This is a genomic window from Parasphingopyxis sp., assembly GCF_052168275.1.
Taxonomy (GTDB): Bacteria; Pseudomonadota; Alphaproteobacteria; order Sphingomonadales; family Sphingomonadaceae; genus Parasphingopyxis.
In genome coordinates, this window is record NZ_JBQLZM010000117.1 from 1 (window position 1) to 56243 (window position 56243).

At 62.8% G+C, this 56243-nt stretch carries 55 protein-coding genes and 1 tRNA gene (1 of these 56 running past the window's edge); 34 read left to right on the forward strand and 22 right to left on the reverse strand.

From position 1 onward, the window contains the following. A partial coding sequence (locus ACTS1X_RS10460; RefSeq protein WP_442614336.1) for a RecQ family ATP-dependent DNA helicase occupies window positions 1-1271 on the forward strand: 1271 nt, incomplete at its 5' end. 80 nt (window positions 1272-1351) lie between these two features. After that, window positions 1352-1780, forward strand: coding sequence for a TIGR01244 family sulfur transferase (locus ACTS1X_RS10465; RefSeq protein WP_442614337.1), 429 nt, complete (start codon window positions 1352-1354; stop codon window positions 1778-1780). A gap of 6 nt (window positions 1781-1786) precedes the next feature. Here the strand turns inward: ACTS1X_RS10465 and ACTS1X_RS10470 are convergent, their stop codons facing one another. Continuing rightward, window positions 1787-3244, reverse strand: a complete 1458-nt coding sequence (locus tag ACTS1X_RS10470) for an amidohydrolase (protein ID WP_442614338.1) — start codon at window positions 3242-3244, stop codon at window positions 1787-1789. A gap of 75 nt (window positions 3245-3319) precedes the next feature. Between ACTS1X_RS10470 and ACTS1X_RS10475 the strand changes: the two genes are divergently transcribed. The 3 genes from ACTS1X_RS10475 to ACTS1X_RS10485 are packed head-to-tail and all read left to right on the forward strand — an operon-like array spanning window position 3320 to window position 5107. Beyond that, window positions 3320-3721 carry a hypothetical protein gene (locus ACTS1X_RS10475; protein ID WP_442614339.1) on the forward strand — a complete coding sequence of 134 codons (402 nt, stop codon included), beginning with the start codon at window positions 3320-3322 and terminating at the stop codon, window positions 3719-3721. Further along, window positions 3705-4664: a sterol desaturase family protein gene (locus tag ACTS1X_RS10480; RefSeq protein WP_442614340.1), complete on the forward strand. Its 960-nt coding sequence runs from the start codon at window positions 3705-3707 to the stop codon at window positions 4662-4664. The genes ACTS1X_RS10475 and ACTS1X_RS10480 overlap by 17 nt, the downstream gene beginning before the upstream one ends. Before the next feature lie 2 nt (window positions 4665-4666). Continuing rightward, window positions 4667-5107 carry an SRPBCC domain-containing protein gene (locus ACTS1X_RS10485; RefSeq protein WP_442614341.1) on the forward strand — a complete coding sequence of 147 codons (441 nt, stop codon included), beginning with the start codon at window positions 4667-4669 and terminating at the stop codon, window positions 5105-5107. 69 nt (window positions 5108-5176) lie between these two features. Here ACTS1X_RS10485 and ACTS1X_RS10490 read toward each other — a convergent pair whose 3' ends face one another. From ACTS1X_RS10490 to ACTS1X_RS10520, 7 genes are all read right to left on the reverse strand, one after another. After that, the gene (locus ACTS1X_RS10490) at window positions 5177-6505 is read right to left on the reverse strand and encodes an ammonium transporter (protein ID WP_442614392.1); all 1329 of its coding nucleotides are present in this window, start codon (window positions 6503-6505) and stop codon (window positions 5177-5179) included. A 7-nt stretch (window positions 6506-6512) separates the two neighbouring features. Continuing rightward, window positions 6513-6851, reverse strand: coding sequence for a P-II family nitrogen regulator (locus ACTS1X_RS10495; protein WP_442614342.1), 339 nt, complete (start codon window positions 6849-6851; stop codon window positions 6513-6515). Window positions 6852-7004: 153 nt separating this feature from the next. After that, the gene (locus tag ACTS1X_RS10500; protein WP_442614343.1) at window positions 7005-7817 is read right to left on the reverse strand and encodes a patatin-like phospholipase family protein; all 813 of its coding nucleotides are present in this window, start codon (window positions 7815-7817) and stop codon (window positions 7005-7007) included. After that, window positions 7814-8026 (reverse strand): putative signal transducing protein, encoded by a 213-nt coding sequence (locus tag ACTS1X_RS10505; RefSeq protein ID WP_442614344.1) that lies wholly within the window; start codon window positions 8024-8026, stop codon window positions 7814-7816. The genes ACTS1X_RS10500 and ACTS1X_RS10505 overlap by 4 nt, the downstream gene beginning before the upstream one ends. A gap of 3 nt (window positions 8027-8029) precedes the next feature. Beyond that, complete coding sequence (locus ACTS1X_RS10510; protein WP_442614345.1) at window positions 8030-8590, reverse strand: pyridoxamine 5'-phosphate oxidase family protein; 561 nt, start codon at window positions 8588-8590, stop codon at window positions 8030-8032. 28 nt (window positions 8591-8618) lie between these two features. Further along, a complete protein-coding gene (gene tldD / locus ACTS1X_RS10515; protein ID WP_442614346.1) occupies window positions 8619-10049 on the reverse strand; it encodes a metalloprotease TldD in 1431 nt (476 codons plus the stop codon). Window positions 10050-10067: 18 nt separating this feature from the next. Further along, window positions 10068-10298 (reverse strand): zinc-finger domain-containing protein, encoded by a 231-nt coding sequence (locus tag ACTS1X_RS10520; protein ID WP_442614347.1) that lies wholly within the window; start codon window positions 10296-10298, stop codon window positions 10068-10070. 366 nt (window positions 10299-10664) lie between these two features. Here ACTS1X_RS10520 and ACTS1X_RS10525 point away from each other — a divergent pair, with 366 nt between their 5' ends. Further along, a complete protein-coding gene (locus ACTS1X_RS10525) occupies window positions 10665-11171 on the forward strand; it encodes a DUF4402 domain-containing protein (protein WP_442614348.1) in 507 nt (168 codons plus the stop codon). Between the two features lie 99 nt (window positions 11172-11270). Here the strand turns inward: ACTS1X_RS10525 and ACTS1X_RS10530 are convergent, their stop codons facing one another. Then, window positions 11271-11837 carry a DUF4402 domain-containing protein gene (locus ACTS1X_RS10530; protein ID WP_442614349.1) on the reverse strand — a complete coding sequence of 189 codons (567 nt, stop codon included), beginning with the start codon at window positions 11835-11837 and terminating at the stop codon, window positions 11271-11273. Window positions 11838-11931: 94 nt separating this feature from the next. Here ACTS1X_RS10530 and ACTS1X_RS10535 point away from each other — a divergent pair, with 94 nt between their 5' ends. The 5 genes from ACTS1X_RS10535 (at window position 11932) to ACTS1X_RS10555 (ending at window position 20093) form a co-directional block, all read left to right on the forward strand. Further along, complete coding sequence (locus ACTS1X_RS10535) at window positions 11932-12852, forward strand: ABC transporter ATP-binding protein (RefSeq protein ID WP_442614350.1); 921 nt, start codon at window positions 11932-11934, stop codon at window positions 12850-12852. Further along, window positions 12849-14441, forward strand: a complete 1593-nt coding sequence (gene nadB, locus ACTS1X_RS10540) for an L-aspartate oxidase (protein WP_442614351.1) — start codon at window positions 12849-12851, stop codon at window positions 14439-14441. The genes ACTS1X_RS10535 and nadB overlap by 4 nt, the downstream gene beginning before the upstream one ends. A gap of 97 nt (window positions 14442-14538) precedes the next feature. After that, window positions 14539-15780: an MFS transporter gene (locus ACTS1X_RS10545; RefSeq protein WP_442614352.1), complete on the forward strand. Its 1242-nt coding sequence runs from the start codon at window positions 14539-14541 to the stop codon at window positions 15778-15780. 40 nt (window positions 15781-15820) lie between these two features. Beyond that, on the forward strand, window positions 15821-18583 hold the full coding sequence (gene polA, locus ACTS1X_RS10550) for a DNA polymerase I (protein WP_442614353.1): 2763 nt from the start codon (window positions 15821-15823) through the stop codon (window positions 18581-18583). Between the two features lie 22 nt (window positions 18584-18605). Continuing rightward, window positions 18606-20093 (forward strand): lipopolysaccharide biosynthesis protein, encoded by a 1488-nt coding sequence (locus tag ACTS1X_RS10555; RefSeq protein WP_442614354.1) that lies wholly within the window; start codon window positions 18606-18608, stop codon window positions 20091-20093. Between the two features lie 36 nt (window positions 20094-20129). Here ACTS1X_RS10555 and purH read toward each other — a convergent pair whose 3' ends face one another. The 5 genes from purH to htpX form a co-directional block, all read right to left on the reverse strand. Beyond that, a complete protein-coding gene (gene purH / locus ACTS1X_RS10560) occupies window positions 20130-21719 on the reverse strand; it encodes a bifunctional phosphoribosylaminoimidazolecarboxamide formyltransferase/IMP cyclohydrolase (RefSeq protein ID WP_442614355.1) in 1590 nt (529 codons plus the stop codon). 74 nt (window positions 21720-21793) lie between these two features. Then, window positions 21794-23527, reverse strand: coding sequence for a heparinase II/III family protein (locus ACTS1X_RS10565; RefSeq protein ID WP_442614356.1), 1734 nt, complete (start codon window positions 23525-23527; stop codon window positions 21794-21796). Beyond that, the gene (rpe, locus tag ACTS1X_RS10570) at window positions 23524-24186 is read right to left on the reverse strand and encodes a ribulose-phosphate 3-epimerase (protein WP_442614357.1); all 663 of its coding nucleotides are present in this window, start codon (window positions 24184-24186) and stop codon (window positions 23524-23526) included. Before rpe ends, ACTS1X_RS10565 begins: the two co-directional genes overlap by 4 nt. A gap of 100 nt (window positions 24187-24286) precedes the next feature. Beyond that, window positions 24287-25567: an RsmB/NOP family class I SAM-dependent RNA methyltransferase gene (locus tag ACTS1X_RS10575; protein ID WP_442614393.1), complete on the reverse strand. Its 1281-nt coding sequence runs from the start codon at window positions 25565-25567 to the stop codon at window positions 24287-24289. Continuing rightward, a complete protein-coding gene (gene htpX, locus ACTS1X_RS10580) occupies window positions 25564-26490 on the reverse strand; it encodes a zinc metalloprotease HtpX (RefSeq protein WP_442614358.1) in 927 nt (308 codons plus the stop codon). Before htpX ends, ACTS1X_RS10575 begins: the two co-directional genes overlap by 4 nt. 65 nt (window positions 26491-26555) lie before the next feature. On the opposite strand from htpX, the gene ACTS1X_RS10585 reads away from it, so the two are divergent. Beyond that, a complete protein-coding gene (locus ACTS1X_RS10585) occupies window positions 26556-26726 on the forward strand; it encodes a DUF1674 domain-containing protein (protein WP_442614359.1) in 171 nt (56 codons plus the stop codon). A 4-nt stretch (window positions 26727-26730) separates the two neighbouring features. On the opposite strand, the gene ACTS1X_RS10590 is transcribed toward ACTS1X_RS10585, so the two are convergent. Then, on the reverse strand, window positions 26731-27717 hold the full coding sequence (locus tag ACTS1X_RS10590; protein ID WP_442614360.1) for an NAD(P)H-dependent glycerol-3-phosphate dehydrogenase: 987 nt from the start codon (window positions 27715-27717) through the stop codon (window positions 26731-26733). Further along, window positions 27714-28748: a tRNA (adenosine(37)-N6)-threonylcarbamoyltransferase complex transferase subunit TsaD gene (gene tsaD / locus ACTS1X_RS10595; RefSeq protein ID WP_442614361.1), complete on the reverse strand. Its 1035-nt coding sequence runs from the start codon at window positions 28746-28748 to the stop codon at window positions 27714-27716. Before tsaD ends, ACTS1X_RS10590 begins: the two co-directional genes overlap by 4 nt. Window positions 28749-28789: 41 nt before the next feature. Here tsaD and hemC point away from each other — a divergent pair, with 41 nt between their 5' ends. The 3 genes from hemC to ACTS1X_RS10610 are packed head-to-tail and all read left to right on the forward strand — an operon-like array spanning window position 28790 to window position 31371. Beyond that, a complete protein-coding gene (gene hemC, locus ACTS1X_RS10600) occupies window positions 28790-29710 on the forward strand; it encodes a hydroxymethylbilane synthase (RefSeq protein ID WP_442614362.1) in 921 nt (306 codons plus the stop codon). Further along, on the forward strand, window positions 29707-30399 hold the full coding sequence (locus tag ACTS1X_RS10605) for a uroporphyrinogen-III synthase (protein ID WP_442614363.1): 693 nt from the start codon (window positions 29707-29709) through the stop codon (window positions 30397-30399). Before hemC ends, ACTS1X_RS10605 begins: the two co-directional genes overlap by 4 nt. 54 nt (window positions 30400-30453) lie before the next feature. After that, the gene (locus ACTS1X_RS10610) at window positions 30454-31371 is read left to right on the forward strand and encodes a hypothetical protein (protein WP_442614364.1); all 918 of its coding nucleotides are present in this window, start codon (window positions 30454-30456) and stop codon (window positions 31369-31371) included. A 43-nt stretch (window positions 31372-31414) separates the two neighbouring features. Here ACTS1X_RS10610 and ACTS1X_RS10615 read toward each other — a convergent pair whose 3' ends face one another. Together ACTS1X_RS10615 and ACTS1X_RS10620 are read right to left on the reverse strand one after the other, a co-directional pair. Then, window positions 31415-32293, reverse strand: coding sequence for an HpcH/HpaI aldolase/citrate lyase family protein (locus ACTS1X_RS10615; protein WP_442614365.1), 879 nt, complete (start codon window positions 32291-32293; stop codon window positions 31415-31417). Window positions 32294-32304: 11 nt separating this feature from the next. Beyond that, on the reverse strand, window positions 32305-32652 hold the full coding sequence (locus tag ACTS1X_RS10620; protein WP_442614366.1) for a hypothetical protein: 348 nt from the start codon (window positions 32650-32652) through the stop codon (window positions 32305-32307). A gap of 173 nt (window positions 32653-32825) precedes the next feature. Here ACTS1X_RS10620 and ACTS1X_RS10625 point away from each other — a divergent pair, with 173 nt between their 5' ends. Genes ACTS1X_RS10625 through ACTS1X_RS10640 form a run of 4 tightly spaced genes read left to right on the forward strand, consistent with a single transcriptional unit; the run spans window position 32826 to window position 35529 of the window. Then, window positions 32826-33434 (forward strand): DUF6445 family protein, encoded by a 609-nt coding sequence (locus ACTS1X_RS10625; protein WP_442614367.1) that lies wholly within the window; start codon window positions 32826-32828, stop codon window positions 33432-33434. Window positions 33435-33491: 57 nt separating this feature from the next. Next, on the forward strand, window positions 33492-33872 hold the full coding sequence (locus tag ACTS1X_RS10630) for a hypothetical protein (protein ID WP_442614368.1): 381 nt from the start codon (window positions 33492-33494) through the stop codon (window positions 33870-33872). 7 nt (window positions 33873-33879) lie between these two features. Beyond that, on the forward strand, window positions 33880-34959 hold the full coding sequence (locus ACTS1X_RS10635) for a PHA/PHB synthase family protein (RefSeq protein WP_442614369.1): 1080 nt from the start codon (window positions 33880-33882) through the stop codon (window positions 34957-34959). Next, window positions 34960-35529 carry a GNAT family N-acetyltransferase gene (locus tag ACTS1X_RS10640; protein WP_442614370.1) on the forward strand — a complete coding sequence of 190 codons (570 nt, stop codon included), beginning with the start codon at window positions 34960-34962 and terminating at the stop codon, window positions 35527-35529. It abuts the gene before it with no gap. Window positions 35530-35553: 24 nt separating this feature from the next. On the opposite strand, the gene ACTS1X_RS10645 is transcribed toward ACTS1X_RS10640, so the two are convergent. Further along, a complete protein-coding gene (locus tag ACTS1X_RS10645; RefSeq protein WP_442614371.1) occupies window positions 35554-36435 on the reverse strand; it encodes an alpha/beta hydrolase in 882 nt (293 codons plus the stop codon). Between the two features lie 138 nt (window positions 36436-36573). Between ACTS1X_RS10645 and yghU the strand changes: the two genes are divergently transcribed. The 9 genes from yghU (at window position 36574) to ACTS1X_RS10690 (ending at window position 49536) form a co-directional block, all read left to right on the forward strand. Further along, window positions 36574-37485, forward strand: coding sequence for a glutathione-dependent disulfide-bond oxidoreductase (gene yghU / locus ACTS1X_RS10650; RefSeq protein ID WP_442614372.1), 912 nt, complete (start codon window positions 36574-36576; stop codon window positions 37483-37485). Between the two features lie 294 nt (window positions 37486-37779). After that, complete coding sequence (locus ACTS1X_RS10655) at window positions 37780-39120, forward strand: tyrosine-type recombinase/integrase (protein WP_442614373.1); 1341 nt, start codon at window positions 37780-37782, stop codon at window positions 39118-39120. 180 nt (window positions 39121-39300) lie between these two features. Beyond that, on the forward strand, window positions 39301-40344 hold the full coding sequence (locus ACTS1X_RS10660) for a hypothetical protein (RefSeq protein ID WP_442614374.1): 1044 nt from the start codon (window positions 39301-39303) through the stop codon (window positions 40342-40344). 395 nt (window positions 40345-40739) lie between these two features. Then, the gene (locus ACTS1X_RS10665) at window positions 40740-42251 is read left to right on the forward strand and encodes a DEAD/DEAH box helicase (RefSeq protein ID WP_442614375.1); all 1512 of its coding nucleotides are present in this window, start codon (window positions 40740-40742) and stop codon (window positions 42249-42251) included. Beyond that, window positions 42244-43251: a hypothetical protein gene (locus ACTS1X_RS10670; protein ID WP_442614376.1), complete on the forward strand. Its 1008-nt coding sequence runs from the start codon at window positions 42244-42246 to the stop codon at window positions 43249-43251. The genes ACTS1X_RS10665 and ACTS1X_RS10670 overlap by 8 nt, the downstream gene beginning before the upstream one ends. Window positions 43252-43344: 93 nt before the next feature. Further along, a complete protein-coding gene (locus ACTS1X_RS10675) occupies window positions 43345-44958 on the forward strand; it encodes a radical SAM protein (RefSeq protein ID WP_442614377.1) in 1614 nt (537 codons plus the stop codon). Next, window positions 44955-46490, forward strand: a complete 1536-nt coding sequence (locus tag ACTS1X_RS10680) for an ATP-binding protein (RefSeq protein WP_442614378.1) — start codon at window positions 44955-44957, stop codon at window positions 46488-46490. Before ACTS1X_RS10675 ends, ACTS1X_RS10680 begins: the two co-directional genes overlap by 4 nt. Window positions 46491-47039: 549 nt before the next feature. Continuing rightward, window positions 47040-48470 carry a hypothetical protein gene (locus tag ACTS1X_RS10685; protein WP_442614379.1) on the forward strand — a complete coding sequence of 477 codons (1431 nt, stop codon included), beginning with the start codon at window positions 47040-47042 and terminating at the stop codon, window positions 48468-48470. An 829-nt stretch (window positions 48471-49299) separates the two neighbouring features. Continuing rightward, window positions 49300-49536, forward strand: a complete 237-nt coding sequence (locus ACTS1X_RS10690) for a helix-turn-helix domain-containing protein (protein WP_442614380.1) — start codon at window positions 49300-49302, stop codon at window positions 49534-49536. 285 nt (window positions 49537-49821) lie between these two features. On the opposite strand, the gene ACTS1X_RS10695 is transcribed toward ACTS1X_RS10690, so the two are convergent. After that, window positions 49822-49896 (reverse strand) — tRNA-Gly (locus tag ACTS1X_RS10695). Between the two features lie 167 nt (window positions 49897-50063). Between ACTS1X_RS10695 and ACTS1X_RS10700 the strand changes: the two genes are divergently transcribed. The 4 genes from ACTS1X_RS10700 to ACTS1X_RS10715 are packed head-to-tail and all read left to right on the forward strand — an operon-like array spanning window position 50064 to window position 52743. Further along, window positions 50064-50981, forward strand: a complete 918-nt coding sequence (locus ACTS1X_RS10700) for a tetratricopeptide repeat protein (RefSeq protein ID WP_442614394.1) — start codon at window positions 50064-50066, stop codon at window positions 50979-50981. Beyond that, the gene (locus ACTS1X_RS10705; RefSeq protein WP_442614381.1) at window positions 50981-51619 is read left to right on the forward strand and encodes an LON peptidase substrate-binding domain-containing protein; all 639 of its coding nucleotides are present in this window, start codon (window positions 50981-50983) and stop codon (window positions 51617-51619) included. The genes ACTS1X_RS10700 and ACTS1X_RS10705 overlap by 1 nt, the downstream gene beginning before the upstream one ends. 9 nt (window positions 51620-51628) lie before the next feature. Then, entirely contained in the window at window positions 51629-51826 is a 198-nt protein-coding gene (locus ACTS1X_RS10710; RefSeq protein ID WP_442614382.1) for a Trm112 family protein, read from the forward strand. A 20-nt stretch (window positions 51827-51846) separates the two neighbouring features. Then, window positions 51847-52743: an aminoglycoside phosphotransferase family protein gene (locus ACTS1X_RS10715; RefSeq protein ID WP_442614383.1), complete on the forward strand. Its 897-nt coding sequence runs from the start codon at window positions 51847-51849 to the stop codon at window positions 52741-52743. Window positions 52744-52760: 17 nt separating this feature from the next. On the opposite strand, the gene ACTS1X_RS10720 is transcribed toward ACTS1X_RS10715, so the two are convergent. Beyond that, window positions 52761-53651, reverse strand: a complete 891-nt coding sequence (locus tag ACTS1X_RS10720) for a LysR family transcriptional regulator (RefSeq protein ID WP_442614384.1) — start codon at window positions 53649-53651, stop codon at window positions 52761-52763. Window positions 53652-53776: 125 nt separating this feature from the next. Between ACTS1X_RS10720 and ACTS1X_RS10725 the strand changes: the two genes are divergently transcribed. Next, window positions 53777-54079, forward strand: a complete 303-nt coding sequence (locus ACTS1X_RS10725) for a UrcA family protein (protein ID WP_442614385.1) — start codon at window positions 53777-53779, stop codon at window positions 54077-54079. Window positions 54080-54148: 69 nt separating this feature from the next. Here ACTS1X_RS10725 and ACTS1X_RS10730 read toward each other — a convergent pair whose 3' ends face one another. Continuing rightward, the gene (locus ACTS1X_RS10730) at window positions 54149-55375 is read right to left on the reverse strand and encodes a UbiH/UbiF/VisC/COQ6 family ubiquinone biosynthesis hydroxylase (protein ID WP_442614386.1); all 1227 of its coding nucleotides are present in this window, start codon (window positions 55373-55375) and stop codon (window positions 54149-54151) included. Between the two features lie 129 nt (window positions 55376-55504). Between ACTS1X_RS10730 and ACTS1X_RS10735 the strand changes: the two genes are divergently transcribed. Further along, window positions 55505-56243: the beginning of a DNA translocase FtsK 4TM domain-containing protein gene (locus ACTS1X_RS10735; protein ID WP_442614387.1), read on the forward strand. It continues 1556 nt past the right edge of the window; only the first 739 of its 2295 coding nucleotides appear in the window; its start codon is at window positions 55505-55507; the stop codon falls past the right edge of the window.

Here is a 56243-nt window from a genome sequence, read left to right on the forward strand (position 1 = left end):
CGCGCCTCGCGCTGACCGCCACCGCCGACCGGCATACGCGCGCCGACATTCTCGAACAGCTCGGCATTCCGGAAGAGGGCGCGATCGTCGCCGGGTTCGACCGGCCCAATATCCGCTACGTCATCCAGCCGCGCGCCGGGATCGGGCGTCAGGTCAAGGCGCTGCTCGCCGACCAGCCGGGCGCGGGCATCGTCTATGCGACGAGCCGCGCCGCGACCGAAAAGCTCGCTGCCCAGATCGCGGCGACCGGGCGATCTGCAGGCGTCTATCATGCCGGCCTGCCGTCCGCAGAACGTGCGGCGAACCAGGCGGCCTTCGTCGCGTCCGAAGACATGGTGATGTGCGCGACGATCGCCTTCGGGATGGGCATCGACAAGCCCGACGTCCGTTTCGTCGCCCATACCGGCATCCCCAAGTCGATCGAGGCCTATTATCAGGAAACCGGCCGCGCGGGCCGCGACGGCGATCCGGCCGAAGCCCACCTCTTCTGGGGCGCGGAGGATTTCGTCCGCGCGCGGCGGCGCATCGAGACCGAGATCGAAGAGCATCGCCGCTCCGGCGAACGCGCGCGATTGAATGCGCTCGGCGCCCTGGTCGAGACCGCCGGCTGCCGCCGCGCGATCCTGCTCGGGTATTTCGGCGAAAACCCGCCCGAGCAATGCGGCAATTGCGACAATTGCCTCAATCCACCCAAAGCCGTCGACGCGACCGAAACCGCGCGCAAGTTCCTCTCCGCCGTCTATCGCACCGGCCAGCGCTTCGGCATGGGCCATGTCGGCGAAGTGCTGGCGGGCCGGGAGAACGAGCGGATCGTCAGCCTCGGCCATGACCGCCTCTCCGTCTTCGGTATCGTCGACGAAGAGGAGGAGCCGATGGTCAAGCCGGTCGCCCGCGCGCTGCAGACGCGCGACGCGCTGATCCAGACCGAACATGGCGGGCTGGCGCTCGGCCCCGCGGCCCGGCCGATCCTGAAAGGCGAAGAGGATGTCGCGCTCGTCCTGCCGCCGCGCAAGCCGCGCCCGCGTCGCGCAAGCGGCGACGCTAATCCCGTCGGCGATCCGCTGTTCGATGCGCTGCGCGAGAAACGCCGGCTCATCGCCGCGGAGAACGCCGTGCCGCCCTATGTCGTCTTTCACGATGCGACCCTGCGCGAAATGGCCAGTGCCAAGCCCGACAGCCTGTCCGCAATGGCGCGGATCTCGGGCGTCGGCGAACGCAAGCTCGCCACCTATGGCGAGGATTTCCTCGCCGTGATCGCGGCACATCGTTGAGGCTTGGTCGGCCATGAGGCGCCGGCCGCTTGCGCCGCCAGCCTTTCTGGCCATATGAGCGGGGGCAAGAGGAGACCAGCATGTTCCGTACCGTAACCGACCGTTTCCTGGCGTCGCCGCAAATCTCGACCGCCGATGTCGCCGAAGCGGCGAAACAGGGCGTTAAACTGATCATCAACAACCGGCCCGACGAGGAGGATCCGAACCAGCCGGCCGGTGCGGCGATCGCCGCGGCCGCGGCCGACGCGGGGCTCGACTATATTGCGATTCCGGTCACCCATGCCGGCTTTTCGGTGCCCCAGGTCGAGGCGATGCGCGAGGCGCTCGACGGCAATGACGGCAAGACGCTCGCCTTCTGCCGCTCGGGCACGCGCTCGACGCTGTTATGGGCGCTGGCCGAAGCGCATGACGGGCGCGATCCCGAGACGATCGCCGAAGAGGCGGCCGGCGCCGGATATGACGTCTCTCCGATCCGCTCGATCATGGACGCCTTCGCAGCGGCGAAATAGGCCGGCTCAGTTGCGATAGTCGAGCGGCGGGTCGCGGTCGCCCAATAAAGAACGGTATTCGTACTCCGGCCCGCGGGCGGCATCGAATTCCGCGCGGGCGGCCGTCCGGAGATCGGGACGAGTATAGAGTTCGACCGCGGCGAGCGCGAGCGCCTTCGCGGCGAGCTGCGCACCCCGATAGCCGATTGTCGTGCCGCTCGCCGCCGCCGACTGCCAGCTGTGCGAACTCGTGCCCGGCACCCAGGTCGCGATGCGGACGCCGACGGTGGGCGTCGCCCAGGAGACATCGCCGACATCGGTCGAGCCATAACCCAGAACGCGTTCATATGGCTGTATCTCGGCCGCGCTTTCGAGCGGCCGCGCCGCATCGCCCAGGCTTTCCGACAGCCGTTCGGCAAAGGCCGATTCTTCCGCCGTATATTCGAGGCCGCCCAGCCGGCGCAGATGTGCATCCATCATCCGCGCCAGCGTATCGTTGACCAGCAGCGGATTGTTGCCGTGGATGACTTCCCACTGGACCTCGGTCCCGGTGCCCATGGCAGCGCCGCGCGCAGCGGCTTCGAGGCGTTCCCAGATCGCCTCGACACCCGCCGGATCGGGGTGCCGCACATAATAGAATACTTCGGCGAAATCCGGGATGACGTTGGGCGCATTGCCGCCTTCGGTGATGACGTAATGGATGCGCGCATCCTGCGGGACATGCTCCCGCATGAGATTGACCATCATGTTGAGCGCCTCGACCCCATCGAGCGCCGAGCGGCCCTGTTCGGGCGCAGCCGCCGCATGGGCCGAGATGCCCGTGAAACGGAACTTGGCCGAGCGGTTGGCGAGGCTGGTCCGCGCGGCCGCGCTGTTCTCGTCATCGGCATGCCAGTGCAGCGCGAAATCGACATCGTCGAACAGCCCGGCGCGGACCATATAGACCTTGCCCGATCCGCCTTCCTCCGCCGGCGTCCCGTACAGCCGGATGCGCCCGGGTGTCCCTGTCGCCTCGAGCCATTGGCGGACGGCGATCGCCGCGGTCAGCGATCCGGCCCCGAACAGGTTGTGCCCGCAGGCATGGCTCGCCGGACGCTCGGCGACCGGATCGCGGACCGGCGCATCGGACTGGCTGATGCCGGGCAGCGCGTCGAATTCCGCAAGGATCGCGATGACCGGCCCGTCCGTCCCATATTCGGCCACGAAGGCGGTCGGGATTTCCGCCACGCCTTCGCGGATCGCAAAGCCGTGGCTTGCGAGCTCCGAGCGCAGCAGCGCGCTCGACCGGTTTTCCCGATAGCCGACCTCGGCCCATTCCCAGATCTGCCGCGCGACCGTGGCGGTCAGATCATATTGCGATTCGACGAGTTCGACAACATCAGGCGCGTCGCCCTGCGCTGCCTGGGCAGCAAGCGGTACGGAGCCGGAAACAGCGCAGATCGCGGCGACGGCGAGCGCGTATCGGCGCGCAATAGACAGATGCATGGCGAATCCCCTCTTCTCTTGCGCCTATCAACTCCAGCCTCGCGGCAAAAGCAATTGGCGACTATAGGGGCGGACATGGACATGGTGACCCTGATCGGATCGCTCGCCGCGGTGTTCATGCTGGCGGCGATCGCCTGGTGGCTGGGCATGGGCAAGGCCGTGCCGATCGCCGACGACGCGACGGCGTTGCGGCTGGCGCGCGACGCACAGAGCGGCTTCGAGCCGGCCGCCGTGGCGCGCGACCGGCGGGGCGGCAGCGCGCTCGTGGCGGGCGAAGACGGAAGCTTCCTTCTCATCCGCCCGCATGGCGCGCGGGTCGCCGCGCGAATGTTCCGCGCCCCTCCGGCGATCAGCCGCGACGGCGGAAAATTGAAAATCCACAGCGGCGAGCGCATGTTCGGCGACGTAATGCTCGATCTTGGCGAAGCCGAAGCGCAGCGCTGGGCCGATCAGCTGGAGAATGCGCGCCATGCCTGAAACGCTGCCCGATCCCGTCCAATATGCGGTGCCGGCTTTCGTGATACTGGTGCTCCTCGAGATGCTGGTCGCCCGGCGCGTCGATCCGAGCCGCTATGAGCCTAGGGATACGCTGACGTCGCTCCTGCTCGGCACCGGCAGTACGGTGGCGAGCGCACTGACCGGATCGGCCGTCATCGCGCTGTCGGTCTGGCTCTATCAGTTCCGCCTGTTCGATATCGGCTATGTCTGGTGGGCGTGGATCCTCGTCTTCCTGCTCGACGATCTCGCCTATTACGTCTTTCACCGCGCCGCGCATCGCGTCCGCTGGTTCTGGGCGAGCCATGTCATCCACCATTCGAGCCAGCATTATAATCTCTCGACCGCGCTCCGGCAGACCTGGACCGGTTTTTTCAGCGTCGCGTTCATTTTCAGCCTGCCGATCGTCCTGATCGGCTTTCCGGTCGAGATGCTGCTGTTCGCGAGCGGCGTGAACCTCGTCTACCAGTTCTGGATCCATACCGAGGCGATCGGCCGCATGCCGCGCTGGTTCGAGGCGGTCTTCAACACCCCGTCGCACCACCGCGTCCATCACGCGACCAACCCGCGCTATCTCGACAGGAACTACGCCGGCATGCTGATCATCTGGGACCGGATGTTCGGCACCTTCGAGCCGGAACGCGACGACGACCGTCCGCGCTACGGGATCATCAAGAATCTCGGCAGCTTCAACCTGTTATGGGCGGCCTTCCACGAATGGATCGGCATCGCGAAGGATGTCGCGACCGTGCCCGGAATCCGCAACAAGCTCGGCTATATCTTCCGCCCGCCGGGCTGGAGCCATGACGGGTCGCGCGACACGAGCGATACGATCAAGGCGCGCTGGCGGGAGCGGGAGCCGGAAGACGCCTCGGAGGCGGAGCCGAACCGCCTTGCCGCACAACCGGCGCCGCGTGGGACCTGAGCATGGCGCCGCCTTCCTCGCGCGACGAGATCGTCTGGAGGCTGCATCTGGCGTCGCCGCCCGAAGACGTGTTTGCGCTGCTTTCGACCGATGCAGGCCGCGAGCGTTTCTGGTGCGAGAGCTCCCGGCAATCGGGCGACCGGATCGCGATGTGCTTCATCAACGGCGTCGAAACCGAAACGCTTGTGCTGGCGTGCGCGCCGCCCGCGAGCATCGCATTCCGCTATTTCGGTTCCGATGTCCTTTTCGAACTCGCCCCGGACGGCAAGGGCGGGACCGACCTCACGCTCCGCAATCGCGGCGTTGCCGAAGACGAGTATGAGGAAGTCCTGGCGGGCTGGCTCAATGTCCTGTTCCCGCTCAAGGGTGCCGCCGATTTCGGGATCGACCTGCGCAGCCACGATCCGGCCCGGCTGTGGGACGACGGCTATATCGACCAGTGAAAAATGGGCCGGCGAGTCGCCTCGCCGGCCCAGTCATTCGCGGGAACGAACCTCTTCGAGAATTGTCGATCAGTAGTTGTAGGCGCGCTCGCCATGCTCGGCGAGATCGAGGCCTTCGCGTTCGGCCTCTTCGCTCACGCGACCGCCCGTCACCAGCTTGGCGATCGTGAAGGCGATGGCGGAACCGACGCCGGCCCAGACAACCGCGACGAGCACGCCCTGCAGCTGGATCACGAACTGGGCACCCGCGGCATAATCCGCATCGCCCGGTCCGCCGAGCCCCGGCATCATCGTGAAGGCCGTGCCGAGCGAGCCGACAATGCCGCCGATGCCGTGGATGCCGAACACATCGGCCGTATCGTCGAAGCCGAGCTTCGGCTTGATGACCGCGACGAACCAGAAGCACAGGACCGCCGCGACGGCGCCGAGCAGGATCGCGCCGAACGGCCCGCCATTGCCCGCCGCCGGCGTGACCGCGACGAGCCCGGCGATCGCGCCCGAACAGGCGCCGAGCAGCGAGCCCTTGCGGCCGGTAACCGCCTCGGCGAGCATCCAGAACAGCACGCCGGCCGCCGTCGCGACGAAGGTGTTGAGCACCGCGAGCGATGCAAAACCGTCGGCTTCGAGCGCCGAACCGCCGTTGAACCCGAACCAGCCGACCCAGAGCAGGCCCGTGCCGACCAGCGTCATCGTCAGCGAGTGCGGCGGCATCGCGTCTTTCTGATAGCCGAGCCGCTTGCCGAGGATCAAGCAGCCGACCAGGGCGGACACGCCCGCATTGATGTGGACCACCGTGCCGCCGGCGAAATCGAGCGCGCCCCATTCGAAGATCAGTCCACCGGCCGCCCAGACCATATGCGCGATCGGGAAATAGACGATCGTGAGCCAGATGAGGGCGAAAACCATGATCGTCGAAAATTTCGCCCGCTCGATCACGCCGCCGACGACGAGCGCCGCGGTGATCGCGGCGAAGGTCATCTGGAAGGCGATGAAGATGAACTCGGGGATCTCGACGCCGTCGGTGAAGGTGGCGACGGTCGAATCCGTGGTGATTCCAGCCAGGAAGACCTTGCCGAAATCGGCGATGAAGGCGTTTCCGGTATCGCCGAACGCCATCGAATAGCCATAGGTCACCCAGACGATCATCGCGAGACAGGCCACGGCCATGACCTGGGTCAGCACCGACGCCATGTTCTTCGTCCGCGCCAGGCCACCATAGAAAAGGGCGAGGCCCGGCACGATCATCACCATCACGAACGCGGTCGCGACGATCATCCAGGCGGTATCGCCCTTGTCGACCGTCGCGGCGGCCGTTTCGGCGGCCTCCTGGGCCCAAGCGGGAGCGGCGGCCAGCGCGGCCGCGGCAAAAGCGGAAATTTTCGTCAAAAGTCGCATCATCATCCCCCTACAGAGCCGTATCGTCGGTTTCGCCGGTGCGAATTCGCAGTGCAGCACCGACATCGAGCGTGAAGATCTTGCCGTCGCCGATCGATTCCGTGTTGGCGGCCGCGGCTATGGTCTCGACGACGCGCGGCGCCAGATCGTCGCTGACGACGGTCTCGATCCGGATCTTGGGAACCATGTTGGTCGCATATTCGGCGCCCCGATACACTTCGGTTTGGCCCTTTTGCCGACCGAAGCCCTTGACCTCGGTCGCGGTCATGCCCTGGACGCCCAGTTCGGACAGGGCTTCGCGCACCTCGTCCAGTTTGAACGGCTTGATGATAGCTATAATGAGTTTCATATCGCCTCCCTGTTCGGGACAAGATTGCTGCATCGCAACATGTCTGTCAAACGGGATTTGCTACAATAAGGGCGCTATCTGTGAAATATAATTACGAAAACTGCCCGGAAATGGCTGTTTTCCGAGCAAGGCGGGGATCGAAAATTTTTTCGCTTACGCCCGTGCGAGACGTTCGATATCGGGCATCGCGCCAGCCGCCGCGCGGCGGCCGATCGCGATCAGCTCCTCGGCCCGCGTGAAATTGGACGTGTCGATATGGCCGACCGGCAACGCGAGCTCGAGGTCCGGCGGATCGCGATCGAGCGACAACCGGGCAAGCTTCGACAGCATCAATCCGGTGGCGCCCCGCACGACCGAAAGCGTCGTGAGCCGCGCATGTTCGTTATCGCTTATGCCGACAGCCGCGCGCCGGGCCTGATAGTCGCCCTGCAGGTTGATCGCGACGACCGGACGCCCCTCGGCCATGGCCCTGGCGGGCGCGACCGGCACCGGCATCACCGCGCCGCCGTCCGACAATATCCGGCCCTCGCGGACCACGGGCTGGAAGATGCCGGGCAAAGCGATCGTCGCGTGGATGGCATCGCCCACCGGTCCGTGATCGAGAACGACCGGGTCTCCCGAGACGAGGTCGGCGGCGACGACGGCGGTGGGAATGGCAAGCGCTTCGAAGGTCAGGTCGCCGAGATGCTCCTCGACCAGCCGGGCGATGGCCTTGCCGCTGAGTACGGATCCGGGACGCCAATTGGGGCCGAGATACCGCAGGACCGTGCGCATCGAGGATGCCGAATGGGCGAGTTCTTCCAGCGTTTCGAGGCGGCCCGAGGCGAAGGCGATCGACACCACGCCGCCGATCGACGTGCCGGCGAGCGCGTTGACCCCGATTCCGGCCGCTTCCAGTTCGCGCAACACGCCGATATGCGCCCAGCCCAGCCCGGCGCCGCCACCGAGAGCGAGCGCGATCGTCACCGCGCCTCGGCGTCTCGGATAATCGCGCGCGCGGCCTCCAGATCGTCTTCATCGACCATCAGCCGCACCGGGATCATGATACCCACGCTTTCGGCGATGTTCATGCCCGTGTCGAAACAGACGGATCCGATGCCATCGGCCTGCAGGCGGCCATGGACGATCGCCGCTTCGGCGCCGCTCGAAAACCGACCCAGCTCGACCAGCGCCACCGGCTATGCGTCCGCGCCGAAATAGCGCGTGGTCGGGCGCACCGGCAGCCCGTCGATGCTCTCCGTCCGCCCCGCCACCTTGTCGAGCCAGGCCTGTTCCTCGGTCTGGATATGCGCCTTCTTGAGCGTTTCGCGGTCCTTCACCAGCTCCATCATCGGCACGCCCCAGCCGCAGCTCGTCTGCACAGTGTCGACCGCGATATCGAAAATCTGGCGGGTGCCGGGAAGCAGCTCGAAATGCGCGGCGAGATCGGCCCAGCCTTCATCCTGCGGCAAAACCGGCTGTCCGTGGCCGTAGATGCGGAAGATCAGCGCGGGATTTTCGAACGCGCAGAACATGAGCGTGATCCGCCCGTCCGCGACGAGATGCGCATGGGTCTCGTTCCCCGATCCGCCAAGATCGAGATAGGCGACGCGGTTCGGGCCGAGCACGCGGAAACTGTCATAGCCCTTGGGCGAGAGATTGATCCGGCCATCGGCCGCCGCCGTGGCGACGAAGAACATCGGCTGTTTCTCGACAAAGGCGATATGCTTCTCGGTCAGCGCGTCGAAAAAATCGGCCATCGCTTGGTTCCTTTGATCCGTGGCGCCATCAGGCCGCCGTTCCGCCGACGGTCAGCCCGTCGACCAGCAATGTCGGCTGTCCCACACCCGCCGGAATCGACTGGCCGGCCTTGCCGCAAATACCGATGCCCTCGTCGAGCGCCAGGTCGTTGCCGATCGCGGCGACTTTCGTGAGCACGGTCGGGCCGTCGCCGATCAGGGTCGCGCCCTTGATCGGCGCGCCGATCTTGCCGTTCTTCACACGATAGGCCTCGGTGCAGCTGAACACGAACTTGCCGCTCGTGATGTCGACCTGCCCGCCGCCGAAGCTCTTGGCGAAGATGCCGTCCTTGACCCGGCTCATGATCTCGTCCGGATCGTCCTCGCCCGCGCGCATGAAGGTGTTGGTCATTCGCGGCATCGGCGCATGGGCGAAGCTTTCGCGCCGTCCGTTGCCGGTGGCCGGCACGCCCATCAGCCGGGCGTTCATGCGGTCCTGCATATAGCCGGCGAGGATGCCGTCCTCGATCAACACGGTTTCCTGGGTCGGCGTGCCCTCGTCGTCGATCGACAGCGATCCGCGGCGGTCGGCGATCGACCCGTCATCGACCACCGTGACGCCCGGCGCGGCGACGCGCTCCCCGATCCGGCCCGAAAAGGCGGACGTGCCCTTGCGGTTGAAATCGCCTTCCAGGCCATGGCCGATCGCCTCGTGCAGCAACACGCCGGGCCAGCCGGGACCGAGCACGACGGTCATTTCGCCGGCCGGGGCGGGCTCGGATGCCAGGTTGACGATGGCCTGGGCCAGCGCCTCGTCGATCGCCCGGTTCCAGTTGCCGGGTTCGAACAGCCGCTCATAGAGATAGCGCCCGCCCATGCCGAAAAACCCAGTCTCGCGCCGGCCGTTTTCCTCGACGACTATGGAGACATTGAGCCGGACGAGCGGCCGGATATCGGTCGCGACATAGCCGTCGGGCCGGACGATCTCGACCACGCTCCACGAGCCGGAAAGCCCCGCCGTCACCTGCACGACGCGCGGATCGCGCGCGCGGGCCGCGGCGTCGATCTGTTCGCACAGCGCCACCTTCTCCGCGAACGGGACCAGCGTCAGCGGGTCATTGTCCGTATAGAGATGCCGGTTGGTCGGCCGCGGCGGCGCCTGGCGCGGCTGCGTCGACGGATCGAGCAGGCGCATCGTTTCACCGGCCCGGCGGATCGCCGCCTCGCTGATCTCGTTGGCATGGGCGAAGGCCGTGGTCTCGCCCGATACGCCGCGCAATCCGAACCCCGCCTCGGTGCTGTAATCGGCGGTCTTCAGCCGCCCGTCGTCGAAAGCGAAGGCCTCGCTGGCGCTATATTGGAGATACAGTTCGCCATCGTCGGCGGTTTTCAGGATCTCGGCCGCCAGCGATTGTGCGCGATCGGGATCGAGCGCATCGGGGCGGTAGAGGAGCGAGCGGGGGTCGGAAGCTATCGTCATGCTCCCGATATAAGGCGATTAGCCGGCGGATACACCCTTGTCGGGCGCATTTCCGCCCGCGCCGGTATCGGCCGGCCCGCCGATCAGGACAAAGCGCCGATCGCAATAGCCGCAATCGACAAAGCCCGCTTCGTCGATCTCGAGCCAGACACGCGGATGGCCGAGCGCCGCGCCGCCGGGGATATCGTCTGCGCCGTCACAGGCGACGCGGGATTCGGCGACACGGATGGTTTCGGGTTGGTCGGTCATGATGGCGCCGCGCATAGCAAGCGTCCGATTGGCGCGCAATCGGATTGGACGATCCCGATCGACGATGAAGACGGGCCGCGGCGACGGGCCGGGACCGATGGCCGGATCAGGCCGGGCCGGACTGGAATATCCGCGCGGCGAGCGTCGCGGAAGCCGCGAACTCGCCGACGATCATGGTCCAGAAGGATGAGAGCGATTGCCAAGTCATGAGCCCCCGATACGCCCCGAACCGTTAAGCCAATTCTGACAAACGGGCCTAAGAAAAGCTTTACCGCGATCCGCCGGTTTACAGCGCATTAACCATGTTGCTTGAGCCGATCTTGACGATAACCGTGCAAAAGAAGGCTTCTGGATCCGGGGGGATTTATGAAACGCGAACTGTTTTGGGCCATTCTGGCCCCGGCTTTGGCTGCGGGCCCTGTCGGTGCCGCGCATGCCGCGGACGAAAGCGCCGATTCCGAGGCGGTGATCGTCACGCCGCTCTCGCTGGTCAACACCAGCGATCTGGAATTCGGAACGCTGCTTGCCGGCCCGACCGCGGGCACGGTGGTCATCAATCCCAATAACGACGCCCGCTCGGTAACCGGCGGCGTCACGGCGGCCGGTTCGGGGGGGCAGGCCGCCCAGTTCTGGACCTATGGCGGGCCGCGGCAGTTTATCTACGTTACCCGCGGCCCGCTCCCGGTGCTCGATCGCGTCGGCGGAGGCGGCAGCATGGCAGTCTCGCAACTGACGCTCAACGGATCGGTGTTCCGCTACCTGAGCAACGCCGGCCTGCTCGATCTGCGCGTGGGGGGCAGATTGCAGGTCGGCGCCAACCAGGCACCCGGCATCTATGAAGGCGATTTCCAGATCACCGTTACCTATTTCTAGCTTGCGTCGCGCACTCGAGTATCGCGGCGGACAAGCCGCCGCATCGTCTGCCTGGAAGCGGGCCGCGCGATGCCGCCCGGTCCGAACGGATTGCCGGAATCAACGATAGTCGACGGTAACGTTGAAGGTCCCGTCGTAAATGCCGGCCGACTGGTTGACGCCCACCTGAAGCCGGCCGGCGACATAGAAAGTGCGTTGCCCGGATGCGTCCAGCCGTTTGTTGAAACCGCCATTGATCCGCACCTGATCCATGGTCATCGTCGCACCGCCGCCCTGACGCGACAGCGTGACCGGAGCGGCCGGAATCGTGATGCGCACATCCTGGCTGGAGGGGCCGCTGATCAGGAATTCGCCGCGCTGGCAATCGGTGCCGATCAGCGTCACGCCGCCTTGCGCCGTACAATTGCCGTTGTTCCGGTTGATTACGATATTGCCGGCAGTGGCGCTCGGAATGATGGTGCCGAAATCGAGCACTGAAATCTGGGTCAGCGCCAGCGCCTCCGAAATATCGGTTTCGGCCGTGCCGTTCGTGTTTGCAGCGTGAAGCGGCATGGCGGCCAGTAAGGCCGACGATGCTATGCCGACAAGCGCCCCCCGGCGCGCAATGGCAGTCTTTCGATTCATCTCGATTGTTCCCCCGAGACCGCTTGTCGCGGAAACCGGCAAATATCCGCCGAACAAGTCTGGTTAAGGGCATGGAAAGGATAAAGAGGCCGGCGGCGCTTTGCGGCATCGGCGCGACGCGCTATGCGCTGCGGACATGACCGATGCAGCCATTCACGTCGAAAACGTCACGAAAATCTACGAAGGCGAAACCCGCGCGCTCGACAGCGTCAATCTGACGGTACCGCGTGGCACGATCTTCGGGCTGCTCGGCCCCAATGGCGCCGGCAAGTCGACGCTGATCAACATCCTTGCCGGGCTGGTCAACAAGACCGCCGGCTCCGCTTCGATCTGGGGCTTCGATATCGATCGCGATCCGCGCAACGCCAAGGCCAGCATCGGCATCGTCAATCAGGAGATCACTTTCGACCCCTTCTTCACGCCGGCTGAAACGCTCGACATACAGGCCGGGCTGTACGGCGTCTCCCGGCGCGCCAAACGCACGGCCGAACTGCTGAGGGCGGTCCGGCTCGAGGACAAGGCCGACGCCTATGCCCGCACCCTTTCGGGCGGGATGAAACGCCGCCTCATGGTCGCCAAGGCGATGGTCCATTCGCCGCCCGTGCTCGTCCTCGACGAACCGACGGCCGGCGTCGATATCGATCTGAGGCGCCAGCTTTGGGACTATGTCCGCGAACTGCATGCGGGCGGCGTGACCGTGGTCCTCACCACCCATTATCTCGAGGAAGCCGAAGAGCTGTGCGACCGGATCGCGATCATCAATCACGGCAAGCTGATCGCCGACAAGCCGACTCGCGAGCTCGTCAACATGGCACAGGAAAAGGCCGTTGTCGTCACGGTCGAGGATGACATCGCGACGCCGCCGGACACGGCCGCTTTCGAAAAGGTCGAGCAGATCGACGCGCGCACGCTGTCGATCACCTATCGCAAGGACAGGGTGAATGCCGGCGATGTGCTGACCGCGCTGAGCGAGGCCGGACACAATATCATCGACGTTTCGACCCGCGAGGCCGATCTCGAGGACGTGTTTCTCAATCTGACCCAGGCTGCGGCGTGAGCGATCACGACGTCCTGATCATCGGCTCCGGCGCGGCCGGGCTGACCGCGGCGATCACGCTCGCCGAGCGGTTCAGGGTGCTCGTCCTCGCCAAGGGCGCCATATCGGGCGGATCGACGGCCTGGGCGCAGGGCGGCATCGCCGCCGTTCTGGAACCGGGCGACACGTTCGAAAGCCATATCGAAGACACGATGGACGCCGGCGCGGGGCTCAACCGCAGGGAGACGGTCGAATTCGTCGTCGAGAACGCGCCGCGCGCGATCGCGCGCCTCGTCGAGCTCGGCGTACCGTTCAACGTCGAAGAGGATGGCGACCTGCACCTGACGCGGGAGGGCGGGCACAGCCATCGCCGCATCGTCCATGTCGACGATGCCACCGGCTGGGCGGTGCAGGAAGCGCTGGAACGCGCCGCCGAAGCCAACCCAAACATCACCATGCTGCCCGACATGGTGGCGATCGACCTGATCACCGATCGGCACGCCGACGCGCCGACCGGGACCGACCATGTCTGGGGCGCCTATGCGTTCAACAAGGCGAGCGGCCACGTCGAAACCTTCGCCGCGCGCGCCACGATCTTGGCGACCGGCGGAGCGGGGCGCACCTATCTCTTCTCGACCGCGCCGCGCGGCGCGACCGGCGACGGCATCGCCATGGCATGGCGCGCCGGGTGCAGCATTTCCAACATGGAATTCATGCAGTTCCACCCGACCTGCCTCTACAATCTCGAGGTCAAGAATTTCCTGATCACCGAGGCGGTGCGCGGCGAGGGCGGGCATCTCAAACTGCCCCATGACTCGCCCAATCCCGGCCATCGCTTCATGCCGGAATTCGATAGCCGGGAGGAACTCGCCCCGCGCGATATCGTCGCCCGCGCGATCGACCATGAGATCAAGCGGCTGGGCCTCGATTACGTCCATCTCGATATCAGCCATCGCGAACCGGAATTCGTGAAGGAGCATTTCCCGAACATCTACGAGAAACTCATCGGCCTCGGCATCGATATGACGGGGGAGCCGATCCCGGTCGTCCCCGCGCAACACTATACCTGCGGCGGCGTGCGCATCGATCTCGACGGCCGCACAGACCTGCCCGGTCTGTATGCCGCGGGCGAGGTCAGCGAGAGCGGGCTGCACGGCGCCAACCGGCTCGCGTCCAACAGCCTGCTCGAATGTTTCGTGTTCGGCGAGGCGGCGGCCAACCATATCCGCGCGCGCTGGGACGACCTGCCCGCGCCGCCCGCGATCCAGCCCTGGGACGAAAGCCGGGTGACCGATTCCGACGAGGAGGTCGTCGTCCAGCACAACTGGCGCGAGATCCGCCGCTTCATGTGGGACTATGTCGGGATCGTCCGCACCACGAAGCGCCTGGAGCGCGCCCAGCATCGCGTCGAGCTGCTGCGCCAGGAGGTCGACGACTATTACGGCAATTTCCGTGTGACGCCCGACCTGATCGAACTCCGCAACCTGATCGAGGTCGCCGCGCTGATCGTCCGTTCGGCGCTGGCCCGCAAGGAAAGCCGCGGCCTGCACTATACGACCGACTATCCGGAGCTGGCGAAGAATGCGGTGGATACCGTCCTCAAACCATAGTATCGGGCAGTCATGACCAGCGGATACGAAATGATCTGACCGTGGCGGGCGGCTCCGTGTCGCCTACTCTTTACAGCCACGCCCGATGGCCGCGCGCATGCCAGAGCGCCGCCATGCGCAAGCGACGCATTTCATCGTCCTGACCCGTTCGCCGCTGGAGCCTCCGATGCCTCTCCCAAGATTTCTGCGCGCCTATTACGCCTATGTCTTCCTGTTCGATTTCATGCTCGGCTATGCGATCTACACTGTCTATTTCCAGCTGAGCGGGCTCGACGTCTGGGGCATCGCCCTGCTCTTCGTAATCTGGTCGGTCGTAGCGGCGATATTCGAGATTCCCTCGGGCGCGTTGGCCGATCATTTCGACCGCCGCTGGCAGATGATGGCAGCGCCGCTGGTGAAAGCCGTCGCCTTCATCATCTGGGCGCTGGCCGGCGGCAGTTTCGTCCTGTTCGCGATCGGCTTCGTCGTCTGGAGCTTCGCCGATTCTCTCGTATCGGGCTGCAAACAGGCGCTGCTCTACGAGCATGTGGAAGCGGCGGGACAGGCGGAGGAGTATGACCGCGTGCTCGGCCGCGACCGGGCGATCGTCGAGATCAGCGCAGGCGTCGCGCTGATTCTCGGCGGCATTGTCGGCCATTTTTCGATGCCGCTCGCCCTGTGGCTCGCCGTACCGCCGCTGGCGCTTGCCGCGATCATCGCTTTCTGGCTCCCCGACATCCGCCTGCGGCCCGAAGCGGTCGCGGACCGACCCGGCTATTTCAGCCATGTCACAGAAGCGCTCAGCGAATTCCGGCGAAGCGCGGATTTGCGGTTCATCACTGCCTATCTCACGCTCGGCATCATGCTGTTCGGCGTGCTCGAAGAGTTCGATCCGCTTTACTATCTCGCCGTCGGCATGCCGATCTGGAGCTTCGGGTTGATCGGCGCGCTCGCCATTGCCGCCTATGCCGCAGCCAATGTCTCCGCGCACCGCTTTGCGGGCTTTCGCGCGGGCGGCTGGCTGTTTCCGCTGGCGGGCGGCTGTTTGCTTCTCACGGCGGGCATCGCCGAATCGGCCTGGCTGCTCATTCCGCTGATGATGGCCTATATCTGCGCCGCGCCCGTCTGGGTGCTGGGCGAGGCGAAATTTCAGCGCGTCATGGGCGGCGCAAGCCGCGCGACGACGACATCGACGATGATGTTCTTCCATTGCGTCGCCAGCATCGGCATGTGCCTGGCGATCGGCGGCCTCGCGCTGGCGATCGGGCTGATCCCGACATATGGCTGGTGCGGCGTCTATCTGATCGCCTTTTCGGCCTGGGCGTGGTGGAGGGACCGCAAGGGCCAAAGTGCCATCTAAGTCCCTTTGCCCCGCGCCCGCCATCGGCTAGACCCGCCCGATGCCTGAGGGGAAGCATCTCTATCTCGTCGACGGATCGAGCTATATTTTCCGCGCCTATCACCGGTTGCCACCGCTGACCAACGTCCGCGGCGAGCCGGTCGGCGCGGTCTATGGCTATACGACGATGCTGTGGAAGCTGGTCGACCAGCTCAACGCCGAGCAAGGTCCGACGCATCTCGCCGTGATCCTCGATGCGAGTTCGGAAACCTTCCGCAACGAGATCTACGATCAATACAAGGCGAACCGGCCCGAACCGCCCGAGGACCTGGTCCCGCAATTCCCGATGATCCGCGATGCCACGCGCGCCTTTTCACTGCCCTGCATCGAGGAGCTGGGCTTCGAGGCGGACGACCTCATCGCCTCCTATGCCAAGGTCGCGCTCAAGGAGGGATGGAAGGTCACGATCGTCAGTTCGGACAAGGATCTGATGCAACTGATCGAACCCGGACTCGATCTCTACGACACGATGAACGACCGCAAGCTCGGACGCGATCACGTGCTCGACAAGTTCGGCGTCGAGCCCGACAAGCTCGGCGAGGTACTCGCGCTGATGGGGGACACGTCGGACAATATCCCCGGCGTCACCGGTATCGGCCCGAAAACCGCCTCCAAGCTGATCAACGAATATGGCACGGTCGAGGCCGTGCTCGAGGCCGCGCCGGACATGAAAAAGTCCAAGATGCGCGACAACCTGGTCGAGCAGGCGGACAATGCCCGCATGTCGCGGCTTCTGGTGACGCTCAAGGACGACGTCCCGCTGCCCGAACCGCTCGAGGATTTCGAGCTGGACGGTATTCCCGAGGGGCCGCTGCGCGAGTTTCTCAACCATCACGGCTTCAAGTCGCTGCTCACCCGGATCGGCGGCGAAACGGCCAACGCCGAGATGGCACAGCACAGCGAGACGGGCGCCGAGGAGGGCGATGACGAGCCGCCGATCGACCGCAGCGCGTACGAAACGGTGACCGACGAAGCCGCGCTCGACCGCTGGATCGCCGAGGCGCATCGCATCGGCCATGTCGCCGTCGATACCGAGACCGACAGCCTGGAATCGGTGACCGCCAGGCTGGTCGGCGTGTGCCTCGCCACCGAACCCGGCAAGGCCTGCTATATCCCGCTCGGCCATGGCGGCGGCGACCTGCTCGGCGAGAATCCCGACCAGATCGATTTCGATACGGCGATCGCCAAGCTCAAGCCGCTGTTCGAGGATCCCGCCGTGCTCAAGATCGGCCACAATCTCAAATATGACATGGGCGTACTCGCCCAGCACGATATCGTACTCGCGCCGATCGACGACACGATCGTGATGAGCTTCGATCTCGAAGCCGGCATGCACGGCCACGGCATGGACGAGATCGCCGAGCGGTTCCTCGGTCATCAATGCATCACGTTCAAGGATGTGGTCGGGACCGGCAAGAAGCAGATTTCCTTCGCCGAAGTGCCGCTCGACAGAGCCACCGAATATGCGGCCGAAGACGCCGATGTGACCCTGCGGCTCTGGAAGCGGCTGAAGCCGCGTCTTCCGGCGGACAGGGTGACGCGCGTCTACGAGCTGGTCGACCGGCCGCTGATTCCGGTGATCGCGCGCATGGAATGCGCGGGCATCAAGGTCGATCGCGAGGAGCTGGCGCGGCTGTCGGCCGATTTCGCCGAGCAGATGGAAGCGACCGAGCAGGAGGTTCACGCGATGGCCGGCGAACCGTTCGCCATCGGCAGCCCGAAACAGCTTGGCGAAATCCTGTTCGACAAGATGGGGCTGAAAGGCGGGCGCAAGGGCAAGTCCGGCGTCTGGTCGACCGACGTCAACGAGATGGAGCGCCTCGCGCGCGACGGCGAGCCGATCGCCCGGAAGATCCTCGACTGGCGACAGCTGTCGAAGCTGAAATCCACCTATACCGACGCGCTGCAGGCGGAGATCAACCCCAAGACCGGACGCGTCCATACCAGCTACAGCCTCACCGGCGCGCAGACCGGGCGGCTGGCCTCGACCGAGCCGAACCTGCAGAACATTCCGATCCGCACCGAAATCGGCCGCAAGATCCGTTTCGCCTTCGTCGCCGAGCCCGGCAACGTCCTTCTCGCCGCGGATTACAGCCAGATCGAGCTCCGGCTGGCCGCGCACATGGCCGATGTGCCGGCGCTCAAGGAGGCGTTCGAAGCGGGCGAGGATATTCACAACCGCACGGCGCAGGAGCTGTTCGGCGAGGTCGACCGCGACACGCGCGGCAAGGCGAAGACGATCAATTTCGCGATTCTGTACGGGATATCGCGCTGGGGCCTGGCCGGGCGGCTCGAAATCACGCCCGACGAAGCGCAGGACATGATCGACAAGTATTTCGACCGTTTCCCGGGCATCAACCAATATATCACCCAGACGCTGACCGCGGCGCGCGAAACCGGCTTCACCGAAACCCTGTTCGGGCGGAAAACGCATTTCCCGCGCCTCAGAAGCAAGGTGCAGCATGAGCGGCAGGGCAGCGAACGCGCCGCGATCAACGCCCCGATCCAGGGCACGAGCGCCGACATCATCAAGCGGGCGATGGCGCGAATGGGGCCCGCGCTCGCCAGGGAAGGCCTGGATGACGTCAGGATGCTGCTCCAGGTTCATGACGAACTGGTCTTCGAACTGCCTGAAAATCAGGTGGAATCCGCCTCGGCGGTGATCAGTGACGTCATGGCGTCAGCCGCCGAGCCGCTCGTCAGGATCGACGTGCCGCTCGCCGTCGATATCGGTACCGGCCCGAGCTGGGGCGCCGCGCATTGAGCTGTCCTGACAGGCCCGCGCCATGGCGGATGTGAGGAAGACGCCGCCGCCGGATCTGTCCGCGCTCGCCAGGGGCGGCCGGACCAATCTGTTCGGTTTCATCCTGCGGCTCGCCGCCCGCATCCCCTTCCTGTTCATCGCCGGGCGCTGGTACGGCGCGGAGGCGCTCGGCATTTTCGCCTATGCCGTCATCGTCGTCGAGTTCGCGGCGCAACTTTCGACGCTGGGTCTCAAGCGGGGCCTCGCGGAACAGCTCTCCAAGACCGATCGGCCGCATGTCGACGTCATCTGGGATGCCATGCTCGCCGGGTTCGTCGCGTCGGCGATCGCGGTGGCATTGCTCGTCGCCTTTCCGCAGGCGATGTTCCCGAACAGCGAAATCCAGGGGCTGGAGCGGCTGCTGCCGCTGACGATCTTCGCGCTGGCGGCCTCGGACATCGCGCTCGCCGCGCTCGCCTATCGTCACGATATCGGCGCAACGGTGCGCGCCCGGGCGATCGTCGAACCCTGGACGATCAGCATCGCGGCCTTCTTTCTCGCTTTCTATTCGCTGCGCGACGGGCTGATCCTCGCCTATGTGCTCTCGATGATCGCGGCCCTGGTCGCGTCGCTCTGGCCGCTGTTGCGAACCTATGGCGTGCCGCACGGCTGGCGGCCGCATCCGGTGCGGCTGTTGCGGCTCGCCTGGGCCAATCTTCCCATGGCCGGCGCGGACGCGATCGAATGGGTATCGCGCCGGCTCGATATTGCGATACTCGGCCTGTTCTTCTCGCCCGCCATCGTCGGCATCTACTATGTCGCCCAGCAGCTCGCCTCCCTGCCGCAAAAGCTCAAGACCAGCTTCGATCCGATCCTCGGCCCGGTGATCACCCAGAATCTGCGCGACGGAAACCGCGCGGCGGTGGCCAAGCAGGTCCGTCAGGCCGGCTTCTGGATCATCGCCGCCCAGGCCGGAGTCGCGCTGGCGCTCGGGATTCCCGGCGAAGCGTGGATGGGGCTGGTCGGCGCCGCCTTTGTCGGCGGCACCGGAATTCTGGCGTTCCTCCTCGCCGCCGAGGTCGTGGCGGCAACGGCCGCCGTATCGGAAGGGGCGCTGGTCTATGTCGCGCGCCATCGCAACCTCATGATCTCCTGCTTCATGCTGGCCATGCAGGCCGGGCTGACCGTCGCGATCATCCTGATCATGCGGGAGAATGGTCTGCCCGAGCTGTACCAGGCGACCGGCCCCGCCATCGCCCTGATGCTCGCGCTCGGCATGGCGTCGATCATGAAAGCGCGGCTGCTCTCCCGCCTGCTCGGAGCGCCCGTCAGCCCCTGGCGCTGGGCCCTGGTCTGGGCGGCGGGCACGGCGACCGTTGTCGGCTATGTCGCGACCTTCACGCCTGAATGGACGGAATTGCTGATCGGCGTGCCGGCGGTCCTGGCCGCCTATTGCGCCATCATCTGGTATCGCGGCTTCGGCCCGGACGACCGGATCCTGTTCAAGATGGGCAAGCGCGAGGCGGCTTGACCCGAAGGACGGGATCGAGCCGGAAATCCTGACAATTCAGTGCCGGAAGTGCCGCATCCCGGTAAAGACCATGGCAAGACCCGCCTCGTCCGCCGCCGCGATGACTTCGTCGTCGCGGATCGAACCGCCTGGCTGGATCACGGCGGTCGCGCCCGCCTCGACCGCCGCCATCAACCCGTCGGCGAAGGGGAAGAAGGCGTCCGAGGCGACAGCCGAGCCGATCGTCCGCGGTTCGCCCCAACCGCCTTTTTCGGCTGCGTCCCTGGCTTTCCACGCCGCGATGCTCGCCGATTCCAGCCGGTTCATCTGCCCCGCGCCGATTCCCGCCGTGCTGCCGTCCTTGGCATAGACGATCGCGTTCGATTTCACATGCTTGGCCACCGTCCAGGCGAACAGGCAATCGGCCAGTTCGCGGTCCGTCGGCTGCCTTTTGGTGACGACCGTCAGATCGTCGCGCGCGATCCGCCCATTGTCGCGGCCCTGGAACAGCAGGCCGCCGGCGATCGTCTTCATCGTCAGGCCCGGCCGCGCCGGATCGGCGAAATCGCCCGTCAGGAGCAAGCGCAGATTCTTCTTCCCGGCGAAGATGGCGCGCGCTTCTTCATCGGCGTCCGGCGCGATCACGACCTCCGTGAAGATGTCGGTGATCGCCGCGGCGGTTTCGGCGTCCAGCGGCCGATTGAGGGCGACAATCCCACCAAAGGCCGAAACGGTGTCGCAGGCGAACGCCGCCTTGTACGCATCGATCGCCGAACCGGCGGCCGCGACGCCGCACGGATTGGCATGCTTGACGATCACGCAGGCGGGCTCGGCGGTATCGAATTCGGAAACCAGCTCGAGCGCCGCATCGGCATCGTTGAAATTATTGTAGCTGAGCTCCTTGCCCTGCAGCTGCTCGGCTTGGGCGATCCCGTTCGCGCCCGGCATTTCGGGTTCGTAGAGCGCCGCCGCCTGGTGCGGGTTCTCGCCGTAGCGCAACAGCTGTTTGCGGCGGACGGGGATCTGCAGCCGCTCGGGAAACTGCTCGCCCTGATCGGCAAAGGCGAACCAGCTCGCGATCATCGAATCATAGGCGGCCGTCGCTGCAAAAGCCTTTGCCGCCAAACGCTTGCGAAAATCGAGGGACGTCATGCCGTCATCGGATTCGAGCACGGCGACCAGTTCGCCATAGTCCGCCGGATCGGTCACGATCGCGACATGCGCGTGATTCTTCGCCGCCGAACGCACCATGGACGGTCCGCCGATATCGATATTCTCGATGATCTCCGGCCGATCGGCACCGCGCGCCACGGTCGCTGCGAACGGGTAGAGATTGACGACGACCAGATCGATCGCGCCGATGTCGTGCGCCTCCATCGCCGCGACATGTTCGGCATTGTCGCGCACGGCGAGCAGGCCGCCATGCACCTTGGGATGCAACGTCTTCACCCGGCCATCCATCATCTCCGGAAAGCCGGTCACGTCCGATATGTCCCGCACCGCGAGCCCGGCCTCGCGCAACGCTCTCGCGGTGCCGCCGGTCGATACCAGTTCGACGCCGTGGCGCGCGAGCGCCTGACCGAGCTCGGCCAGGCCGCTCTTGTCCGAAACGGAAAGCAGCGCGCGGGTGATTTTGACCTGTGTCATGAGGAATCCTGTTGAAAAACCGATATGTCGAAGGGCCGGCAGGCGTATGGAGAATCGCGGGCTTCCTTAGCGGCCTAGCCGGCGCGACGGAAGAGCCAGCCGATGGTCGTACCGCCGGGCGCCGCCTCGCCGGCCAGCACCAGTTGCTTGGTCTCGCACAGCCGCGACTTTTCATCGACCCAGACGCTGTCGTCGATCATCAGGCCGGTGCCGCGGCACCGGAAATGCCAGGCCGGTCCGCCCTCGACGCGCAGCAGCGCGCCCATATTGTCCGCGGTCGGCGAGACATCGACTCCCGCCCCCAGATGGAAGCGGATGGCGAAGGCCGCACCGTCCGACTTGTGGCGGCCGCCGGGGAGCAAGACATCCTCGCCGCGCAGTTCGTCGCCATCCTCCGAGAGGCCCAATTGCCGTTTGTGGACCAGGCCGAACCGCTGGACATAGCCGTCATGGCTCGCCTCGAGCCGCACGATGCCGTTGCGTTCCCGCCGGTTAAGTTCGACCTCGACCACGCCGCGCCCGAGCGAACCGTCGGGATTGAGCGCCGTCGAATTGCTGTCGGCGAGGGTCAGCGTCGAATGAGCGGCGGTGGTCCGCAGCCCGTCCGCGAAATTCTTCGGCAGCGCCGTGCCGCCGGCACCGCCGCAATTGACGACGATCCGATGGGCGCCATGCGACATTTCGAACGCCAGGGTGGACGCGCACCCGCCGGTTTCGAGACGCATCGAGGGCGGCGGCGCGGCATCGACGACGAGTACCGTATCGCCGGCTGCCATGCGCTGATAGCCCCAGTCGCGCGCCTTGCGCAGCGGCAGGGCGCGATGGCCGGTCGCCTCGACCGACGCCGCGATCCGGCGGCCCGGGATCGGCGGACCGCCCTGCCAGCTGGAAAGGCCGCCATCGCCGAGCGTGACCCCGAGCAGCGCCGGGACGGCGAAGGAGAGGGCGGAATCGAATGTCGCAGGGAACTCGATTCGCCGGGAATCATAGGCCGCCCGGAGCATTCCGAGCGTTTCGACCAGCGCGAGCTGGGCGACCGGCGACCGGCAGTTGATCCCGCCATCGGCGGTCAGCGCCTGGGACAACGCGCGTTCGAGACCCGCCTCGCCGCGCGCGACGCGCGGTTCGCCGCCCTGCACCAGAAGTCCGGCGCCGATCACACCGGCCCAGGCGCGTATCTGGGTCAGCCCGGGGCTTTCCTTGGACGCCGCCCGATCGAGATGGCGCGCGCCGCGGGCCAGCGTATTGAGGACCGCCGATCGATAGACGAGATCGTTCGACGACAGGATCAGCGGCGCATAGCTCGTCCACAGGAAAATCCGCTGGCCCCACATTTCGGGACGCCAGCCCGCCTCTGCCACCTTGCCGCCATGCGCCTCGAGCCAGTTGCGCATCAGTTTTTCGGCGATCGGCGCGATTTCCTCGCGCGAGCCCGCCGCGGCGAGATCCCGCAGCCATTCGAAACTCTGCAGGTAATCGGCGAGACCCGCCGATACGTTGAGCGTGGCGAAATCGAGATCGGCGAGGGCGATTTCCTGACCGTGGAAGAGGGCGCGGCCCTCCAGCAACGATGCACCACGCGTCCGGTCTCCCTGTATCGGATCGTCCGGCACCGCGACGAGCTTGAGGGGGAATTTTCCGCGCAACCGCAGCCGGTGCAACGGCGTGCGCCAGACCATGTGGCGGAACCGCGTCGCCAGCCGCTCGGACAGCGACAGCCCGCCATCGTCGAGGCGGATCAGCCGCCGCCCCTTGTCGATACCGTCCCGCGATTCCTCGGGCATGTCGATCCGTCCGGCGACCGTCATGCGCCCCTCAGCGCGCGGATATTGTCCGCATAGCGATCGGGACCGCCGCGGAAGGTGGCGGTGCCGGCGACCAGCGCATCGGCACCCGCCGCGATCGCGCGGGGTGCGGTTTCAGGGTCGATCCCGCCATCGACTTCGAGATCGATCGCCTTGCCGATCGCATCGATGCGCGCGCGCACCGCCTCGATCTTGCGAAGCTGGCTCTCGATGAAGCTCTGCCCGCCAAAGCCCGGATTGACGCTCATCACGAGGACGAGGTCGATATCCTCGAGCAGATAGTCGAGCGTGTCGACCGGCGTCGCCGGATTGAGCGAGATGCCCGCGCGCTTGCCGAGCGACTTGATATGCTGGACCGTCCGGTGGACATGGGGGCCGGCTTCGGGATGGACGGTGATGGTGTCGGCGCCGGCTTCGGCAAAGCCGTCCAGAAAGGCATCGACCGGCGATATCATCAGATGGACGTCGAACGGTTTGTCGGTGTGGGAGCGCAATGCCTTCACGACGCCGGGTCCGATGGTCAGGTTGGGGACGAAATGCCCGTCCATCACGTCGATATGGATCCAGTCCGCGCCGGCTTCGTCGATCGCACGGACCTCTTCCCCCAGCCTGGCAAAGTCTGCGGAAAGGATCGAGGGCGCTATGCGGACAGGCCGGGCCATAATCGCGCAGACTTAGGAGAGGGCCGCGAATCGGGCAAGCAGGCGAAGCGGCCCGCGAAGACTATTTGGGGATAAGATGCGCAGTTTGCGCGATCAAAGCCTAGCTGTGCCGAAAACGGACAAGAAAAAAGCCGTCGGCGCCGCCCGGATCCGCGATCTGACCCGGCAGAATACGAAGCCAGCCCTCGGGCGACGGAGAGAGCCCGGCCGGCAGCATCGCCGGATCGACGGGGTCGATGGCGAAAGCCGGATGCGCGGCGAGGAAATCCTGGGCCACCGTTTCGCCTTCGGCCGGCTCGAGCGAACAGACCGCGTAGACGAGCACGCCGCCGGGCTTCAGCCAACGCAAAGCGCGGTCGAGCATCGCCATCTGGATCTCGGCGCTTTCCGCTATGATCCGAGGGGTCGCGCGGTAGAGGACGTCGGGGTGGCGGCGGAAGATGCCGGTCGCCGAACAGGGGGCGTCGATCAGGATGGCATCGTATCGCTCGGCCGTTGCCCAATGAAGCGCGTCCGCCGTGACCAGCTCGGCCGAAAGGCCCGTCCGTTCGAGATTGTCCGAAAGTCGCGCCAGACGACTTTCGGCCCGGTCGAGCGCAGTCACCCGCCAGCCCTGCGCCGCCAGCTGGAGCGTCTTGCCGCCCGGCGCCGCGCACAGATCGAGCGCCTGGCGGCCCTCGCCCGCACCGAACAGCCTGGCCGGCAGGGACGCGGAAATATCCTGCACCCACCATTGGCCGTCCGCATAGCCGGGCAGATCGACGACCGACGCCCGCTCGCAGCGCACATGGCCCGGAATCAGGCTCCGTCCGCCGAGCCGGTCCGCCCATTCCGCCGTCGCCGCTGGATCGGTAAGGGTGAGATCGAGCGGCGGGGGCGCGGCGATCGCGCGCGCCGCGGCCGACACCATGGCGTCGCCCCAGTTATCCCGCCAGCGCAGCGCCACCGGGTCGGGCAGGGCTGGGATCTCCGGCAGTTGTACGTCCTGCCGCGACAACGTGCCGAACACGCCGTGCGCGAGCCGTTTCGGTCCGCCGGCGAGCAGGGGCAGCGCGGTCGAGATGGCGGCATGATGCGGCGTACCCAGCGCGAGGGCCTGGGCGAGCGCCATGCGCAGCACCATGCGCGCCTTCGCATTGTCGGGCAGCGGCCGCTGGGTCGCGCTGTCGATCAGACGGTCATAGTCGGGAAGCCGGCGCAGCACTTCGCCCGCGATGGCGGCGGCAAGCCCGCGGTCGTCGGCGCGTTTCAGATGTCGGAACGCGCGGCCCATCGCCGCATCGACCGATTTGCCCTGGCGCAGAACGGCATCGAGCAGCTGCAGCGCCGCCCGCCGGCTTTCAACGCCCTGCGCCGCCCCCGGAACATCTGGCCCGCTCAGCGATCGCGCCCGTACGGATCAAGCGCGCTGCCGCGCCGCGCAGCCTCCTGGCCCAGCATCTCGCCGGTGCCGAAGGATCGCGCCGGGCCGCTGTCGATGACCGCGGCCATCTTTTCGAGTTCCGCGATCCGGCTACCGGTGTCCGGATGCGTCGAGAAGAGGCTGCGCGCCCCGCCGAACAGGGCCGGCACGATATAAAGCTGCGCGGCCGCAGGATTGCGATCGACGACCGGGTTATGGATCTTGGACGCGCCGTGGGCGAGCTTGGCCAGCGCCGTCGCCAACGCTCTCGGCTTGCCGGAAATTTCGGCGCCGCCGCGGTCCGCGCCATATTCGCGGGTCCGGCTGATCGCCATCTGGACGATCATCGCGGCGAACGGTGCGATGAAGACGGCGACAAGCGCGGCGATCCCCGCCCGTCCGCCGCCGTCGCGGAAGAAATAGCCGTAACTCGCCAGCATCGAGATCGCGCCGGCGATCGTCGCTGTCATCGTCATGATCAGCGTATCGCGGTTGCGGACATGGGCGAGTTCGTGCGCCATCACGCCTTCGATTTCGTCGCGATCGAGAATCTCGAGCAGGCCCGAAGTCGCCGCAACCGCGGCATTTTCCGGATTGCGGCCGGTGGCGAACGCGTTGGGATGCGGCGAATCGATGATATAGACTTTGGGCATCGGCAGCCCGGCCTTCTGCGCGAGTTGCTGGACGAGGCCATAGAATTCCGGCGCCGTGCGCGCGTCGACCTCGCGGGCATTGTGCATGCGCAAAACGATCTTGTCGGCATTCCAATAGGTGAAGATATTCATGCCCGCCGCCACGATCAGCGCGAGGATCATCCCCATGCGGCCGCCGAGCATCAGCCCGACACCCATAAAGAGCGCGGTCATCACCGCCAGCATGATAAGCGTTTTGAACTGGTTCACCTTGCGTCTCCGTCTTCAAGCCCCGAAATGGGGATTGGCAGGCAATTTGGCAATTGGAGGACGATATGGCTGGAAAACGCCCCGACTGGGTCAAGGTTCCCGCGCATCTATCGGAAAACCCGCCGGTTCCCGAGCCGAAAGCCGCCGAACCGAAAGCCGAACAGGGCGGCAAGGACGGTCTCGAACCCACGCGCTATGGCGATTGGGAGCATGAGGGCATCTGCTGGGATTTCTGAGGCCCTAGCGCTCGCTCTTCAGCGGACGCGCCATCAGCGCTTCGACCGTCGCATCGACCGACGTTGCGCCTTCGAGCATCGCGCAGACCGCCTCGGTGATCGGCATCTCGACCCCGGCATCATGCGCCGCTTCGCGCAGCACCGGGGCCGTATGCGCGCCTTCGGCGACCGTCGTCCGGTCCGCCAGCAACTCTTCGGCCGACCTGCCTTCGCCGAGCCCCTTGCCGAGCGAGAAGTTGCGCGAATTCGTCGAGGAACAGGTCAGCACGAGATCGCCCAGTCCCGATAGCCCGGCCAATGTTTCCGCCTCGGCGCCGCGCGCCAGGCCGAAACGCGTCATCTCGGCAAAGCCCCGGGAGATCAGCGCCGCACGCGCATTCTGGCCGAGCCGTTTTCCCTCCACGACGCCGCAGGCGATCGCCAGCACATTCTTGACCGCCCCGCCGATTTCGGCGCCGACAACGTCCTTCGACAGATAGGGCCGGAACGCCGAATTCGCGAGACGCCGGGCAAGCGCCTGGCCGAGTACCTGGTCCTCGCACGCCAGGGTCACCGCCGCCGGCAGGCCGGCCGCAACTTCGTGCGCGAAGGTCGGACCGGAGAGAACGGCGATCGGCGAGCCCGGATAGACCTCGGCCGCGACCTCGCTCATCAGCTTCTTCGACCCGGCCTCGATCCCCTTGGCGCAGAGGATCAGGGGCGCGAAACCGATCGAGGCGGAGCCGAGAATATTGCGGACATGCTGGGCCGGAGCGACGACCAGAATGGCGTCGCAATCGGCCAGGTCGTCGAGCTGGCTCGTCGCCCGGATCTTGCGCGACAACTGGATATTGGGGAGGAACAGCGGATTGGCGCATTGATCGTTGATCGCGCGGACGACCTCGCCCTCGCGCGCCCAGAGGATGACGGGATCGCCCTCCGCCGCCGCGCTCTGCGCCAGCGCCGTGCCCCAGGCACCGCCGCCGATGACGCCGATCGTCTTTATCGTCATGCCTTCACTCCTGCACCCCGGGCCTTAGCCGCATCGACGTCGAGCGGCCAGCGGGCGCGGGCCGGAATGTCGAGCGGATCGGTCAGGCCCGCGCGCAAACGCTCGGCCCCCGCCCAGGCGATCATCGCGGCATTGTCGGTGCACAGCCAGGGCGGCGGGGCAATGAAGGGCAGGCCCGAATCCGCGGCCAGCGCCTCGAGCGCCCGACGGATCGCCCGGTTGGACGCGACGCCGCCCGCGACCACCAGCGCATGGACGGTACCGATCGATCCCAGCGCCTTCGCTGTCCGGTCGACCAGACAGTCGATCACCGCCGCCTGAAAGCTCGCCGCTATGTCTTCGGGTGCATATCGGCCGCTGTCGCGCGCCCGCAGCACCGCCGATTTGAGCCCGGCGAAGGAAAAATGGGGTTCGGCGGTGCCGACCAGCGGGCGCGGCAGGGATACGGCCTCCGGGTCGCCGCTCTCGGCCGCCTTCTCGACCGCCGGCCCGCCCGGAAAACCGAGCCTCAGCAATTTCGCCGTCTTGTCGAAAGCCTCGCCCGCCGCATCGTCGATCGTCGTCGCAAGCCGCCGATAGGCGCCGACGCCCTCGACCAGCAGCAGCTGGCAATGGCCGCCCGACACGAGCAGCAGCAGATAGGGGAATTCCAGCGACGGATCGGCAAGCCGCGGCGACAGGGCATGGCCCTCGAGATGATTGACCGCGACCAACGGCTTGCCGCCGGCGAGCGCCAACGCCTTGCCCGTCATCAGCCCGACCATCACGCCGCCGATCAGGCCCGGCCCTGCCGTCGCCGCCACCGCATCGATATCCGACAAGGAAAGCCCTGATTTCTCAAATACTTGTGCTACCAGTGGCGTCATGACGTCGACATGGGCCCGCGCCGCGATTTCGGGCACGACGCCGCCAAAAGGCCGATGCGCCTCTTCCTGCCCCGCCAACGTATGCGCAAGGATTTCGCGCTCGCCCGTCACCAGCGCGGCCGCGGTTTCATCGCAGCTCGATTCGAGACCCAGAATGATCGCCATCGCCCTTCCCTGCCACCGCATCCCGGGCTAGCACAAGCCTTATGGACACTCCTCTCCGGCTCGGCACGCGAGGCTCGCCGCTCGCCATGGCTCAGGCCCATATGGTCAGGGCGGCGCTGATCGAAACGCACGGAATGGCCGATCGCGACATTGCGATAGTTACCGTCAAGACCACGGGCGACCGGGTTCAGGACCGGCCCCTGGCCGAGATCGGCGGCAAGGCGCTGTGGACGAAGGAGCTGGATCGCGCGCTTGGCGAGGGCGAGATCGACTTCGCCGTTCATTCCATGAAGGATGTCGAGACGATCCGGCCCGCCGCGATCGTCCTTGCGGCGAACCTCCCCCGCGCCGATGTGCGCGAACGGCTGATCGGCGCGGCCGACCTGGACGAGCTGCCGAAGGGCGCCAGGGTAGGCACGTCCTCGCCGCGGCGGGCGGCGCAGTTGCTCAACCTCCGGCCGGATCTCTCGATCGAGACGCTGCGCGGCAATGTCGCGACGCGGCTGGCGGCGGTCGAGAGCGGTGCGGTCGACGCCACGCTGCTGGCCGCAGCCGGACTGGACCGGCTCGGCCATGGCGATATCGGTACGGGCATTCCGGTGGAGACGCTGTTGCCGGCCGCGCAGCAGGGGGCGATCGGCATCGAAACGCTGGCGGAAAACGACGCGGTCCGATCGCTGATCGGCGCCATCAACGATCCCGAAACGTTCCATTGCATCGAGGCCGAGCGCGCACTGCTCTATGCGCTCGGCGCCGATTGCCATTCGCCGGTGGCTGCATGGGCGCATATCCGCGATGACGTCATGACCGTGCATGCCGAGCTGCTCCTCCACGACGGAAGCGACAGGATCGCCCTTTCCGCCGAGGGCCCGCCGCCCAACCGTCTGGAAATCGGCCGAAATCTGGGGCGAGCGCTGCTCGATGGCGCGAGTCCGGCAGTCCGGGCGCTGTTCGCGGGATGACGTCACGGCTTGTCGTCCTGCGCCCCGAACCGGGCTCCAGCATGACGGCGGATCGCGCCCGGAAGGAGGGTTGGGCCACGATAGTCATGCCGCTGTTCGAGGTGACGCCGCTGGACTGGGATCCGCCCGCGCCCGACGCCTTCGACGCGGTACTGATGACGAGCGCCAACAGCGCGCGGTTTGGCGGCATCGGGCTGGCCCGCTACCACTATCTGCCGCTATATGCGGTTGGCGCGCAGACCGCCGATGTGGCGCGCGCGTTCGGTTTCGAAACGATCATCGCCGGGTCTTCGGGCGTCACGGAGATGGCGGACCGGCTGCGCGCCGACGGCTTACGCCGCATCTTTCACCCGGCGGGCGAAGCGACGCGTCCCTTCGACGAGACCGGGCTCGCCGTCACGCGAACTCCCGTCTACGCCGCGACCCGTATAGCGCCGCCCGATCTGGCGGACATGGTCGACAGCGGCGATATCCTTCTCGTCCACTCGCCGCGCGCCGGCCGGTATCTGGACGAACTATGCGCAGCGCAAGCCGTTGCGCGCGGCGGGCTCTCGCTCGTGGCGATCAGCGAGGCCGCGCTCGCCGCGGCGGGACAGGGCTGGCGAACCGCCATCGCCGCCGAGCGGCCGACCGATGACGCCATGCTCGCCGCTGCATCCTCACTAGGCGGGGCCGGTGCGATCGGGTAAAGCATCCGCCCGGTGCGCTTGGCCGCACATATCTAAGGAAGCTGGAACCGCCTTATGCCGCGCGATTACGAGCCGATCGAAACCGAGGACACCCCGCGGCGATCCCTGATCCGCGTCCTCATCATCGCCGGCGTCGCCTTTCTGGGCGGGGTCATCGGGATGGGCTGGTTCCTCGTCAATTACGGCGGATCCATGGGCGTCCTCGCGGTCGAAGAGGAAGCCCCGGCGTCGCCGGAAAGCACCGCGGCGGTGGCGGCGCTCGAACGGCAGCTCGACGAGACCGAACTCGGAACGCCCGGAGCCCCGGTCGGCGAAGCGCCCGATCCGGCCGAGATCGAGGCCGATCGCGCCACCCTGGCCCGGCGCGTCGCCCAGCTCGAGGACCGGATCGACCGGATCGGCACGCGCGCGGGCGCGGCCGCCGGCAACGCCGATCGCGCCGAAGGGCTGCTGGTTGCCTTTGCCGCGCGCCGCGCGCTCGATCGCGGCGTCGCGCTCGGCTATATCGAAGGCCTGCTGCGCGAACGCTTCGGCCGGTCGGCTCCCGAAGCGGTGGCCCGCGTGATCGCGGCATCGCAGCAGCCGGTGACGCTGGACGGGCTGCAATCCCGCCTGACCGCGCTCGAACCGGCGCTGATCGGCATCGGCGAAGGCGAAAGCTGGTGGGATGCGACGCGCCGCGAATTCTCCGAGCTTTTCGTTCTCAGGGAAGAGGGCACGCCCTCGCCCGCGCCGCGCCAACGGCTTCAACGCGCCCGCGACAAGCTGGCCGTCGGTCAGGTGGATACGGCGCTCGCCGAAATCCTCCGCCTGCCGGGCCGCGAGGAGGCCGATCAGTGGATCGCCGATGCCCGCCGCTATATCGCCGCGCGCAACGCGCTCGACCGGATCGAGACGATTGCGTTGATGGAGCCCCGCATCGCGGAACGGCAAAGGCAGCGCGAGGAGGCCGCGCGCGAAGAGGCCGAGTAAACGCGCGACGCTTCCGATCGCGGTGTCCGGCGACCCGGCTGCGCTATTTTTCTCTGGCCCGCTCCAGAACACGCCGCGCCTGCAGCAAATGCGGTCGATCGAGCATCTTTCCGTCGAGACCGATCGTGCCGAGATCCGGATTGGCGGCGAACAGGTCGACGACCGTGCGGGCATGTTCGATTTCGGCCTCGCTCGGCGTGAACGCCGCGTTGATGACGGGGACCTGGGCCGGGTGGATCGCGAGCTTGCCTGTAAAGCCTTCGCGCCGGCCCTTCTCGCAATCGGCCTTCAATCCCGCTTCGTCCCGGAAATCGCCGTACAGGCTGTCGACGGGCTGGACGTCCGCCGCCACCGCGCCCGCCAGGCAGAGCGAGCGGGCCAGCCGATAGGTGAAACTGAGTTCGCCGTCTGTGTCGAACTTGCTCGATGCGCCGAGCGCAGCGGAAAGGTCTTCGGCGCCCCAGGTAAGGGCCGCGAGCCGGTCGCTCACCCCGGCATAGCTGCCCAGACCGAACAGACTGGCCGCCGTTTCGGTGGCGACGGCGCTGATTTTCGTCGCGCCGACCGGAATGCGCTGCGCGCCTTCCTCGGCGTCTAGCATACGGCGCAGCGTGTGGATATCCGCGCCGCTCTCGGTTTTCGGAACCATGACGCCATAGGGCCGCGCACGGATGATCGCGGCGAGATCCGCCTCGGCCAGACCGCTGTCGAGCGGATTGATCCGAACCCACAGCTGCGCGCGATCGCGATCGGCGTCCGCCACCGCGGCCGCCGCGGTTTCGCGAGCGGCGGGCTTGTTCGCTTCGGCGACCGAATCCTCCAGATCGAGGATGATCGCATCGGCCTCGCCGTCCAGCGCCTTGGCGATCTTCCGGTCGCTGTCCGCCGGGACGAACAGCCAGCTTCTGGGGATGGTCGGCATGGAAGCGGCGTCTATCCTTCCGCCATGTCGGGCAGGTCGATGATGCATTCCTGGATGCCGCGCGAGATGAACTGCCCGGCGGCCAGCGCCTGCGCTTCGTCGAGATCGGGGCGCAGGCGCTGCGCCTCCGCCTCGTCTTCGGCGATGGTCGCGATCACGAAGGCATGGGTTTCGGGCGACAGCCCCTGCGCCTGTTCGTCGAGACAGTCGCAGATATCGGCCGATAGATTGCCCTGCGCATTGCAGGCCGCGGCAAAGTCGCCCGGTCCGGGCGCCGTGCCGCCACCGCAGGCCGCAAGGCCGGTCATGGCGAAAAGGGCAAGAGCGAGCGGCGCGCGGGACGCGAGGACGGCATGCATATTCTGTCTCCCGATCGGTAGAGGCGATTGATTCGAGCCGGATCATGCCCGAACGACAGGGACCGCGCAAATGCGTAAAGCCCCTGATTGCCGGGCCATCCGCTTGACAGCGGACCGGCGATGAAACACGCCGGAACCGGTTCATTGTCCGCCCGCGACCCAGGTGCTCGCCCATGCTGCCCTCGCTGATCGTTATCGACGATTTCCTCCGCGATCCGCATGGCGCGCGCCGTCAGGCGCTGGCTCTCGATTACGATCCCGCCTTCAAGAAGGGCAATTATCCGGGGCTGCTCTCGACCAGGCCGCTCGCGATCGAGGGACTCGAGGCCAGCGTATCGCGGATCGTCGGCACGCCGGTAAAAGCCGATCCGAACACCAGCCACGGCCATTGCCGGCTGACGCTGAAGGCCGACAAGGGCCGCAGCGGCGTGCATATCGATCCGTGTTTCTATTCGGGCATCCTGTATCTGAGCCTTGACGAGCATTGCCGCGGCGGCACCGATTTCTTCCGGCACCGGCGAACGGGGCTCGACGCGGTGCCGAACGACCCGGCCAAACTGGCGGCAACCGGCTATGCCGACCCCAACCTGCTGATCGAGGATGTCATCAACACGGACACGACGAAGCCGGGCAAGTGGGAGCGCATCTCGCGCATCCCGATGCGGTTCAACCGGCTGATCCTGTTCAAGCCCTGGCAGTTCCATAACGCCGGGCCGGGATTCGGAACGAGTCCGGAGACCGGCCGGCTCGTCCATCTGATGTTCTTCGCCGCCGCGGGTTGACGCTCGACTCATCGCCGGCCCCGCGCCATACTCGGCCGTAACGATGGGGAGGACCATATGGCCGACAACAAGCCCGCCGAACCGCTCGATGCGATCCGCAAGGCGATGAGCGATCTCGAAGCGCGGTTCGACCAGATGTCGAAAGCGATCTTCAATACCGATCTTTTCGCCCGGTCGTCCGGGGTCGGCACCGAACTCGGCGCCAAGGTGCAGAAGGGCGTGTCCGATCAGATGTCGAAGAATCTCGAATTCTTCAACATGCCGAGCCGAGCCGATATCACCGCGATCGGCGAGCGGCTGATGACGATGGACGAACGGCTCGTGCGGATCGAGGAAGCGCTGTCGCGGATCGCGCCCGCCGACTCCAAAGCCGCATCCGGCCCGCCACGCACCCGCAAGGCGCCAGCGAAAAAGGCCGCGAAAAAGAAATCGGACTAGGCCGCGCATGGCCGAAGCATCGCGCAGCACGGCGGACGCCGGCGCCGGGATCGCCCGGCTCGTCGAGCGGACGATCCAGCGCAATATCAAGGGCCTCGAATATTTTGCATCGGCCGCGCCGCCCGTCGGGCTGACGGCCAAGGAGGTTATCTACAAGCGCGGCACGCTCAACCTCTATCACTACAAGCCCCGCGCCGAAGAAATCTACCGGGTGCCGATACTGATGGTGATGGCGACCACCAATCGCGGCTATGTGTTCGACATCGCCGAGGATCACAGCTTCGTCCGTTTCCTGCTCGATGCCGGTTACGACGTGTTCGTGATGGATTGGGACGCGCCGCGGCCCGAGGAAAAATCCCTGTCGCTCGACGATTATGCGAACCGCTTCATCGACGACTGCCTGAGCCGGGTGCGCGAGACGACGGGCGAGGAGGATGTGACGCTCGCGGGCTACTGCATGGGCGGCGTGCTCTCGACCGTCTATGCGGCGACGCATCCCGAGGCACCGATCAAGAATCTCGTCTGCTTCACCACGCCGATCGACTTTTCGCGGATGGAGCTGTTCGCGCACATGGCGCAGCGCCGATATTTCGACGTCGACCGGCTGGTTGACACGATCGGCAATGCCACGCCCGAACTGCTGCTGACATCGTTCGACATGCTCCGTCCCTCGGGCCGCGTCGCCGGACAGCGGATGTTGTGGGACAATATGTGGAACGGCGACTTCGTCGAGTTCCACCGCAAGATGGAACGCTGGAGCAACGACATGCTGCCGCTGGCGGGCGAATATTTCCGCGACACGGTGAAGAAACTGATGTGGGACAACCAGCTGCTCGAGGGCACGCTGGAGGTCGGCGGCCGGACCGCCGATATCGGCAATATCACGGTACCGCTGTTCCACGCTGTGGCGTTGCACGATCACATCGTACCCTACGAAGCGAGCAAGCATCTGGTCGCGCTGGCCGGATCCGAAGACAAGACCGAAATCACCCTCAAGGGCGGCCATATCAGCCTGATCGCCGGCCCCAATGCGGCGCGGCGGCTGTGGCCGACCCTGGACGAATGGCTGGCGGAAAGGTCCGTATAGATGGCAGACACGATAACCTTGGACGGGGCCTCCTACACTCTCCGCGCGATGACCGCGGACGACAAGGCGGCGATCTTGGCCTTTGCCGGATCCCTGCCGCCGCACGACCTTCTCTTCCTGCGGCGCGACATCACGAAGCGGAAGGTGGTCGACGCCTGGATTGCGCAGACCGAAGCGGGAACGTTCGAGACGGTGCTGGCGGAGGAGGACGGCAGGATCGTGGGCTGCGCGGCGCTCTATACCGATCCGCTCAGCTGGTCGCCCCATGTCGGCGAGGTGCGCGTGCTCGTCGCCACGACCGCGCGGCAGCACGGCCTCGGCCGGGCGCTCATCGAACGCTGTTTCCGCATCGCGCTCGGCAAGGGCATCGGGAAACTGACCGCGCAGATGACCGTCGACCAGAAGGGTGCGATCACCGTGTTCGAGGAACTGGGTTTTCGCGGAGAAGCATTGTTGCGCGACCATGTATGCGGCGCGGACGGCGCGTTGCACGATATCGTCATCCTGTCCTGCGATGTCGAACGCGCCACCGGCCAGCTCGAAGCACTGGGCATGGCCGAGCAGGTCTAGGTCCGCCGGCCGCTTTCGGCGCGCCTATGCCGTGCGGTCGCGGATGAAGGCGCCGATCTCGGCGATCGATTCCCGGCCCTCGTCGACAAGGGGATAAAAGGCCTGGAAGACGTGAACCATATCGTCCCAGACCTTGATCTCCACATCCACCCCGGCCGCCTCGGCGCGTTTGGCGAGATCGGTCGAATCGCTGAGCAGCAGTTCGGCATCGCCGGCATGAATCAGCAGCGGCGCAAGGCCCGACAGGTCGGCCAGCAACGGCGAGGCAAGCGGATCGGCGGTGCTCGCGGCGCCGATATAGCGCCCGACCATCACCAGCAGCCGGTCCCGCACGATCATCGGATCCGCATCGGCCCGCGTCCGAAAGGACTCCCCGGACGCGCGCATGTCGGTCCATGGCGACAACAGCGCGGCGCAGGCCGGCTGCGGCATGCCGCGCTCGCGCGCCGAAAGCATCAGCGCCAGCGACAGCCCGCCGCCGGCCGAATCTCCGGCCACGGCGATCTTCGACGGATCGCGGCCCCGTTCGAGCAGGGCCGCATAAACGGCTACGGCATCCTCTACCGCCGCGGGGAACGGATGTTCGGGGGCGAGGCGATAGTCGACCGCCAGCGCCCGGACGCCGGACGCCTTGGCGAGCGCCGCGATCAGGTTGCGATGGGTCGCGATCGAGCCGACGCAATAGCCGCCGCCATGAAAATAGAGCAGCACGGCATCGTCCCGCGTCGCGTCGTCCCAGATCCATTCGCAGGGAACGCCGCCCAGCTCGACCGCTTCGCCATGCTGCACCTGCGACGGAAAGGCGGCGGCCATCTGCTCCATCGCGGCCCGCTGTTCGGCGACCGGCGGTTCTTCCTCGGGAATGGCGATCATCTGAACGACGGCTTCGATCTGCGCCTTGGACATCGTGTTTCCTTCCTGCGTGCCGGCCTCCCGACGATAGCCATCCGGCTTTAGCCCTGCCAAGAAAAATCAGGTGGACTCAGGTCCGCGATTTCGCGACCACGAAACGGTCTTTTCGCACCCGAAACAAGGATCCCAGTCATGGCCGACGAAACCGAGACCCCCGAAAACCAGCCGCCCGGCTACGAGCCGCCCGCCATCTGGACCTGGGACAAGGCGAGCGGCGGCCGCTTCGCCAATATTAACCGGCCGGTCGCCGGGCCGACGCACGACAAGGAACTGCCGGTCGGCGAGCATCCGATCCAGCTCTATTCGCTGGCCACGCCGAACGGCGTAAAGGCGACCGTGATGCTCGAAGAGCTGCTGGCGCTCGGCCATGACGGCGCCGAATATGACGCCTGGCTGATCAATATCGGCGAGGGCGACCAGTTTTCGAGCGGCTATGTCGAGATCAATCCCAATTCGAAAATCCCGGTGATGGTGGACCGTTCGGCACCCGAACCGCAGCGGGTGTTCGAATCCGCCTCGATCCTCGTCTATCTCGCGGAAAAGTTCGGCGCCTTCCTGCCCGGCGAGCTGAAGGCCCGTACCGAAACCTTCAACTGGCTGTTCTGGCAGATGGGCAGCGCCCCCTATCTCGGCGGCGGCTTCGGCCATTTCTACGCCTATGCGCCGATGAAGATCGAATATGCGATCGACCGGTTCGCGATGGAAGTGAAGCGCCAGATGGACGTGCTCGACCGGCATCTCGCCGACCATGAATATATGGCGGGTGCCGACTATACGATTGCCGATATGGCGATCTGGCCCTGGTACGGGGGAATGGCGAAGGGCGTGCTCTACGATGCCGCCGAGTTCCTTCAGGTGCAGGGCTATACGCATCTCAACCGCTGGGCCGACCAGATCGCCGAGCGCCCGGCCGTCCAGCGCGGCCGCATGGTCAACCGCGTCTGGGGCGAGCCGGAAACGCAGCTGCCCGAACGGCACGATGCCGCCGATTTCGAAACGAAGACGATGGACAAGATGATGCCGAAGGAAGACGCGGCCGAATAACCGCGCATCGCGCGGCTCCGTCCACCCGACCGGAAGAAAATGGAGCGGGCGAGGCGATTCGAACGCCCGACCCCAACCTTAGCAAGGTAAGGGCTACCTGTCACCAGCCGCTCTCATTGTTATTACAGTTACCGGATTTCTGCCACTCCCGAAAACCTCGTGTTATCAGTGTTTCTAGGCGTTATCGGCATTTAATCCGGTTATCTGTGGGGATTTCGTGGGGAAATTTGACGGCTTGATTCTGCATGGTGTAATGGGAATCCCCACACATTCCCCACTAGAAGGAAAGCGCCGATGGCACAACCCCCACGACCGCGCGGACGGCCTAAACGCTATGCGAAATATGACGAGCTAGAGGCGTCACTGCCAAAGGTGATGGCCAAGCGCCCGCTCTATTGCGATGGCATCGGCCTGTTCCGTGGTCAGAAGGCCTATACGGTATGGGTCAAGATCAAGATGACCCGTGGCGGCGAATATAAGGGCCGCGCCAAAAAGCCCGGTGAATATGTCGAGATCAAGCTAGGCGAACGCTCGTCATGGACATGGGAGCAGCTAGAGCGAGAACGCGACCGCCTCCAAGGCTTAGCTGATCGGGGTGAGCCACTTATAGCAGAAGCATCGGCCACCTTTGCAGACCATGCCGACGATTGGCTTGCTCGCAAGAAGTCGACCATCAAGGGTTATGGCGTAAGCAAGGGTCATGTCGAAAAACAACTGAAACCGGTTTTCGGCGCAAAGTCTCTCGACACAATTACCGTTGGCGGTGTCAATAAGTGGATTGCAAAACAGCTTTCGAGCTTGAAGCCCGCAACCGTTCAGCGCCAGTTGAGCACGTTCAATTCGATAATGAATGATGCCGTCCGTTCTGGCGATCTGGACAAAAATCCCGCCAAGGATGCGGACAAAATACGGGGGATTGAATCTCGCCAGCGTTTCGTCACCGATGAAGAATGGGACGCCATACTAGAAACCGCCGACACAATCGAAAGCGAGAAAGAGGCCAGAGCCGACAACCAGCCGAACGAGAAGCGCGGTTGGCTTAGGGACTATGTTGATTGGGCTTACCAGTCGGGAATGCGGCGCGGCGAGATCGTCAAGCTGGCTTTCTCCGATATCCGTGAGTTGGAGCCGGGGCATACCGTTGTCGAAGTGACCGGCACGAAGAACAACACGTCTCGTTTTGTTACCTGCACCCCTGAGATGCTGGCGATTATAGAACGCCTAAGGGGTTTAGAACGTGAGGCGGATGATGACAGGCTTTTCCCTCTCTCTCTAACCACCGTCAAACGCACTCTGACGAAGCTATGGAAACGGTGCGGGCTTGAGGATGTCCGCTTGCACGACTTACGGCGAACTCATGCGACCAAACTGATGGGCATGGGCGTTGACCCAAGGACCATTGCAGGGCGCATCGGCCACAGAGGCACGGATATGCTGGCCAAAGTTTATGCGGTTGACCGTGGCGACAAAGAAGCCGCCGCGATGTTTCACGCTTCCAGCAAGAAAGCGGCACCGGGCAAGGCGAAAGCTAACCGCGAAGGGGCCGAAGCCGAACCACTCGAACGTGCAGAGAGAGGCGATGAACACTTGGCAGCGCCGGAAGGCTATTGGCCATTCGATGATGAGGCTGAATGATAGCCTACCCAACAACATGCCGTAGGTACTGCTGCCAAGGCCCCCCGATCCTCGGTTAAGAGATCATACTGCTACATACATAGAGGTTCGGTCAGTCCATTTTGGCCTATTGTGAGTTGCGCGGCTTATGGACTCCTTGCGACAGCTCCCCCTAAAAGCACATCGTGAAAGGGGGGTTTTGTGAGCAAAGGCGATCTACAATTTTTGTCAGTCGATGACGTTGAGCTCGACCGCGAAAATCCGAGGATTTTGGCGCTACTAGAAGATACTGATTACACGGGCGAAATAAATGAAGCCAGAATTGGACTAGCGCTAGATGCCGCCGCGTCGGGAAACGACGGGAAGGGCGAAACATCGCCGCGCAGACTAAAGCGCTCGATCAAAAATACTGGCGGCATTTCTCAGCCCATTCACGTGATAAAAGAGAATGGGAAACATAGGTGCATCGACGGCAACACTCGGCTGTATATATACAGGGAGCTGCGAGACGAGGACCCTAGCGGCAATTGGGAAAAAATACCGTCGCTAGTATATCAGGATGCCCAAGACATTGAGATCGAGACTATCAGATTGGGCGCGCATTTAGTTGGCCCGAGGCAATGGACGCCATATTCAAAAGCAAAATATCTCTACGAACTGAACCACGTAAAGGAGTATCCACTTTCAAAGATAATCGATCTCGTCGGCGGCTCTGAAAAAGACATCCTCCAGTCAATCGAAGCCTTCAAAAAGATGAGAGATCATTACAAACCTCTTTTCAGTCCAAACGAGACGTTTCGTCAGGATAGATATTCGGCTTTCAAAACCTACGAAGAAAGCCCCAAACTGAAAGAGGCAATGGTCAAAACTGGTTTCGACTATGATGATTTTGCGTCATGGCTCAAAGAGGAGAAGTTCAAGCAACTAGGCCAAGTGCGAAGCCTATCTCAGGTCTTGCTAGATGATGCAGCGCGGTCCAAATTTTTGAAAGAAGATATGAGCGCGGCGCTCAAGGAAGTGGAAAAACCAGAGGCCAATAAAGAGCTTGAGAATGCGACCATCCCCCAACTGTGCCGTGCTCTGAGAGACAAGCTTCGCATAATCCCGCACCGGCAAGTGCAAGAGCATGAAAAAAACCCTGATACTAACGATGTAAGGTTCATGACCGAGGCAGCCGGCGAGCTTGCGAACTTGCTGCATTCGATAGGTGTCGACCTCGATGAGATCGTAGAAAACATCGAATAGGATGTCTGGTGAGTCCCAAGCCCACCGGGATTTAGTGAAGTTTCTGGCCAAAGAAATTTTGGACAGACATGGAGCTGACCCCGATTGCGTGTTGATGGTAGATCACGAGGAATTCGGAACGGATCGCCCAACCCGCCTTTTCAATTCAGAGCCTGACGTGCTCCTTGTGCGGCCAAAGTCGGCTCAATATTTTGTCGGCGAGGCTAAGACCTGCGGAGACTTAGTAACACAGCATTCAAAGCGACAAATTTTTGGTCACATAGAATATCTGCGTTATCACAAAGGGCGCTTTTATCTCATGACACCCTTTGTATGCGGAAGGTCGGCAAGGGCACTTGTCGAAGAGACTTGCGAGGCAGTTGGTGTCGATCGATCGATCGCAAAGGTTCTTTGCTATGGCTGATGAGCGCTTTGGGCTCGTGCGCCCTGACGGTTTAAACCTCAACGCAATCCACAATAGCTTCCCCTATCAGCTGGACGCAGTCGAGGCCGTCAAAAATCACAAATTTGCGGCATTGTTTCATGAGCAGGGCTTAGGCAAAACGAAGATCGCGATCGACCTTTCGCTCGAATGGCTTCGAAACGACGTAGTCGACACAGTTTGTTTCGTTACGAAGCGAGGCCTCGTAAAAAATTGGGTGGAGGAAATCCGGTCGCACGCCCACCTTGAGCCATCTATTTTGAACCAAGATCGAAGGGCGAATTTTTACGTACTAAATAGCCCGGCAAGGTTTGTCGTTCTTCACTACGAGGTACTCAAATCTGATAGTAAGAGGATTGAGCTATTTCTGCAGAGTAGACGGGTGGGGGCGATCCTCGATGAGTCCCAGAAAATCAAGAATCCCTCTGCCGCGTTGACACAAGCCTTTTTGAACGTGCGAGAGCAATTCGTGCGCCGGATCATCATGACCGGCACTCCAATAGCGAACCGACCCGAGGACATCTGGTCGCAGATATTCTTTCTAGATGGCGGAGCGGCCCTCGGCACGGATTTCGACAGCTTTCGCTCAAACTTGAACCTCTCGAATGACCTTTGGGAAGATGACAAAAAGCGCTCGCTATTCGAGCAAAATCTCTCAGGAATATTCGGTGCAATCGACAGTTTTACGGTACGGGAAACCAAAAATTCCGCTGGGATTGATTTGCCTTCTAAAAGAATAACAAACATCCCGACTGCATTGGAAACCGAGCAGAGGTTACTCTACGATAATATCCGTCTGGAGCTGCGCGCTGAAGTGCTCAAAGACGGAGAGGTAGTCGAGGAAGACGCAGAGGTTGTGCTCAAACGCCTTTTGCGCTTGGTGCAAATTGCTTCAAATCCGAAATTGATCGACGAAGGATATGAAGGCACTCCCGCAAAAATGACGGAGCTCTCGAAACTGCTTCGAGACATCGCGGCTGTGGATTCGAAGGCGATAATCTGGACCAACTTTGTGAAAAATGCCGATTGGCTAAAGTCAGCACTTTCGCGGAGTCAATCAGTTGCGGTCGTGCATGGCGGCTTGCCTATCGACGTAAGAAACCAACAGATTGATCTATTCAAAAATGACAGCAAATACCGCTTGCTAGTCGCCACGCCCGGTGCGGCAAAAGAGGGGCTCACGCTTACGGTGGCAAATCATGCGATCTTTTTCGACCGCTCTTTCAGCTTAGACGACTACCTGCAGGCCCAAGATCGCATACACCGTATATCTCAGATGAAGCGTTGCTTTATCTGGAACCTAATCGGGGAAAATACAGTGGACGAGTGGGTTGACCAGCTTTTGATTGCCAAGCGAACAGCGGCTAGCTTGGCACAGGCCGATATTACCGAAGAACAATTTCGGGACCACATGTCATATGATTTTGGGCGGCTAATCCGAGAAATTATTGATCCACAATCGCTTCAGGACAATCACAATGGCTAATCAAAAAGGTGATTTCATGAGGATTAGGGGAGAAGACTTCCCCACCGACACGGCCTTCGTAAGCCAAAAGAAGCTGCTCTTTTATCCTGAGAATCCGAGAATTTTTTCTTTGATTGGTGCTGGTGAGAAGGTGCCTGATCAGGATGCAATCGAGAAGAAGCTCCGTAGTCTTGAGCATGTCCGAAGCCTGAAGGAGGACATTAAGGACAATGGCGGCCTGATGGACCCCATTATCGTCAAGAAGGGGGATATGGTTGTCCTCGAAGGCAACAGTCGGCTGGCTGCTTTCCGAATTCTCGCTGAGCAAGACCCGGTAAAGTGGGATGAAATTAGGTGCACATTGCTGCCGGAGGACATGCCCGAGGACAAGATTTTTGCATTGCTCGGACAGTATCACGTCAAAGGCAAAAAGGACTGGGCCCCTTATGAACAGGCAGGTTTCCTATATCGACGGCACAAAGATCATGGCGTCGAGATAAGCGCCATAGCGAGTGACCTCGGCCTCAAACAGAATTACGCAAAACAGTTGATCAAAACCTACCAGTTTATGATCGATAAAAATGACACGGATCGCGACCGCTGGAGCTACTACTACGAATTCTTGAAATCAAAGCCCATAGCTTCGGCCAGACAAAACTACCCGAGTTTTGACGAAACCATTGTTAAAAAAATTAAAGCAGGCGATTTTCAGAAGGCAGCCGACCTTCGAGACAAGCTGCCGGTCATATGCAAATCGCCTGCAAAAAACGTAAAGAGGTTTCTTGAGGGCATCGTTGACGTGGATGAAGCATACGAAAGAGCTCGTTACGCTGGCACAGATCATGTCGCGCTACAGCGCGTAAAGCGATTCCGGGCATGGATTGGCCAGCCAGATACGGAAGAAGATATCTTGGCGGCGAACCCTAGCGTCATCAACAAGCTTGAGTTTCAATTGAAGCAACTCAAAAAGACGCTGACCTCGGTTCATTCTGCAGTTGCAAAGAAAAAAGCCGGGGGTTGAGGCCTTTCCGACAAGCCCGATCGACGGATCGATATTTTGTTGCTATGCACTGAATGCGAGCCGGAGGTTGCCGAATGTCGAGAGTCCTGAATTATGGATAAAAATATCCTGCTCATAGAGCCTGCGTACAAAAACAAATATCCTCCCCTCGGCCTGATGAAAATTGCGCGATATCACGGCCCAGAGGGAAAGCGGGATAATGTTGTTTTCATAAAAGGGCAGAACGATCTCGCTTTTGAGAGGGCTTGGGATCGGGTCTACGTCACATCACTGTTTTCATTTGAATACAGCCGGATCGCACAATCGATTGATTTCGCTCTAGCAGCTGCGAACGGCCATGCGGACAAAGTCTTTGTGGGCGGTATCGCCGCCTCCCTTATGCATGAGCGATTTCTTTCTGAGCCTAGGTGGCAAGGCGTCAGATTTATTAAGGGGCTCCTAGATGGGCCGCCTGCCGAGGCGCTGCAACTGGATGAATTGGCCGGTGAACTTTATTCTGACGATTATGGCGGAACTCCTATCGAGCGCCTAATCCCAGATTACAGCATCCTTGAGCAAATTGACTACGAGTATCCGGTCCGGGATGCCTATTTCGCTTACACGTCGCGCGGCTGCATCCGAAAATGCAAATTTTGCGGCGTTCCTAAGCTGGAAGGTATGCAGAGGGACGCAGATTCTCTGACAGATTATGTGAAGGGAATTGATGAGTTTTACGGTCCCAAGAAGGACCTGATTCTTATGGACAACAACGTTGTCGCGAGTCCTCGTTTCAAAGAAATCATTGCTGAGATTCGGGACCTAGGTTTCACGCCGGGAGCAAAGTTGATCAGACCCGAAAATGGTTCAAGACCGGTCAAGCGACGGGTAGATTTTAACCAAGGCGTCGATGCGCGCATCCTGTCCAAGGACCCGATGTATCTTCGTGAACTCGCCACAATTTGCCTCAAGCCCCTTCGGATTGCTTTTGACCATCTGGGTCTGAAAAAGCCCTACGAACAGGCGGTAAGAATCGCCCACGATAGTGGGCTCCACGAACTATCCAATTACATGCTCTACAACTTCCATGACAGCCCAGAAGACCTATTCGAAAGAATGCGGCTCAATGTCTCTTTGAATGAGGAGTTGGACGTCCGGATTTGGTCATTCCCGATGCGATATCAGCCAACCGATAGGCCCGACCGCGGCCATATCGGCGAGCGGTGGACCAAATATGAGTTGCGATCAATGCAGATAATTTTGCAAGCAACACATGGCGTTGTCAGCGGCGAGCCGGAATTTTTTAAACGAGCATTCGGAAACGATTTTGGCGAGTTTCAAGAAATTCTCATGTTGCCTCACGATATGATTTTTTATCGCGACTGGTTTGAAAAACTTGGAGGCCAAGCTGAATTTGAGCAGTTCAAGAAGGAATTTTTGAAACTGAGCGATGACCGAAGATGCGAGTTGATTCAGCTCCTTTCAACGAAACACCCAAGAGAGTATCCAGAGCTCATCGGTGATGCGGAGGACGATCAAATTCGGTCTATTCTCCGATTCTATCTGCATCGACCAAAGACGGAAATGGCGGAAAAAGTTGCTGCGGGAGCAACGCGTTCAGAGAGTGAGTTGGTCCCAGAAGATGAGCGCGTTGAAGACGCTTCGCTTGATGAATGGGAAGACGAAGAACAGCCAACATCAATGGCTTTGGGAACGCGAGAAGCGGCATGAATGTTGCTCAAAAGATGGCCTCGGCTGACAAACTTCGCCCAGTTGTCGGGAAGGATGTCATAGAGCTGCTAACGTCAGCAATGTACGTCGAGCCGCTTACGATATACCGGGAATACATCCAGAACGCCGCTGATGCTGTTGCCGAGGCGCGCGAATATGGAATTTTGAAAACCCGTGAATCTGGAAAAGTTGAGATCACTTTCTACCCCGAAAACAGGGAAGTAGTGATACGGGACAATGGGGCAGGAGTTCTTTCCAAGGATTTTGGTGCAAGGCTTACCTCGATTGGGGCTAGCGCGAAGCGAGGTGAAGGGCTGCGCGGATTCAGAGGAGTCGGACGGCTTGCTGGACTGGCGTTTGCAAAAAAGCTGACTTTCGTGTCGTCAGCCGCCGGTGAAGCTTCGGCGATGGCGATGCATTGGGATTGCTTAAAGTTGCGGCAAGCTTTGCTCGATGCTGATGACCGCCGGGACTTGGCGGAGCTTATTGCTGACATTGCTTCGCTTGAGAATATCGCTGATTGCGGAGCAGAGGACCATTTTTTCGAAGTTCGGTTAGCGGGCGTCGCTCGAATCGGAAATGACGATCTTATGTCGCCGGTCGCCGTGCAAGCGTATTTATCTGAAGTGGCGCCAGTCTCATTTTCTGACGGGCTTTCGGCCAAAAAGGATGTCGAAGAATTTCTTTCGCGCCACTTTGATTACCGCCCGCTTGATGTTGAGGTGGATCACCAAGTGGTTCGAAGGCCATACGCAGACAACATCGAACTGAGCGGAGGCCATTCAATCAACCTGGGGGAGGTAGAGCTTTTCAGTTTGCCTGCACATGACGAAGGTCTAGCGGCTGTCGGCTGGATCGCCCACCACTCCTATCTAGGCTCTATACATCGCAGCCTCCGACTGCGCGGGTTAAGGGCAAAGGTTGGTGGAATGCAGGTCGGGGATGAAGCAATTTTTTCCGACATTTTTCCAGAAAGCCGGTTCAACGGCTGGGCTATTGGTGAAGTCCATATAGTTGATGACCGGATTAAGCCAAACGGTAGACGAGATGATTTTGAGCGCAACGTCCATCTCACAAATCTCAAGAACCAGCTTTCGCCACTAGGGCGTAAGATTGCAGCTCGCTGTCGGAGTAGCTCGGCGGAACGTAATCGTAAGCGAAAGATAGAGCTGGAACATTCGCACATTAGCGAGAGTTTCGATATTATTTCACAGCATAGCATGTCGAGTAACCGACTTGAGGGGGTCGCCCTATCGATTGATATGGCTTTGGAGCGCATCGAACGAGAGTTGAAAGGTTGCGATCCAGAAGGCGAGTTTCGGCGTTCTGAAGAGGCAAAAATCGAAAAAATTCGGCGGAAGCTTAACGACATAACGGCAGATATCGGAAAAGCGTCATCGCCGCTCGATAGACTGCCGGGTAAGCGCCGCGAGATTTACGAAGATGTGTTCGGCCTCATCTACGAGTGCTCACAAAATCGATCTCACGCCAAATCACTTATCGACAAGATTCTACATAAACTCGCGCAGTAAGGCCGGTTACCGATCCTCCGTAAGCCTGTCGGAGATAATTCTGATGGCGATGGATATAGGGCAAAATAGGGCGGACTACCGCTGGAAAGACCTACCAAATCGCCCTTTGTTCATATTTATCCCATTTTATATTAACATTCTGAAATGTCAGGGTTATTCCGAGAGTCAATAGGCTATAACGGCCTGTGATATAAGGATTTTTCTTGACAATACGCCGTTTTCGTGTTATACTTATAGGTAGATAGGAAAGATAAAAGTCTATCAGGCTCTATCGTCATGGAATCGCTTTCCCGCGCCAGTAAGAGCCCCCCCTGAAAACTAGATAAGGAGAAGCTCATGCTAATTGAGCCAGCATTTTATACGGATAAGGATGTCGCCCGAAGGCTCGCGCTGTCGCCAAGCTGGGTAAGGGGTCAACGACACAAAAGGCGAACCGGCCAACCACATATCCTAGATGTAGATGCCCGCTATATCGGCACCTGCCCTCGCTACCTGAAAAGTGAAATCGACGCCTTTGTCGAAACGCTAGCGGCTTAGGCGGAGAGACTAATGTATTTTGACCATGATTGGTCGCAGGGGCTACCTGCGGTCCGCTCACCGTTGCCCGAACAATGGCTAGCCGACTCCCTAAACTGGCCTGACAACAAACATGCAAAGAACGATGCGCCGCCGAAAGTGGGGACATGGTTCGACGAGGCGATCGACCTTCGAGAGCCGCACGGCGATGAGATCGCTAGTCGGGTTTTGTCCCTGATGAACGAGGTTGAAAAACGTAAGCGAAAACTGCCGCTAAGGGGTTTACGCAACCGCTACACGCTGGTCAGGAAGCTCCTAGCTAACGGTGTTCGCTGTCACCTCCATAGAGAACCGGCGCTGGTTGCCTACTTTCGGAAAGCCGATGCCTATAGAGACAAGCCTCAGTGGCTGTCAGGTGAAGCGATAGCCAAGGCAGTGAAGCTACTTCGGCAAGCCGAGTTGGTTTCAAGTAATCGCGGGTTTCGCGGCACTAGCTCGACATATCAGGTGACAGAGCGCCTCATGACCATTGCCGATGAGTGCGGCGTATCCGGGAGCAGCCTTGTTATCAACGTGCCGCCAGAGCGCCTCATTCGCCTCTACGGCCCCAAGCCGGAACGTGCGCTGGAGCATTTCATCCCGACACCTGATACCGAGCACTGGACGGCGCTATTGGAAGCCTACAACGGCTTTATCGCTCTGCAAGACGTCGCCATCGAGCTAACCGAAGATGAGAAGCGATCTTGCGTCGCCCATCTCAATCGACAGCTGGAGAAACGAAAGCGCGAGGGCAGCAAGAGCGGGCTTCCCTATATTCGACCGGAGCTGTTTCGGACGGACCTGTGCCGCGTCTTCAACAATAGCTCTTTCGAGCAAGGCGGTCGCCTATATGGCGGCTGGTGGATCAGTATGCCGAAAACGCTGCGGAGGAAGATCACAGTTAACGGACAACCAACAATCGAACTCGACTATTCGGGCTGTGCGATCCGAATGCTCTATCACGAAAGGGGTATCGACTATCGTGATGACCCATACTTTTTGGAACCTGTAGCCAAGACAGCTAGCGCGGAAGGTCTGCCGTATGCCTATTTCCGTGATGCCATCAAAGACATGATGCAGGCGATGATAAATGAGGATGACCCAAATAAGCATCCTGAGCAAATTAGGATCGAAGGCTTCACGTTCAGGCCTCATTTCAAGCGAGATGAGATTATGGCGATGATATTGGATAAGCATGAGCCTATCGCTGACTCCTTTCGCACTGGCGCTGGCCTACGATTGCAAAAATCAGAATCCGATTTGGTTTTGGAAATTATCACGTCACTCAAAGACCAAGGCATTCCAGCCCTTCCTATCCATGACTCAATAATGGTTTCAGAAGGAGAGAGGTTGTTGTTGGAGGAGGTAATGAATAACAATTATCTCCACAAATATGGATTTAGACCAATTATCTCAAATATCTAATTAGCCCTATTCAAATTCTCTTCATATAAGGGAAGGCGTAAAATTAGTATTGTTTGATTATTGTCTTAGTATTTAACTCCATCACCGTTATCCACGGCGCTGATAAGCTCTCAGAGAGTCGTAGAGCGCAATCTTTATGTTTGATGATGCCTGGTGGGCGGAAGCTCTAAATCGTCGCTGACGGCGCTCTCAGAGACTCATTGGTTCGCAGTTTATTGGCAGCGGCAACATCCGTCCTGGCTCATCACGCAGAGAGGGATATTCCCGGTGTCGCCCGAATGCGTCAGTAAAGAGCGGCAGACTCAAAAGCGAATGTTGGGAAACCCCGAGAACTGTCCGCTGGCGCATGTGCCCACCATGCGAATTGAGTCCCGTAAACTTGGGCCCAAAAACCAGCGGAACGCGCCACTCTCTCTGTTGATGTCTAGCCATTCTTGGTTTTCACCATTCTCGTCTTGGTCGTTTATCAAAAGAATGGTTGTGGGCGTCACCCTTCCGATTGGCTTTGTCTCATTGCAAGGACCAGAACAAAATCGACCTTCCTCTAAGTCAATTCTATACCGAAGCACCAGATCATCTTCAAATTGCTCCTGCCTCTCGCCGTCGAAATAGGTGCCTCGAACCGTGCAATCCAAATCGAAAGCAGTTGCGGTTGATGCCGATGCGGCGGGGTTGAGAGACGAAGCGAGAATGGCACAGGCTAGCGCATTTCTCTTCAATTGAGTCATCACCAGCCCTCACCTTCGATCCTGTTTGCGAACGACCAATCATCAAATGAGATATAATAGCCCGTGGACTGATAGTAATCAAACTTGGCCTAACCTCTCCGATGAACGAGAGGGAGTTATTGGCTGAATTGGGACAGCGCATTCGGGCGCAACGCAAAGCCATTGGGCGGACGCAAGAACAACTGGCCTTACTCGCCAATGTTGATCGCTCCTACTTCGGCGCTGTCGAGCGTGGGGAGCGCAACGTTACCTTCACCACGCTTTGCAGGCTATGTGCTGCGCTACAGTGCGACGTTGCGGCGTTGACCAACGGCCTGCCGCCTATCGAGCAAGGCTAATCAAAACGGCCAATTTTTTGAAATTTTTCTCTCGGATGAGAGGCCGGTCATTACCGTCTCAGCTCCGAAGGCGTTCCACGGTATACCCCCTACCCCCACCCCCTTCGATTTCTGAAACAGAAAGGCGATTGCCAATGCACCACGGGCGTCGGGGGGCACTGCGGTTGAAACGTAATGACGCGAGCCGCCGCACTATAATGGTCTTTTAGGACAGCAATCAGTGGGGATATAGTGGGGCGATCATTGCGCCCGCACTCGCCGTTACAGCTAAGTCATTGAGAAAAATGGAGCGGGCGAGGCGATTCGAACGCCCGACCCCAACCTTGGCAAGGTTGTGCTCTACCCCTGAGCTACGCCCGCTCGGCGCTCTTCCCGATAGTGGCAAAGCCTTGCCATCCGGTGAAGAGGCGGCGCAGCTAGCATGAGGCGCCGAACGGGGCAAGAGGAAAGGGCAAGAAATCCTCCCCCTTGGGTTCTCCGTCCACGTCCCCCATATATGGCCGAACCTTTCCTGCAGGAGTCGAAAGATCGTGGCCACGCAACTGGGACTGACCGAAGATCAGAAGGCCGAAGTCGAAAAATTCCGGACCGATGTCGTCGAGCCGTCGATGAGCAAGCTCGTCATCCTCGATTTCTGGGCGGAATGGTGCGGACCCTGCAAGCAGCTGACGCCGATCCTCGAAAAGGTCGCCGCCGATTACGCGGACAAGGGCGTTGTCCTCAAAAAGGTCAATGTCGACGATGACAAGTTCATCGCGTCGCAGTTCCAGATCCAGTCGATCCCGACCGTCTATGCGATGTTCCAGGGCAAGCCCGTCGCCGATCTCGGCCAGGCGCGCACCGAGGGCTCGCTGAAGCAGATGCTCGACCAGATTCTGGCGCAGCTGCCGATCGAGAGCGACGAGAAGCAGCAACAGGCCGAAATCGAACCGCTGATCGAGATGGGCGAACAGGTGCTGTCCGAAGGCGATGGCGAGCGCGCGCTCTCCATCTTCGGCCAGATCATGGAGATGGCGCCGGCCGAGCCGAAGGTCATCTCCGGTTTCGTTCGCGCGCTGGTCGCGATGGGCAAGACCGACGAAGCGAAGGAGATGCTGGCCCAGATTCCCGAGGACGTGGCCAAGGACCCGGCGATCGCCCGCGCGCAATCGGCGGTCGATCTCGCCGGCGACGCGACCGAGACAGAAGACACCGCCCCGCTCCAGGCCAAGGTGGATGCCGATCCGAACGATCACGACGCGCGCATGCGGCTCGCCACAGCCCTGATGGCCAATGACGAGCGCGACGTGGCGGCCGATCATCTCTTCCATATCATCGAAGCCGACAAGGACTGGAACGAAGGCGCGGCGCGGCAAAAGCTGCTCCAGCTGTTCGAAGTGGTCGGACTAGAGGACGAATGGGTGGCCGCGCAGCGCCGGCGCCTGTCGGCAATCCTGTTCGGCTGATGGCCGAAAGCCCGATCCGTCTGTCCATCTTTCCGCTCGCCGGCGCGATCCTGCTGCCGCGCGCGCAACTGCCGCTGCATATCTTCGAACCGCGCTACCGGGCGCTGGTCAAGGACGCGATGGCGCGCGACCGGCGGATCGCGATGATCCAGCCGCGGGAGGAAAACGGGAGCGCGCCGGCACTGTTCGATATCGGCTGTGTCGGCAAGGTGGCCGAGGTCGAGGCGATGGACGACGGCCGCTTCAACCTGATCCTCGAAGGCCTGACCCGGTTCCGCATGGTGCGCGAACTCGATGTGACGACGTCGTTCCGGCAGATCGAGGCGATGACCGAGGAATTCGGCGACGATGCCGTCGTCGAACCGCTGTCGATCGCGATGCGCGGCGGGCTGATCGACGAATCGAAGAAATTCGCCGTCGCGCTCGGCTATGCAGTGGACTGGGAGGCGGTCGACACGCTGGACGACGAGACGCTGGTCAACATGATCGCGCAGGTCGCCCCCTTCGACACCGTGGCAAAACAAGCGTTGCTCGAGGCGGCGACGATCGACGACCGTTCCGAACTGCTGATCCAGTTCATGCAGTTCTTCCGCATGCACCAGCAGGCCGGCGGGGACGATCGCGCGACGCTGCAATAGGCGCGGCCGGTGGGCGAGAACCGGCTCGATCCGAAACTGCTCGAGATCCTCGTCTGCCCGGCGACGCGTACGCCGCTGCGCTATGATGCGGACGCCGGCGAACTGATATCGGAGGCGGCCGGCCTCGCCTATCCGATCCGCGAGGGCGTTCCGGTGATGATCGTCGAGGAGGCACGGCGCATCGATGGCGAGCGCGGTACGGATTGAGCGGCTCTGCAGGCACCAGCATGTCCAGGGACCCGGATATCGATGCCGCGCTCGTCCGCCTTCTGGTCCAAGATCAGTTTCCGCAATGGGCCGAACTCACGATACGCCCCATAGAGCCCAGTGGATGGGACAATCGGAACTTTCGGCTGGGCGACGACAAGATCGTCCGTTTGCCGAGCGCGGCGCACTATGCACTGCAGGTCGAGAAGGAGCAGCATTGGCTGCCGAAACTGGCGCCCAAGCTGCCGCTCCCGATACCGGAGCCGTTAGCGATGGGGCAGCCGGGCCACCGCTTTCCCTGGCATTGGTCGGTCTATGGCTGGCTCGATGGCGAAACCGCGCAGCAAGCCGAGATAACCGATTCCCGGAAATTCGCCCGTTCGCTCGCGCAATTCATCCGTGCCTTGCACCGGATCGACAGCGGTAACGGGCCGCGTCCGGGCGCGCATAATTTTCATCGCGGCGGGCCGCTGATGATGTACGACGCCGAAGCGCGCAGTGCGATTGCGGAGCTCGCCGACGAACGCGATGCGGAGGACGCCATGGCGATCTGGAGCGCCGCGCTTGGGTCGCGATGGGACGATACGCCGCGCTGGCTGCATGGCGATCTCGCACCGACGAACCTGCTCGTTACAGACGGCGCTTTGTCGGCCGTCATCGATTTCGGATGCTGCGGCGTCGGCGATCCGTCGTGCGACCTGGCGATCGCTTGGACGTTCTTCAACGCCGAGCAGCGCCGCGTTTTTCGCACGGAGCTCGATATCGATGACGATACATGGCGCCGCGGCAGCGCCTGGGCACTCTGGAAGGCGGCGATCGTATTGGCCGGCCTTCCCGGCACGAACCCATCCGAACGCGACACGTCGGGCACAACGCTTCGTAGGATCCTGGAGAGTCGCGATCTGACTGGCGGTTAGCCCGCCTGGGACTGCGATCACGCCGCCTGCAGGGCCAGACGCTTCAATTCCTTCGCCAGAAAATCGAGCACCGCGCGTATCCGGGGAACGTCGCGCAGGCGCTCATGGGTCAACAGCCAGAGGCCCGAACCATCGCCCCGGCGCGGCGGCAGGCAGCGGATCAGGTCGGGATCGCGATCGGCGAAGAAGCTCGGCATGACGGCAAGCCCGCCGCCCGCGCGAACGGCTGACAATATCCCGGTCGCCGTCGCATGGTGCATCGCAACCGCATCCTCGAGATCGTTTTCGCGCAGCCAGTCGCGGTAGATGGGCCAGAAATTCTCGCCGCCGCCGCCGATGAACACATGGTTCGCCAACTCGCCCGCGTCCAGCGGCACGCCGTTCGCCTCGGCATAGGCCCGGCTGCAATAAACGCACCAAGGATCGTCGGCGATCCGCCGGCCGATAAGCCCGGCGCCTTTCGGTTCCTTGCTGTTGCGGATGGCGATATCGGCTACGCCCGCCGCAAGATCGCGCCGTTCCTGCGACGTGTCGATCTCGATGCGGATCGCCGGATAATCGGCGCGCAGGCGGTTCAGTATCGGCGGCAGGACCGTCTCGGCATAAAGATCCAGCGTCGTAAGCTTTACCGTACCGCTGATGTCGCGCGCCTGCGACGCCGCCCTTTCGGCAAAGTCCGCAGCGGCGACGTCGACCGCCCGCGCCCGCTCGAGCAGCGCCTCGCCGACCGGCGTCAGCGCATATCCGGCCGGGCTGCGCTCGAACAGGGAGAGGCCGAGATCCCGTTCGAGCGCCGTAATGCGCCGCGCGGCAGTCGTCTGGCTGACTTTCAGAATCTTACCGGCGCCGAGCGTGCTGCCGGTCTCGGCGACCGCGAGGAAGAAGCGCAGATCGTTCCAGTCGAACATTCGCCTATTCTGCACTTTTGCAGAACGCCCGCGCAACATCGTTTATCGTTTCAAATTGAAACTTATGTTAGTCGCCTTGGTGTCGGAGCGAACTCCCCCATCCCCTCCCCGAAAGGACCAAGACCATGAAAACCTTTACCGCCCTCCTGATCCCCACCGTCCTCTTCTTCGGCGCCGCCGCCGCGCAGCCGGGCATCGCCCAGGCCGCAACCGCCCCGTCGGTCACGGTCAGCCATGCCGATCTCAATCTCGCAAATGCGGCCGACCGCAACGTGCTGCAGCGCCGCCTCCGGGCCGCCGTCCGCGAAGTCTGCGGCACCGGCTTCGGTTTCGATCCGCGCAGCCAGAACGCCGCCCGCGAATGCCGGGAGCAGACGCTGGAAAGCATCGCGATCCCGGTGTCCGGCCTGTTCGCGTCGGCCGAATAGCCCCTCCGGGACACTCTCCAGTCCCGCCCATTGCCGCCGCTCCGGAAACGGGGCGGCGGTTTTTTGCGATCAGACGGTCACGCCGCGCAGCAACAGCGGCAGTTTCCCGCTGCTGCCCCGCGCCTCGTCGACGAAGCGGCGCTTGAGCGGCGGGATGCGGTCGACGGCGGTCATGCCGAAGCGGCGAATCCTGGACGCCGCCTTGCCGGGTACGCCGAACAGCCGCGTCAGTCCGTCGGTCGCCATCGCGACCATCAGCGTGTCGAGACTACGCCAATTTTCATAACGTTTGAGCAGCTGCGCGTCGCCCGGATCCATGCCGAGCCGGACGCCCTCGACCAGCACTTCGGCAAGTGCCGCGACATCGCGGAAACCCAGATTGAGACCTTGGCCGGCGATCGGATGAATACCGTGCGCGCTGTCGCCGACCAGCGCCAGCCGCTCGCCGGTGATCGTCGCGGCGTGGTGAAAGCCGAGCGGATAGGCACCGCGCGGGCCGGCCAGCGCCAGTTCTCCCAGGAAACTGCCCATCCGCTTCTGCGCTTCGGCCAGAAAGGCGCGCTCGGACAGGCCCAGCATCGCCGGGCCGTCCTTCTCGTCCACGGTCCAGACCAGCGCCGAGCGATGGCCGTTCGCATCGTCGAGCATCGGCAGCAGCGCAAACGGGCCCGCCGGATAGAAAATCTCGTAGGCGATCGCGCCATGCGGCTTTTCATGGTTGATCGTCGCGACGATGGCGTGGTGTCGGTAGCTCCAGCGCGCGACGCGGATGCCGGCCGCCTCGCGCGTCGGCGAACTCCGGCCCTCGGCGCCGATCAGCAGCGATCCCTTCAGCACCGTCCCGTCGTCGAGCGTCACCGTGACGCCGCCCGGCTCGCGCCGCACGTCGACGGCGCTTTTCGCCATATGGAGCGCGATATGCGCGGCCTTTTGCGACGCTTCGAATAGGGTAGCGCGCAGCAACCGGTTTTCGAACATGATGCCGAGGGGTCCCTCGCCCTCGCCGGGCCCGAAATCGAGGCGGCCGGGCGCAAGACCGTCGCTCGCCCGGATCGAACCGATCGCGCAGCCCTTGCCGTCGAGCGCCGCGCCGAGGCCGATCGCGTCGAGCATGTTCCAGCTCGCGCTCGCGACCGCCGAGACCCGCCCGTCGTAACTGCTGTCGAGCAGCGCTTCGGTCGGCATCCGGTCGATCACCGCGCTCGACAGCCCGTGCGCGTCCAGCGCCAGCGCCAGGGTCTGGCCGACCAGACCGCCGCCCAAAATGATGACATCCGTCCGATTTACGCCGTTCATCGCCATAGGGACTCGCTTTAACGCAGCGAAAGCGGGCCGCATAGCCGCTTATGCTTGACGGCGAGTCCGGCGCAGGCGCATTAGGGTCAACCGAGGAACAAATTGCGCACAAAAGGCGGGAGGCGCGAGATGGCACAGGGTGGATTGGCAGCGCAAATGCCGGCCTGGCGCGAAGCGATGCGGCGCGCCGCATCGCGCTCGACCGCCTTGCTCGTCTCGCTCGGCCTGCTGATCCTCACCACGCTCGTCGCTTTGGCGCTGGTCAGCTATCGGCCCAGCGACCCGGCGCTCAACACGGCCGCCGAAGGCCCCGCGCAAAACCTTCTGGGCGGAGTCGGCGCCTATGTGTCCGAAGCGCTGCTGATCCTGTTCGGCCCGCTCGTCGGGCTGCTGCTGCCGCTCGTCGCGCTCGTCGCGCTCCGGCTCTGGCGCGATGCACCGCTCGGGCGCTGGCCGCGCTCGGCCCTGTTGATCGCGGTCGCCGTCATGCTGGTCGGTTCGGCGCTCACCCTGTTGGCAGGCGCCAGCATACGCGGACTTCCGTTGGGCTGGGGCGGCGTGCTCGGCTATGGTGGCGGGGCGCTCTTCGCCGGGCTGCTGGGCCTGATCGGCAATTCCGATCTCGCCCGCTATCTGGGCTGGGCGCTCGCCGCGCTGCTCGGCGGCGGCGGGCTCTATCTCTGGTATCGCGGTCTCGCGTTCGACGAGGAGGAGCGCGCCTTCCTGTTCCGCCGCGCCGACCGGCCGAAGCCGGTCAAGATTACCGATGCGCGCGACACGGCGAAGAAAGCGCCCCAGCCGCGCAAGAAGGTCGCTCCGCCCGAACCCGAAGCGCGCGCGCCGGTGATCACCGACCCGAAGGCGGGCC

Coding starts and splice junctions, on each gene's coding strand:
- ACTS1X_RS10655 (WP_442614373.1), top strand. CDS start 37,780: ATGGCACAACCCCCACGACCGCGCGGACGGCCTAAACGCTATGCGAAA.
- ACTS1X_RS10640 (WP_442614370.1), top strand. CDS start 34,960: ATGGCAGACACGATAACCTTGGACGGGGCCTCCTACACTCTCCGCGCG.
- yghU (WP_442614372.1), top strand. CDS start 36,574: ATGGCCGACGAAACCGAGACCCCCGAAAACCAGCCGCCCGGCTACGAG.
- ACTS1X_RS10470 (WP_442614338.1), bottom strand. CDS start 3,244: ATGCATCTGTCTATTGCGCGCCGATACGCGCTCGCCGTCGCCGCGATC.
- ACTS1X_RS10665 (WP_442614375.1), top strand. CDS start 40,740: ATGGCTGATGAGCGCTTTGGGCTCGTGCGCCCTGACGGTTTAAACCTC.
- rpe (WP_442614357.1), bottom strand. CDS start 24,186: ATGGCCCGGCCTGTCCGCATAGCGCCCTCGATCCTTTCCGCAGACTTT.
- ACTS1X_RS10525 (WP_442614348.1), top strand. CDS start 10,665: ATGAAACGCGAACTGTTTTGGGCCATTCTGGCCCCGGCTTTGGCTGCG.
- ACTS1X_RS10615 (WP_442614365.1), bottom strand. CDS start 32,293: ATGCCGACCATCCCCAGAAGCTGGCTGTTCGTCCCGGCGGACAGCGAC.
- hemC (WP_442614362.1), top strand. CDS start 28,790: ATGGACACTCCTCTCCGGCTCGGCACGCGAGGCTCGCCGCTCGCCATG.
- ACTS1X_RS10620 (WP_442614366.1), bottom strand. CDS start 32,652: ATGCATGCCGTCCTCGCGTCCCGCGCGCCGCTCGCTCTTGCCCTTTTC.
- tsaD (WP_442614361.1), bottom strand. CDS start 28,748: ATGGCGATCATTCTGGGTCTCGAATCGAGCTGCGATGAAACCGCGGCC.
- ACTS1X_RS10520 (WP_442614347.1), bottom strand. CDS start 10,298: ATGACCGACCAACCCGAAACCATCCGTGTCGCCGAATCCCGCGTCGCC.
- ACTS1X_RS10635 (WP_442614369.1), top strand. CDS start 33,880: ATGGCCGAAGCATCGCGCAGCACGGCGGACGCCGGCGCCGGGATCGCC.
- ACTS1X_RS10605 (WP_442614363.1), top strand. CDS start 29,707: ATGACGTCACGGCTTGTCGTCCTGCGCCCCGAACCGGGCTCCAGCATG.
- ACTS1X_RS10555 (WP_442614354.1), top strand. CDS start 18,606: ATGGCGGATGTGAGGAAGACGCCGCCGCCGGATCTGTCCGCGCTCGCC.
- ACTS1X_RS10535 (WP_442614350.1), top strand. CDS start 11,932: ATGACCGATGCAGCCATTCACGTCGAAAACGTCACGAAAATCTACGAA.
- ACTS1X_RS10680 (WP_442614378.1), top strand. CDS start 44,955: ATGAATGTTGCTCAAAAGATGGCCTCGGCTGACAAACTTCGCCCAGTT.
- ACTS1X_RS10670 (WP_442614376.1), top strand. CDS start 42,244: ATGGCTAATCAAAAAGGTGATTTCATGAGGATTAGGGGAGAAGACTTC.
- ACTS1X_RS10720 (WP_442614384.1), bottom strand. CDS start 53,651: ATGTTCGACTGGAACGATCTGCGCTTCTTCCTCGCGGTCGCCGAGACC.
- ACTS1X_RS10630 (WP_442614368.1), top strand. CDS start 33,492: ATGGCCGACAACAAGCCCGCCGAACCGCTCGATGCGATCCGCAAGGCG.
- ACTS1X_RS10715 (WP_442614383.1), top strand. CDS start 51,847: ATGTCCAGGGACCCGGATATCGATGCCGCGCTCGTCCGCCTTCTGGTC.
- ACTS1X_RS10475 (WP_442614339.1), top strand. CDS start 3,320: ATGGACATGGTGACCCTGATCGGATCGCTCGCCGCGGTGTTCATGCTG.
- ACTS1X_RS10495 (WP_442614342.1), bottom strand. CDS start 6,851: ATGAAACTCATTATAGCTATCATCAAGCCGTTCAAACTGGACGAGGTG.
- tldD (WP_442614346.1), bottom strand. CDS start 10,049: ATGACGATAGCTTCCGACCCCCGCTCGCTCCTCTACCGCCCCGATGCG.
- ACTS1X_RS10685 (WP_442614379.1), top strand. CDS start 47,040: ATGTATTTTGACCATGATTGGTCGCAGGGGCTACCTGCGGTCCGCTCA.
- ACTS1X_RS10480 (WP_442614340.1), top strand. CDS start 3,705: ATGCGCGCCATGCCTGAAACGCTGCCCGATCCCGTCCAATATGCGGTG.
- ACTS1X_RS10705 (WP_442614381.1), top strand. CDS start 50,981: ATGGCCGAAAGCCCGATCCGTCTGTCCATCTTTCCGCTCGCCGGCGCG.
- ACTS1X_RS10690 (WP_442614380.1), top strand. CDS start 49,300: ATGAACGAGAGGGAGTTATTGGCTGAATTGGGACAGCGCATTCGGGCG.
- ACTS1X_RS10510 (WP_442614345.1), bottom strand. CDS start 8,590: ATGGCCGATTTTTTCGACGCGCTGACCGAGAAGCATATCGCCTTTGTC.
- ACTS1X_RS10725 (WP_442614385.1), top strand. CDS start 53,777: ATGAAAACCTTTACCGCCCTCCTGATCCCCACCGTCCTCTTCTTCGGC.
- ACTS1X_RS10490 (WP_442614392.1), bottom strand. CDS start 6,505: ATGATGCGACTTTTGACGAAAATTTCCGCTTTTGCCGCGGCCGCGCTG.
- ACTS1X_RS10590 (WP_442614360.1), bottom strand. CDS start 27,717: ATGACGATAAAGACGATCGGCGTCATCGGCGGCGGTGCCTGGGGCACG.
- ACTS1X_RS10545 (WP_442614352.1), top strand. CDS start 14,539: ATGCCAGAGCGCCGCCATGCGCAAGCGACGCATTTCATCGTCCTGACC.
- ACTS1X_RS10675 (WP_442614377.1), top strand. CDS start 43,345: ATGGATAAAAATATCCTGCTCATAGAGCCTGCGTACAAAAACAAATAT.
- ACTS1X_RS10585 (WP_442614359.1), top strand. CDS start 26,556: ATGGCTGGAAAACGCCCCGACTGGGTCAAGGTTCCCGCGCATCTATCG.
- ACTS1X_RS10625 (WP_442614367.1), top strand. CDS start 32,826: ATGCTGCCCTCGCTGATCGTTATCGACGATTTCCTCCGCGATCCGCAT.
- ACTS1X_RS10465 (WP_442614337.1), top strand. CDS start 1,352: ATGTTCCGTACCGTAACCGACCGTTTCCTGGCGTCGCCGCAAATCTCG.
- purH (WP_442614355.1), bottom strand. CDS start 21,719: ATGACACAGGTCAAAATCACCCGCGCGCTGCTTTCCGTTTCGGACAAG.
- ACTS1X_RS10645 (WP_442614371.1), bottom strand. CDS start 36,435: ATGTCCAAGGCGCAGATCGAAGCCGTCGTTCAGATGATCGCCATTCCC.
- ACTS1X_RS10730 (WP_442614386.1), bottom strand. CDS start 55,375: ATGAACGGCGTAAATCGGACGGATGTCATCATTTTGGGCGGCGGTCTG.
- polA (WP_442614353.1), top strand. CDS start 15,821: ATGCCTGAGGGGAAGCATCTCTATCTCGTCGACGGATCGAGCTATATT.
- ACTS1X_RS10610 (WP_442614364.1), top strand. CDS start 30,454: ATGCCGCGCGATTACGAGCCGATCGAAACCGAGGACACCCCGCGGCGA.
- ACTS1X_RS10485 (WP_442614341.1), top strand. CDS start 4,667: ATGGCGCCGCCTTCCTCGCGCGACGAGATCGTCTGGAGGCTGCATCTG.
- ACTS1X_RS10565 (WP_442614356.1), bottom strand. CDS start 23,527: ATGACGGTCGCCGGACGGATCGACATGCCCGAGGAATCGCGGGACGGT.